This is a genomic window from Alteribacter natronophilus (assembly GCF_006007885.1).
In the GTDB taxonomy this organism is placed as follows: Bacteria; Bacillota; Bacilli; order Bacillales; family Salisediminibacteriaceae; genus Alteribacter; species Alteribacter natronophilus.
Window position 1 is genome coordinate 230,299 of the sequence record NZ_VCRO01000005.1, and the last position, 44,664, is coordinate 274,962.

Below are 44,664 nucleotides of genomic sequence, written 5' to 3' on the forward strand. Positions count from 1 at the left end.
GCCGTAGCCGCCTGACTCGGTGACGGAAGTATCGATGTCGATCACGCTTCCGAGCGGGGCCTCTGAGCGGTAACGGACAAAATGCCCGTCATCGCCGACTTTTTCGAGACCCATAACGTCAGTGAGGAGACGGCCTGTCGCATCGGGATCGGCGGTATAGAGTACGGCGCCGGCAAAACCTTTGATCGCCTCGGCGGATGTAATTGTGTCGTACGTCCAGTCGCTGGCCTCCCCTTCCTTCCGTGCGGTAAGTTCAAGTTTCAGGCCGTGGGGATCTTCAAACGAGAGTGATTTTTCACCGAAGCGTTCGGTTTTGGTAACGGCCACGCCTTTTTCTTCGAGTCGCTTTTTCCAGAACGGCAGTGCGCCTTCCGGGACAGCAAACGGGGTCACGCCTACCATGCCCGTGCCGGTTTTACCCGGTGCTGCTCCCGCCCATGGAAACGTAGTCATAATAGTACCCGGAGCCCCTTCGCGGGTGCCGAAGTACAGGTGATATGTACCCGGGTCGTCGAAGTTCACGGTTTTCTTTACGAGCCGGAGCCCGAGGACGTCCACGTAAAAATCGAGATTTTCCTGGGGATGCCCGACAATAGCGGTAATATGGTGAATGCCCTGAATCGGCTTTTTCATCTGATGGCCTCCTTTGTGGCTGAACCGGTGATGCTGATTTCAGCGACGCTTTCAAAAAGTAAGTGAAAACTTTCTACTATGATATACCCGTTCGGCACCATTTTCAAATCATTTGTCTGCAGATTCCCAGACCGCTTTCGTGTAAAGCGTCTGCAGGCCTGCTTTCAGCATATTACGGTGGCTGCCGCTGCCGAACGAAGCCTGCCCGGTGAGTACACGGCAGCCTGATTTTTCCGCTTCCGCACGTCTTGCATCGATCAGCGCGGTGTGAACGCCTTTCTGCCGGTATGCCGGCAGTGTCCCAGCCGCGGCCAGCACCCCTGTGTCACCGGTTATGTAAAGCGATGCGATACCTGCCGGTGCTCCTCCGGCTGTGGCAAGGTAAAAATACCAGCCCGCCTCGTCGGCCAGTGCACGGTTATTTGCCGTGATTCCATCCACTGTAAATGGAGGCATGCCGAACGCCTCCGCGTAAAACTGGCCGTAGAGGTCAAATTCCTCTTTATCCAGGCTGCGCACCTCTACGTTATTTGCCGGCCGACTGGGGACGCTCCGCTCGACCCTGCCTTCGAGACTCGTATGAAATCCCGTCTGCAGAAACCCTTTTCGGTGCAGTGCAAAACACAGCTCCCTGCCCGAATCTGCAGGTGTGAGCTCAAAGCGGGGTGTGATCCCCTTTTCCCGGTAAAAACCGAGGATGTCATCGAGAGCATCAAGATCGCTGCTGTTGAACCCTTTTACCGTGTTATAGGAAGGGCCGGGTATGTTTTTCACTGCAAACGCCACTGTTTTACCGAATCTCTTTATTTCGCATCCCATCGGGTTACCTTCTCTTTTTCCCATGCATTCAAGCCGGCTCAGTGTCATCTCGATCTCGGCCTGCTCTGTCTTCAGAAACCTCTTCGTCGTCACCTTCATTTCCCCACTCCTTCTGTCAGTGTTTACCTTACAATTTCGTTCAATTCCGCCAGACTCCTTCAATCTCATTTTCCGCCCGGAAGATTTCCAGTTTACACGGGGTATGGCGGCGGGTATTAACTAATCAAAACAGGAATACTACGGAGGCCGGCGGAGATACATAAATAGGACAGACAGGGGATACCTCCGCAGATCTACTACTAAATAAAGATAAAGGAGCGGTTTATTTATATGAACGTTAAAACGCCTGTCCCAAAAGAGAAATCGTTAGACAGTACACTTGCACTCATAAAAGAGGGCTTTCATTTTCTCCCGTCGCGGCGGAGTGAACTCGAGTCGGATATTTTTGAAACGAGACTTGTGGGCAGTAAAGCGGTGGTCATCTGCGGGGAAAAAGCAGCCGAACTCTTTTACGACGAAGAGCTGATGAAACGTGAAGGGGCGGCGCCAAAGCCGCTGGAAAAGTCACTGCTCGGTGAAGGCGGCCTACACGGGCTTGATGACGAGGCTCACAAGCACAGAAAACGGATGTTTCTGGCCATGGTCACACCGGAGCGACTGGAGGACATGAAGCGCCTGGTGCGGGCAGAACTGGAAAAAAAGGCGGAACAATGGGAACGAACGGATGAGCCGGTCGTTCTGTTTAACGAAATGAACGATGTCCTCGCCGTAAGCGGAATGCGTTGGGCCGGGCTGCCGCTGGAAGATCAGGACATAAAACAGCGGACACGCGAGCTTACCGAGATGGTGGATTCGTTCGGAGGATCCCTTTCCCGATTCCGAAAAGGTGTCAAGTCCCGCAAAAGCCAGGAAGAGTGGCTAATGGGAATTATCAAAGCGGTGCGTAAGGGCGAGCTGAAGCTGCCGGAAAATACACCTGCCTACATTACTGCCACACAGCGGGATATAAACGGAAAACTGATGCCGGTTCATACGGCCGCCGTCGATCTCAACAACTCCTTCCGCCCGCTGATGGCGACTTCCTACTTTCTCACGTTCGGTGCAGCAGCCATCTACGAGCACCCTGAGACGGTGGACAAAATCCGCAAAGGTGGCGATGACTACATCAAGATGTTTTCACAGGAAGTGCGCCGTTTTTACCCGTTCGTTCCGGCCATGGCCGCCATTGCGCGAAAGGATTTCAGCTGGAACGATTACAAGTTTAAAAAAGGAGTCAAAGTGATTCTCGATATTTTCGGAACAAACCGGCACCCGGATTCCTGGGACAACCCTGACTCGTTTATCCCCGAACGTTTTGAGAACTGGAAAGAAAGCCCGTTTTCCTTCGTTCCGCAGGGAGGCGGCGATCACCATATGGGACACCGCTGTGCAGGCGAGTGGATGACGGTACTCGTCATGAGGGAAGTGTTTAAGTTTCTTGCCGAAAAGGTTACTTACGATGTGCCGGAACAGGATTTAAGCTACGACATGCACCGGATGCCGACTCTTCCGAAAAGCGGTTTTGTAATCACGAATGTGAAACGGAAAAAGTGACGGTGCTGACTGAGGTTAGAGCGGATTAAATGGGGGACGTATTGATTGTTTTTTCAGGCAGGCCCGGGTTGATTCCCGGGCTTTTTTGTGCCGTTTCGGCCGGTCAGGTGGTATAATCTAGTCACCTGTACTTTACATATTTTAGCAGAATAACGTTATGAGGAGCTGATGTTGTTGCATGCCCGTGCACTTCCGACCTGGTTCTGGGTTTCCCTTATTCTGTTCGTGGCGCTTCAGTGGCTGATGATTCCTGTGCTTCAGATCACCGGTGCAGCTCACGATGTGGTCATGGCCGGCATTCTCTTTGTCACGTTTGTGATCTGGCCGGTTTACCTCGCGGGGACAATTGTTATTTTGAAAAAAGTAAAACAGTTCAGTACGGAAGGACTGATTATCGCCGCTGTTTTTCTTATGATTCCGCCTTTTACGTTCATCCCGGTTTTTACTGCTATGTAGAAGGGAGTGCGCCGGTTTTCTTGTAGATAATGGGGCGGCGCTCCCGCAGGCTAATCCCGCTTCTTGTACAAGTATTCTTTTAAGTCCTCTTTAATCTCCTGGACGTCCTTCTGAATTTCATTGAGCTCCCGCAGGCTCTCCGACTGCTGTTCAATGACGGAAATGTAGCGCTTCTCGCGCTCATTGTTCATCGCCATCACCCAACGCACGCCCCATACGGCGGTGCCCAGAAGAACGATAAACAACAATCCGAAAATCCCCACTCCGGACTGCATCCCATAGCCAAAAAGTGAATCCCACATGACGTGCCCTCCTCTATAATTGTTTTGGCAGAACACTAATAGAGTATGTCGGACAGCCTCCATGTTGCGGGCTGAACCCCTCCAATCCGGCAAAATAGTAGAATATGAATGGAAGGAATGACCCCCCCGATGATGCTAAAGCCCCGAAATTTTCCTCTTTGGCTCGATAAGCTTGAGGCGCTGAAAAGGCGGCTGAGCCCTGATCACAGAAGATTTGCCGACATCACCCAGGATCATTATTACAATAAGGCCGGCTGGCGCGGTGAAAAGGAGCTTGATTATCAGCTGGATTACCTCGTTGCTGCAGAAGATTATGTGATACTGCAGGACCTCCGGCTCAAAGGGCAGCTCGGCCGGGAGTTTCAAGTCGATACGATCATTATTTTTCGCTCTTTTATCGTTGTAGTTGAAGCAAAGAACTATAGGGGAACATTATACTTTGATCAGGCCCACAATCAGCTGACCCAGACGTATGAGAACGTGGAAAAAGGGCTTCCTGACCCGATCGCGCAAGTTAAGCTCCAGACTCGGCACCTCCACTTCTGGCTGGCCGAACACGGCTATCCCCCTATCCCCATCCACTACTTTATTGCCATCAGCAATCCACGTACGATAATTAAGAGCTCACCAGGTTATACCGAAGCCATCGATCGGGTCATACATGCCCAGCAGGTTAACCGCAGGCTGAGTGAACTTCAGTTAACGTTTAGGAATAGCGTGCTCAGCTCAGCGGAACTGCAGAGGATTGGGAATGACCTTATAGCAGCTGACCAGCCTTATGACAGGAATATTCTTGAGTTTTACAAGATTGATAGAAACGAAATTCTTACAGGAGTGCCATGCCGCGAATGTAAGTTCATTCCTATGAAACGTGTCCATGGAAGCTGGGCTTGTAAGCGGTGCGGAGCTGCGTCTATGGATGCCCATGTGCAGGCATTGAAGGAATTTTCACTGATATTTGGGGAAAGGGCTTCGAATCGGGAGCTTCGCTGGTTTCTACAGGCCCGGTCGCCCCATGTGGTGAAACGGTTAATGGAAAAACTCGATGCAGATTGTCAGGGAGAAGGTAAAGCGAGGCGTTTTATTCTGAGATTTTGACGTAATTTTTCCGGTTCGCTACGTTCAGGGACGATTTCGCTACGTTGGGCCGGGTGTTCGCTACGTTCACAGGCAATTTCGCTACGTTGACCCGGGTGTTCGCTACGTTCTCCCTCATTCCACCACCACCCCAACCTAAAACACCCCGCACCTCCAAAAACGGTGCGGGGTGTGTTGATCACGAGCTGGGCTGCATTTCCTGCTTCAGCTGGCTGTGATAGAGGCCGTGGTAAAAGCCGCCTTCCTCAAGCAGTCCCTCATGGGAGCCTTTTTCCACGATTTCGCCCTGATCGAGGACGATAATCTGGTCCGCCTGCTGTATCGTGTTCAGCCGGTGGGCGATGACGAAACTCGTGCGCCCTTTCATCAGACGCTGGAGCGCCTCCTGGATTTTAATTTCGGTTACGGTATCGATGCTGCTCGTCGCTTCGTCCAGAACGAGGATCGACGGGTCGGCGAGGATTGCGCGGGCAATGGCCAGAAGCTGGCGCTGTCCCTGACTGATTCCACCGCCATCGACCGAAAGCTTTGTATCAAAGCCGTCCGGAAACTTCTCGATAAACGAGTAGGCGTTGGCCAGACGTGCAGCCTCCTCCACTTCATCATCCGTCGCATCGAGCCTGCCGTAGCGGATGTTTTCCCGGATGGTGCCTTCAAACAGGAACGAATCCTGAAGCACGAAGCCCATCTGCCGGCGCAGATTTTCCCGCTTTACGGTCCTGATGTCACGGCCGTCGATCGTAATTTCACCTTCGTCCGCTTCGTAAAAGCGGCTGAGCAGGTTAATGAGCGTCGTTTTTCCGGCTCCGGTCGGTCCGACGAAGGCGACCGTCTCACCCGGGGATGCGGCAAAGCTCAGGTGACTGATCGTGCCGTCGTCCCCGTCGTAGGAAAACGATACGTCCCGGAACCGCACTTCGCCTGTGACATCATGAATTTCCCCGGCATCCGCTTCGTCGCTCGCCTCCTCTTCCTCATCGATAATGTTGAACACACGCTCGGCACCGGCCACCGCCGACAGGAGCAGATTAAACTGGTTCGCCAGGTCGTTAAGCGGGCGGGTAAACTGCCGTGCGTATTCGGCGAAAATGACGATCACACCGATCGTGATGCCGCCGACGCCATTCAGCGCCAGCACTCCCCCGATAAAGGCGATTACAGCAAAACTCAGGTTGTTGAGCATGTTCATGAGCTTTGGAATGAAACCGGAAAACGTCTGGGCCCAGAATGCCGTGCCACGCAGACGCCGGTTTTTTTCCATAAATTCCTCGATGACGCGCTCTTCCTGGGAGAAGGTTTTTACGATGCGCTGGCCGCTCATCGTTTCCTGGATGTAGCCGTTCAGCTCACCGAGGTTTGTCTGCTGGGCTTTGAACAGTTTTCCCGTACGTTTGGTGATCCACTTCATCCCGAAAACCATAGCGGGCACGATGAGCATCGTCACAAGTGTAAGAAGCGGGCTGAGCCAGAGCATGACGGCCACTGTCCCCACGAGAGTCAGCACACTGGAGACGATCTGGATGACCGAGCTGTTGAGCGTGTTACTGACGTTTTCCATGTCGTTGGTGACCCGGCTCATGAGGTCCCCGTGCTGGCGTTTGTCAAAAAACGGCACCGGGAGCTTGTGAAGCTGGCGGAACAGCTTCGTCCTCATGTTGAACACCGTGTCCTGGGCGATGCGGATCATCCACATGTGCTGCTGCCAGACCGACAGGGAATGCAGGAGATAAACGACCGCAAGACCGATAAGCATCCAGCCGAGGGTGCCGGCATTCAGATCGACGATGTAGTTATCGATGGAAAAACCGACGAGAAACGGACCGAGCAGGGCCATGGCGGAACTCACAAAGATCATCAGCAGAACGTAGGTGAGCATCCCTTTCCGCTCGGCGAGGTGACTTCCGATCCGGCGCACCGTTCCCCAGAAGTTGTCGGCTTTCGGCTTCTGGAACGAATACGCCCCTGATTTGCCCTCTTCCAGCTTGTTGAGATCCACTTTTTTATACTGAAACGGCTTTTTCAGTTCTTTAAGCATGTTTCGGACCTCCTTCACCGAGCTGGGATGCGTAGATCCTCTGATACAGCGTCGAGTGGGCCAGAAGTTCGTCGTGTGTCCCTTCAGCGGTAATCTGACCGTCCTCAAGGAGCAGAACTTTGTCCGCGTTCATCGTTGTGCTCATTTTCTGAGTGATCAGCATCGTCGTGCAGTCATATCCGGAAATGGCATCTAGTAGTCGCGCTTCCGTTTTCATGTCCAGAGCGCTGGTGCTGTCGTCGAGAAGGAGTATTTTCGGCTTCCGGACAAGGGCCCGCGCGATGGATAGACGCTGCTTCTGGCCGCCAGAGAGGTTGACCCCTTTCTGACCGAGCTCCGTCTCGTAGCCGTTAGGGAGCCCTGCGATCGTGTCGTGAATCTGGGCGCTTTTCGCCGCCGCGACGATCTCCTCCATCGTGGCGTCCTCCTTGCCCCAGAGAATGTTATTTTTGATCGAACCGGTAAAAAGCATCGCTTCCTGGGGCACGAATCCGATCTGTTTTCGCAGGCGCTCCATCGTCATCCCGCGAATGTCGCGGCCGTCAATAAATACGGTCCCGCCGGTCACATCATAAAGGCGGGGAATGAGCTGGAACAGCGACGATTTACCGGAACCGGTGGCACCCATGATGGCGATCTTTTCCCCGGGATTGACCTGGAACGACAGATCCCTCAGTACAGGTGTCTCTGTTTCAGGGTAGTGAAACTGCACGCGGTCGAATGCGATTTTTCCATCGTAAATCGTCCGCTCGCTGTCTGCGTCTTTTTCGTCACGGAGATCAACCTCTTCCTCGAGTACTTCGCCAACCCGCTGGGAAGAAGCCTTCGCACGGGAAAAGATCATAATGATCATGGAAAAGACGGTCATAGCACCGCTCATCCGGGTGGCGTAGTTGACGATGGCCACCACTTCCCCGACGCTTGCGCCCTGAGTATTCACCTGGAAGCTGCCGAACCAGAGGACGGCCATGATGCTCAGGTTCATAATGAGGAGAATGATCGGCATCGTAATTTCCACGGTTCGGAGCGCTTTCGTCGTCCGGTCGCGGAGCTCACCGCTCGCTTTGGTAAACTTCTTGTTTTCGTGGTTCCTGCGGGTAAAGGCCTTGATCAGGCGCATACCGGCCAGGTTTTCCTGAACCACGCCGTTTACCCGGTCCACCCGTTTCTGGACTTCCTTGAAGAGTTTTCCGGCCCGCTTCATGATCACAAGCAGGAATGTGAGAAGAAGCGGTACTGCCACTACAAAAATGAGGGCGAGAGTCGGGTTGACGATGAACGCCATCACTACACTCCCGATTACGAGAAGCGGCGCCCGGAGCATGATCCGAAGACTCATAAACAGGGTGTTCTGCAGCTGCGTTACGTCATTTGTCATCCTTGTAATAAGCGATGACGTCGGATACTTACTGAAATTTGAAAAGGAGAATGCCTGAATTTTACGGAACAGGCTGCTCCTGAGGGTGAAGCCGACACCCTGACTCGTGTGGGCCGCAAAGAACGAGTTCGTGATTCCTGCCGCAAAGGCGATCAGGGAAAACCCGATCATGATCGAGCCCCAGTACAGCACCTGGCTCATGTCCCCCTGCATAATGCCGTCGTCGATAATCCGGCTCATAAAATAAGGATGTAATAATTCCACCGCCAGCTCCACGAGCGTGAGCGCAAGGGCAATCACGATCGGGATCCGGTACGGTCTAAGAAAAGGAAAAAGCTTTCTCATGGTGACGCGCCTCCAATTGCTGCTTACTGCATCTACAAAGAAGTCTATGCCTGTTCCAGAATTTTCAGAAACATACGGACGTAAACTTCTTCGTTAATCTAACGAATCTTCTCACTATTTTATCATAAGACGAACTGTTTCGGGTAACGAATTACTCATCCAGCCCCTTTCTTCCTTCATACCCTCACTACAATGAATTTTGTCCAGGAAAGACCGAATTTCTTTATCTGTACAGAATTTTCTGATAAAATACTTGATAACCGGGCAAAATATCCGGCCTCTCACCATGCCACGCCCTTTTTTGCAAGCGCTTACTTAATCATAAAAAGTACAAGGAGTGATGACCATGATCTACAGCAATCCAAACACAGAAGGCGCAAAAGTGAACTTCGAGTCGCGCTACGACAACTTCATCAACGGCGAATTTACCGCACCTGTAAAAGGGGAGTACTTCGAAAACGTTTCTCCTGTCACAGGCAAAGTGTTCTGCGAAATTGCCCGCTCATCAGAGGAAGACGTGGAAAAAGCCCTGGACGCAGCCCACGCAGCGAAAAAAGCATGGGGTGAAACATCTGTTACCGAACGGGCCAAAATCCTCTTAAAAATTGCCGACCGTATGGAGGAGAACGCCGAAATGCTGGCCGTTGCGGAAACATGGGATAACGGGAAGGCAGTCCGTGAAACGCTGAACGCCGATATTCCGCTGGCGATCGATCACTTCCGCTATTTTGCCAGTGCGATCCGCTCCCAGGAAGGAACAAACAGCCAGATCGACAACGATACGGTGGCGTATCACTTCCATGAGCCTCTGGGCGTTGTGGGCCAGATCATTCCGTGGAACTTCCCGCTCCTGATGGCCACGTGGAAACTCGCTCCGGCACTGGCCACAGGAAACTGTGTTGTGCTTAAGCCTGCCGAGCAGACGCCGGCATCGATTTTTGTCTGGCTCGACCTCGTTAAGGATCTCCTGCCGAAAGGTGTACTTAATGTTGTGAGCGGTTTCGGTGTGGAAGCCGGGAAGCCCCTCGCCTCGAGCGACCGGATCGCCAAGATCGCGTTTACCGGGGAGACGACGACCGGTCGCCTGATCATGCAGTATGCGTCGGAAAACATCATCCCGGTAACTCTTGAACTCGGCGGAAAATCCCCGAACATTTTCTTCGAGGACGTGATGGATCAGGACGACGCCTTTCTTGATAAAGCGATCGAAGGCTTCGTCATGTTTGCCCTGAACCAGGGCGAAGTATGTACATGCCCGTCCCGCGCCCTCGTTCACGAGTCGGTGTACGACAAGTTCATGGAGCGTGCCATCGAGCGGGTAAAACAGATCAAGACCGGCAACCCGCTCGACACTGACACAATGATGGGCGCCCAGGCGTCACAGGAGCAGCTGGAGAAAATCCTTTCCTACCTCGAAATCGGGAAAGAAGAAGGTGCCGAGTGCCTCGTGGGCGGCGAGCAGGCCCAGCTTGACGGCGACATGAAGGACGGCTTCTACGTGAAGCCGACGGTATTTAAAGGGGACAACAAAATGCGCGTGTTCCAGGAGGAGATCTTCGGACCGGTGGTGTCGGTGACGACGTTTAAGACCCCTGAAGAAGCACTGGAAATCGCAAACGATACCCTCTACGGCCTCGGTGCAGGTGTGTGGACGCGCAACATTAACACTGCCTACCGCTTCGGACGCCAGATCGAAGCCGGACGCGTCTGGACAAACTGCTACCACGCCTACCCGGCCCACGCTGCGTTCGGCGGCTACAAGAAGTCCGGGATCGGCCGGGAAAATCATCACATGATGCTCAGCCACTACCAGCAGACGAAGAACCTGCTTGTGAGCTACAGCGAAGACAAGCTTGGGTTCTTTTAGAATCACGCTTTAACATTTTGGCTCTGTTAAATCTTAATGTTGATATTTAATAGTTGATTGGAGCGAACGCGCGACACTCCTGCGGGAACAGCACCAACGGAAGACCCCGCAGGGCGGTTTTCCCGAGGAGGCTGCAGTGGTGCCCGCGGAAAGGGAGCGCAGTGAGCGAAAATCAACAACGAACTTTAACAGAGCCAACAATTTAAGGACGGTACCTCCCAAGGGGCTCCCGTCCTTACTCTTATACGTTTTACCTTTAGCTGAATGACGTTTATTCGGAAAGTGATGTAGAGAAACTCCGCTTCACGCCGTCCGTTCGCTTTCCGTGGTGATGTCGGCAAACCTCCTCGGCTGCACGCCTGCGGGGTCTCGCCTGACCTCCAGTGCCGCAGGAGTCTCACTTCCGACGTGAAGCTCCGTATATAACCATATTTCATACGCCAAATCGGGAATTACCGTACCATGGGTGTCTCTTTTGATATCCGAATCAACCCCTGGAGGTGCATAACGATGGTTGAACGCGTCACTGCCACCGACAGTGCCCTGGAACTGATCGACAAGCTGAAAGACCGCCACGGTCCTCTCATGTTTCATCAGTCCGGCGGCTGCTGTGACGGCAGCTCCCCCATGTGCTACGCAGACGGGGAGCTCAAGGTTGGCCGCTCCGACGTGAAGCTCGGTGAAATCGGCGGCTCTCCCTTTTACATCGCCAAGGATCAGTACGAGTACTGGAAACACACCCAGCTCATTATCGACGTGGTTAAAGGCCGCGGCGGCATGTTCTCCCTTGAAGGTCCCGAAGGTAAACGGTTCCTCACCCGCTCACGGGTCTTTTCGGAAGAAGAGCGTGCTGAACTGCAGAAACAGGAATAGACCACCATTCATGTTCCCGGTATCTTTTCTTAAGGATGCCGGGGCTGTTTGTTTATGAAGGAATTCCCGCCCCGAAACCCGAATTTTACAGTAAACAAATATCGATCCGAAAGGAGTTTTTTTCATGCCTGTCCTCCAGCCCACACGTCAGAACGAAACACGGAATTTCTTTACAGAAGATCCCCTTATTCAGGAGCTCATCCGCACTCATCTCCCGCCGGATTTTGCTTCCTGGGCGGAAGCCGAACTCACGGAATTCGGCGGGGTGTGCGCAGGTGTCATTGACGAACGTGCCCGTCACACTGACCGGGAAGGCCAGCCCCGCCTCGTGCCGTACGACCGTTACGGCGATGAACAGTCCAAAGTTGAGGTGAACGAAGGCTACCGGCAGACAGCCGCCTATACATACGGCAAAGGCATCGTCGGCTACGTCCATAAAGACATCCCCGCTCTCGGCCGGAAGGGGAATTATTTTTACTCCTTTGCCCAGGGTTACGTTCTCAGCCAGTCCGAACCGGGATTCTACTGCCCCGTCACCCTCACTATGGCGACGGCCTACCTGCTCGACCGCTATGGCAGCACGGAACTGAAGGACCGCTTCCTCCCCCATGTCCTGTCTACCGGTGACACGGAGCTGTATGAGGGAGCCACCTTCCTCACCGAGCGTCAGGGGGGCTCCGACGTGGGCGCAAACGAAACACGTGCGGTTTATGAAAACGGGAGCTGGCGTCTTTACGGAGAAAAGTATTTTGCCAGTAACGCCGGTACGTGCGGTGTCGCCACCGTTCTTGCCCGTCCTGAAGGGGCGCCGGAGGGCTCAAAGGGCCTCGCTCTCTTTCTCGTGCCGTGGCACCGTGAGGATGGCGGCCTGAACAGCTTGAAAATCCGCCGCCTTAAGGACAAACTCGGCGTCCGCGCCGTTCCGTCCGGGGAAGTGGAGTTCAGCGGATCGGAAGCTTACATCATCGGGGAAAAAGACCGGGGATTCTACTACATGATGGAGGCCCTCAACCTTTCAAGGATCTGTAACGCCGTCGCGTCTGTAGGCATTATGCGCCGGGCTTACAGCGAAGCAAAGCGCTACGCAGAGGACCGGCACGCATTCGGCGGGCCGATCATCCAGTACCCAATGGTGCAGGACTCCCTCGTGAAAATGAACGTCCGCCTGGAAGCCCAGACCCGTGCCGTGTTCGAGCTGGTCCGGGAGTTTGACGAGTGGTACGCAAACCCCGAAGCTGCCCGCGACGACGGCATGCTCCGGCTCATGATTGCCCTTGTAAAAGCCGAAACCGCAGATCAGGCGATCCACTTTTCCCACGAGGCAATTGAACTGCACGGCGGAAACGGCTACATCGAGGATTTCGTTACGCCGCGCCTCCTCCGTGACGCCCAGGTTCTCACCGTATGGGAGGGCACGGCGAACATCCTCGGCCTCGAAGTGCTGCGCCTTTTCGGCAAATTTGATACAGCCACGGCCTTTCTCACCCGGATGCAGAACGAACTCGGTGAACTCGGAAAACAAGCGGACCCGATCCGCTACGGTCTGAATCGCTTGTCCGGGGAGTTGCGCGACCTGGCAGATCTTGAACCCGCCGAACAGACACGCGTTATCAAGCCGCTCCAGAAAAAAATGATCGCTCTCTATGAAGCTCTGACTCTGGCCAAAGCCGGCAGCTCCACCGCCCTTCGCATCTACGCCGATGCGTTTCTCCGCCCTCTTTTCGGTGAAAAAGAAGGCCGCTGGTCCCTTGAAGACGGCCAAAAGGTGCTGCAGGGCAGGTAAGGCGCCGCCGCGAAAGGATACTCGTAATGACAAGGCAGCTGGGGCACTCCCGTCCAGCTGCCTGTTTTGTTTTATTGCGATTGGGCTTTTTTTGTTTGGTAGAGGTGGTTTCGCTACGTTCAGCCGGGTGTTCGCTACGTTGGGCGGCTTTTTCGCTATGTTCACCCGGGTGTTCGCTGCGTTAGTCGGCCTTTCCGCTGCGTTCAGTCTGCTATTCCAGGAACAGGATTTTTTCGTACACCGAAAGAACTGTTTTCTTATTTACCTGCCAATGAACGTCAAAAACAGGTATGATAGGGGAAAATGTGACGTTAGGAGATTGTTGGATGGACATGGAACTGACGGCTTTCGGCACAATCCTCGCCCTTGTGGCTACGATCGCGCTCATTCTGATCCGTGTCGCCCCGGCCTATGCCATGATGGCAGGAGCCCTGATCGGGGGGCTCGCAGGCGGTGCGGGACTTGTGGATACAACACAGATTATGATCGGCGGTGCCGAGGGCATGACGGGCGTCGTGCTGCGGGTGCTTGCTGCCGGAGTGCTGGCCGGTGTTCTTATTGAATCCGGTGCGGCGAAAAAAATTGCCGAATCGATACTTGAGCGGCTCGGTGAAAAGAAGGCCCTCCTTGCTTTAGCCGGGGCTGCGATGGTACTCACCGGTGTAGGCGTGTTTATCGGTGTAGCCGTACTTACCCTTGCCCCGATCGCCCTTGCGATTGCAAGAAAAATCGGGATGTCCAAGCTTGCCATTCTCCTCGCTATCTCGGGAGGCGGGAAAGCCGGTAACATCATTTCCCCGAACCCGAACAGTCTCGCTGCAGCGGAGGCGTTTCAGGTACCCCTCACGACAGTCATGTTTGCGGGTGTCCTCCCGGCTGCGGCCGGTCTATGGGTGACTTACGTGATTGCCCGACGGCTCCGGAATACAGGGAGTGTGGTTGAAGAGGCAGATTTGAATACTGAGGTTAACGGTTCATTGCCGTCACTGGCCGCAGCGCTCACCGGGCCGGCCGTTGCGATCTTTCTTCTGATGCTTCAGCCGCTGGTTGGGATCTATGTGGATCCCCTTTTTGCATTACCTGTTGGGGGCCTCATCGGAGCGCTTGCTATGGGCAAAGCATCTCATCTGAACATGTTTATCAGCTCAGGGCTTGAAAAAATGGCCGGAGTGGCGATTCTTCTGATCGGTACCGGGACGCTTGCCGGTGTAATCGCCAATTCAGCTATGATCGGGCACATTCTGTCAGGTATCGAAGCATTGGGGCTGCCTTCCTACACACTGGCCCCACTTGCCGGGATCACCATGAGCGGGGCGACGGGATCCACAGCGGCGGGAACAGCGGTTGCCGGCAGCGTGTTTGCACCGACCATGTTTGAACTGGGTGTACATGCCCTGGCTGGTGCTGCGATGGTTAACGCCGGAGCAACTGTGCTGGATCATATGCCGCACGGGACATACTTCCACATTACCCGGGCGAGCGTACGGATGGGGATGAAGGAGCGGTTTCGTCTTCTCCCCCATGAAACGCTCGTGGGCGGGGTGATTGCCCTTGTTTCCACGCTCATGTTTGGGGTGTTCGGGGGATTGTGGCTGTGGTAGGAGATTGAAGTGGTGAGCAGATACTTTTCTGTTTACCGGTGAATTGGCTGCGTTGAACCAGGTGTTCGCTACGTTCATACTGCATTTCGCTGCGTTGAGCCGGGTGTTCGCTACGTTAGGCCTGCATTTCGCTGCGTTGAACCAGGTGTTCGCTACGTTCGGCCTGCATTTCGCTACGCTGAGCCGGGTGTTCGCTACGTTCATACTGTATTTCGCTGCGTTCACGGTTGCCCTCTATTTCTGCTGCTTACAGGCTGTCGCTCAAATTAACAAAAATAAACCGGCCCAACTTACGGGGCCGGTTTATTTTACGATTGTTCCCTGGTGAAAATACATCTGCCAGCGTCCGTCCGCTTTTTTCCACACCGATGATCGGAGCGTGCGGTGATCCCTTGTGGCATCGTACACCCGGTAAGTGACGAGCGCTGTGTCGGGGCTCAGCTGGCGGCATTCAAGATCGCTCATCCGGAAGTCACGCACACCGATGCCGGCGGGATCGAGGCAGTCCGCTTTCGTAAACGCCACGCCGGAGCTGCCGAACTCAAAGAAATCGTCGTGAAGCAGCCTCTCGATCTCCCCCGCGTCTGTCCTCACTTCGGGACTCTGCAGTTTTAGTTCAAGCTGTTCGAGCTCATCTTTCAAAGCCTCCCCGTTCATCACCGGATGATCATCCTCTCTCAGCATGCCGAACACATAGTGGTCCCGCCATTCACCCTGTACCTGCTGGTTACGCCGTTTACGGCCCTCAATTATAAATCCCGCCTGTTTCAGGCAGCGGATCGAAGCTTCATTGCGCACATCGCACAAAGCTTCGAGGCGAAGTGCGTTCAATCGGGTAAAAGCGAGATCCCGCACAGCGGCGGTTACTTCCGTTCCGTATCCCCTGCCCCAGCTTGCCGGTCCGAGAAAATAGCCGATGTCAGCCACCTTCTTTGCCCCGTTCTGAAAAACAATCGTGGCATTGCCGATAACCCTGCCACTTTCCCGCTCTTCAATCGCCAGGACGAACACGGTCCGGTTCACGATTTTCTGCAGGGCGATCTGGGCCCGCAGGTTTGTCCTCGTCTGACCCGGGTGCTCGTTTGGTCCCCAGTTGAGATACCGCACCACCTCGGGGTCTGATTTAATTTCATGTATGTCGTTGAGATCCTCATCGCGCAGTTCACGAATCAGAAGCCGCGGCGTATCAAATGGTGCAAGTCTGGTCATGGTCTTTCCTCCTGAATCTATCTGTTCCACACTGAGAGGCGTTTTTCCTCTTTTTTCGACGTTCTGAAAGGCAGAATCTGTGTTACGATGGCTTGTGGAGTGATAAAAATGAAGCGCACTTTTACATTAATAGAGATTATCATGATTTTTGCCGTAACGCTCGCTTTTTTGATGGGGGCCATTGCCACAGGCTTTTCCCTGGCACTCGCCATGCTTCCCGGTGTGACCGCCCTCATCCTGCTCTGCCGTAAAAAAGGGATCAGCTGGACAAATCTCGGACGTGCAGCGGTTACAGGAATCAGCCGGAACAGAAACGTAGCGTGGCTGCTTGCATTTATCGGCCTGATTCTGCCGACGTGGTACATGGCAGGGACGATTGACGATCTGAATGCCCTGTTTCTCACGTTCATTTCACCTGAATATTTTCTCACCGTCGCTTTCCTCGTCACCGGGCTTATGTCGTTTACGGTGGGGTCTTCAGTGGGGAGCCTCAGCATCGTCGGGATTCCCCTGATGAGTGCCGGGCTCACGCTCGGTCTGCCGGCACCGCTCGTGGCGGGGGCGCTCGTGTCCGGCTCATTTGTCGGTGACCGGTCGTCCCCGCTTTCGAGCTCGTTCCAGCTGCTTGCGTTCAGTGTGGAGCTGAAAGTACAGGAGCATCTGCGCTCGATTACACCGACGATGATTGTGACCGTGACGCTGACGGCGATGCTCTTTTTCCTGGCGGATATGATCACGGCAGCTGATGGAACCGCGGGCGTTGCCGGACCTGGAGCGCTCGAGTGGAACAGCCTGCTTCTCTCCCTCATTCCGCCGGTCCTCCTGCTTGTGCTCATTTTTACAGGAAAAGACATGAAGACCTGCTTTACTGCAGGGATTCTTGCCGGGGGCGCCATTCTTCTGTATCGGGGCACCGCTGTTCAGATGTGGGTTGAAGGCGCAGTGACCGGCGCAGGCGGCCTGAACGGCCTCATCGGGATGCTACCGTTTGTTCTGTTTATTCTCATTGTCGGCGCCTACTGCCAGATCATCGAAGAGACGGGAATGCTGCAGCCGTTTATCGAGCGGGTGTTTCACGACACGTCGAACCTTACGAAAAATACCGCCCAGACGGTGGGTGTGGCGGCCGGTGTGAGCCTTATTTCGCCGAATCAGTCGTTTCCGATTCTGCTTGCCGGCCGTTCGCTTCTGCCCCACTGGCGGACGCACTTTCACCGCCGGGAGCTGTCCCGGACGCTGGCGGATTCCACCGTGGTGTTTGCAGGACTCGTTCCATGGAGTCTCCTTGCGATTCTGTGCAGCACGATCGTAGGCGTCCCGGTCATCGCTTACCTGCCGTTCGCCGCATTCCTGTGGCTCGCCCCGATCGTGACGATCGTCTTCAGCTGGGTAAAATCAAAACAGTCTCCACGCCTGGAGACAGCCGAAAGCCGCTCCTCGTAAAATGAGGGCGGCTTTTTTTGTGCACCTTATATGATGTCATGCAGGTTCAGGACTTCGTAATCTCCTGACTCTCTTAGAAACTGTGAAACGAGATGGACGTGAGCCGAACCGATCATAAGCAGCAGCCTGTCATCTGTAGAGTGATTGAGCTGCGTGAGGTTGTGATAGATAGTGAGGTTCCGCTGATACCACCAACGCATCCAGTCTACCCCGATGTAGTCAGTACCTCTTCCGACCCGGGCGATCTGCATGTACATTTCGTGTTCCACTTTAAGCCTTTGCGGGTCGTTCACCTGTATCAGTCGCTCTTTTACCGGGGATTCAGGTGACGGAAGAGCGAGCTGGGGGATGTAGTCTTCCACGATGCGCTGGTGCAGCCTCGGCTGATGCAGTTCCGCCCATTCGAGAACCTCCCCCGCGCTCCTTTGCCCCACATTTCCCATCCAGTCTACGCCATGAATCCGTTCGTGTCCGAGTCTTTCAGCGAGGGGAAATCCGATCAGCTCCACTTCGGAAGAGCAATGAGTCCTGTTTCCTTCAAGGAATTTCACGTACTTGCGGTTCAATGCCTCATCCTGCTCTTTTTCCACTTCAAACGCGAGCCTGTTTGGCCTGAAATCAGCGAACATGTGGATCACATTGCTCAGCTCATTCCCCCTGATATGCAGCTCATCCGTTTTCAGGAGGTCGTCTGTGTCCCCAAAATGAAACGTGCCTGCAATGAGTAAGTGCGGTTTACCCATGGATTCCCCTCCTTCCATAATTCATAAGTGCCTCAGAAACTGCCCGGGGTTGTTAAGGAAATCCCTGGTGAGCCGGACATGCTCCAGTTCATCATACCGGGCTGACTTCATCACACCATTTTCAATTACTCTGAGATCCGCACCGGGTACAGCCATAAGGATGGGAGAATGGGTAGCGATGATAAACTGGCCGTTTTCCTCCGTCATCCCATTAATCATTGAAATAAGGGAAAGCTGCTTGAGTGGTGAAAGAGGGGCCTCGGGCTCGTCAAGAAGATAGAGTCCGCCGGGTCTGAACCTGGCTTGAAACAAGTCAAGAAAGCTTTCACCATGCGAACGGACATCCAGCCCATCACCGTAAAAATGCTTCAAATCACTAACTGTACGGGCATACGGCAGCACTTCCAGACTATGAGGGTCCTTCGCCCTGATCTCATGGAGTTTTTCCTCTGACTCTTTCTTTTCCCGGGCAGTCCGCCGGGTAAAAGATATAAAATCACTCGCTCTGAAAAAGAATCCTTCGCGGGTTTTAGCCGACCACGTCAGCTTCATCGCCTCAGCCAGCCGCCTGGCCGGTTCAAGTGACGGATCTGAATCAATATTTTCCCCGCCTATCAGCCTGCTGCCGGTATGAACAGCAATTCCCTCCAGGAGCGTCGTTTTGCCCGTCCCGTTGTCTCCAACCAGAATGGTCACCGGCTTCTCAAACCGAAGTGTGCCGAATGACTGAATCAGGGGGAGGCTGAACGGATACTGATCGTCGCCCCCGCCATTGAGTGTCACTTCTTTCAGATGCATGCCTCTCTCCCCCTACAGTTTTCACTCTGCATTTTTAAAGTACACATGGTTATCGGTCCACTCGCGGTTCTCCTCTGCCTGAGAAACCCGCGTACCATTTCTCATAGTCTTTTTCATTGAGCGGGCGCAGTGTGAGCCGCTCCGTTTCAGCGTGGATGTCTGTGAAGCTGATTGTCAGTGTGATCGCTTCCTTTCGCAATGAGTTTTAATTTTGCTCTGCTTAAATTGAATACTGTTTTTGCCATAACTCATCACACCACACCTTTCGCAGTTGATCTATGGATAAGTGTACCATTTCTCTCAGTCTCTTGTTAAAAACCGGTAACAACTGATTATTCGAAAAGGATATCTTCCTATTTTGCCGGAATTAGTTTATTTGTACGTTTGAAAGGGTATTTTTCAGTAGTTATTCAAAAGGAGGAGATTGTGATTCAGACGACTGGTACGATGCAGAGTGAGCAGCTTGTAAGAGATTATTTGTACGTACGGGATTTGACGATGCGCATCACAGAACCTCTCGAAACGGAAGATTACGTGGTCCAGAGCATGGAGGATGTGAGCCCGCCAAAGTGGCACATGGCTCATACCACATGGTTTTTTGAGGACTTTATATTAAATAAATACGTGGACGGATATGAGTACCGTTTTGAAGCGACGCGGAAACTGTTTAACTCGTACTATGAAACACTCGGAAAACCGTTTCCCCGGCACCAGCGGGGCCTCCTCTCACGTCCGACAGTGCGGGAGATCATCCAGTACCGTGAAGAAGTGGACCGGGAGATGGCAGCATTCCTGAAGGATCCGGCTAACCTGACAGAAGAAGTGCTGTCCCTTCTTGAAATCGGTCTTCAGCACGAACAGCAGCATCAGGAGCTTCTGCTCACGGACATCAAGTACAACTTCTCCATCAACCCCCTTCACCCGGTTTTCAATACGAAGCCCCTCTCCCCTGTTGAGACGTACGCGCCGCCGATGGAATGGCAGCGTTTTGAAGGAGGCGTTGCAGCCGTGGGCACGAATGACGAGCACTTCTCTTTTGACAACGAACGGCCTGAACATAAAGTCTACCTTTATCCTTTTTCCATAGCATCCCGCCCTGTCACCAACGGGGAATACATGGCTTTTATTAAAGAAGGCGGTTATTCCAATCCGAAATACTGGCTCTCCGATGGCTGGGCTGCTGTGAATAAAGAAGGCTGGGAGGCACCCCTTTACTGGGAGCAGACGGGCGGGGAATGGTTCTATTTTACGCTGAACGGTTTTAAAAAGGTGGAACCTGAGGAGCCTGTCACCCATATCAGTTTTTACGAAGCGGATGCATACGCACGCTGGGCCGGCTGCCGGCTCCCGAGCGAACACGAGTGGGAAACGGCGTTTAAGGACCGGCCGGTAAAAGGGCAGTTTCTGGAGGCGATGGATTTTCATCCTGCTTTTGACGGGGACCAGTCACCGTACGGCTCAGTGTGGGAATGGACCCGCAGTCCGTACACTCCCTACCCGGAAAACGCCAGGCCTGAAGGGGCGCTCGGGGAATACAACGCCAAGTTTATGAGCAATCAGATGGTGCTCCGCGGCGGTTCGTGTGCGACTCCGGACAACCACGTCCGTCCGACCTACCGCAATTTCTTTCACCCGGACAAACGGTGGCAGTTCAGCGGGATCCGATTAGCAAAGGATGAAACGGGCTATGATCAGGACTGATGATACCGGGAGATTCACCCGGTGTGACGGATCAGACAGGGGAAGCGGCCGGCGAAACGTTTTACTTTACCGCAGGTGAACCGATCCACACGGGAAATTCCTGAGGCTGGTTCGCTCTCACGTATCCGGAACCTTCAAAAGCTGTAGAAATATAGTTTAAACCGGCTGGAGCTGAAGGCTCTAATACTAAACAAGGAGGATGATCTGCAGGGATGGCAACGATTAAATGTCTCATGCTGAACACATCACTGAAACCGAGCGACGAAGAGTCAAACACGAGTGCCCTCCTGCAGGAAGCGGCACGATGGATGGAGACAGAAGGCGTTCAGGCTGTCGAGCTCCGGATCGCCGACTACGACGTCCATCCGGGGATTGAGCCGGATATGGGCAATGGCGACGAATGGCCGGAGCTCATGGCACGTGTAAAAGCGGCAGACATTCTCGTGATTGGCACGCCGATCTGGATGGGTGAAAAAAGCAGTATCACTACTCGCATCATGGAACGACTGAATGCCTCCAGCGGTGAAGAGAATGAGAAGGGCCAGCCAATCTACTACAACAAGGTGGCAGGTGTGGTCGTAACAGGTAACGAGGACGGCGCGAAACATGCAGCTCAGTCGATCCTTTACGGTATGCACCACCTTGGTTTCACCGTACCGCCGAACGTGGAAGCCTACTGGGTCGGTGAGGCCGGGCCGGGACCTTCTTACATGGAAGCGGGCCGGGACAGCGAGTTTACGAAGAAAAACACGAAGATGATGGCGTTTAATCTGGTGCACTTCGCGAGGATGCTGAAGGAGCATCCGATTCCGGCAAAGGGAAATTCGTAGAATCATGCAGTTGAGTCAACCACCCGTTCTTCGGGTGGTTTTTTTAGTTCGACAGAAGATTATGCAAAAAGGATTTGACAAAGGTGCATGGTAAAATAATGTTATATTATTCCAAATAAACGTCAGGGTGATTAAAGCCATGCATAAAAACCAGGTGAAAAAAGTGGTTTTCCATACAAGGATTGATTCTTTCACAGTAAAAGTCATGGTGGGAAGCAGCATTGTGATTGGTGCTTCGGTCTTTCTTCCTTTGCTTCTGTCGGAATCAACAGCCGCTGATGTCCTCATTTCAATAGTTATTTTTTTATTCAGTATTGGATTTTTCTGCTGGATTGGAATGTCTATCAGATATATCTTCCATAATGATTACTTACTTGTTAAAGGCGGTCCCTTCCGGTATCGGATCCGGTACGGTGATATAACAGAAGTTTCTCAGGCTGATGATTATATATCAGGTTTGCGGATGATGCTGTCAAAAACGGGGCTGGAGATTTTTTACCGGTCCGGTCTGTTTGGCAGCATTAAAATTTCTCCCGATGATGAAGAGCGATTTCTCGCTGAGCTTCAGAGACGGTGTCCGGGTGTGGAGATTGTGATAAAAAAGACGGATCTGAAAGGCAGTTAGGCAGAATAATTGGATAATGCGTTAGAATAATCTCAAAATCTGTTAGAATTAATGCAAATACTGTTAGAATAATTCGAAATTCAGTTAGAATTAATTGAACAGCGATATTGCGTTCAATTAATCCGGGTGTGAAACCGGACGGCTTCTTTGAATAAGCACGAAAGCGCAGCTCCCGATGGGATGCTGCGCTTTCTTTGTATCATAGGCTTCACTTTTTAGCCGTGGCGAGGGTGCTGATGGCCTGCTCGCGGAGGCGGAATTTCTGGATTTTGCCGGATGCGGTCATCGGGTATTCGTCGACGAATTCGATGTAGCGCGGGATTTTGTGTCGGGAGATGCGGCCGTCGAAGTAGTCGCGGAGTTCTTCGGCGGTGGCGCTCTGCCCTTCTTTCAGAATGATGTAGGCGGCAACTTCCTCTCCGTATTTTTCGTCCGGGACGCCGACAATCTGGACGTCGAGGACTTTAGGGTGCTGGTAGAGAAATTCCTCGATTTCCCGCGGGTAGATGTTTTCGCCGCCGCGGATGATCATGTCCTTGAGACGGCCGGTAATGCGTACGTAACCGCTTTCATCCATAACAGCAAGGTCGCCTGTATGGAGCCAGCCGTCTTCGGTGAGGACCTCGCGGGTCGCTTCTTCGTTTTTGTAGTAGCCTTTCATGACGTGGTAGCCGCGGGTGCACAGTTCGCCCTGCTGGCCGCGCTCGACTTCCTCATCTGTTCCCGGGAGGACGATTTTGACTTCCACGTTCGGGAGCGCACGTCCGACGGTTTCGGTTTTACGCTCGAGGGAGTCGTCGACGCGGGTCTGGGTAATAACGGGTGAAGACTCGGTCTGGCCGTAGGCGATCGTCATTTCCTCGGCTCCCATCTTATCGATGACCCCTCTCATCACTTCGATCGGGCAGTTGGACCCTGCCATGATGCCTGTGCGGAGAGCAGAAAAGTCGTACTTATCGAAGTCCGTCTCGTTCAGCTCGGCGATGAACATGGTCGGCACGCCGTGAAGGGCGGTGCACTTCTCTGCATCGACGGCTTTGAGCACTTCTTTCGGGCTGAATTCCTGGACCGGCACGATGGTTGACCCTGCGTTAATACAGGCGAGAATGCCGAGAACACAGCCGAAGCAGTGGAAAAACGGCACCGGGATGCACATGCGGTCGTCGGCGCTCAGGTTCATGCACTCGGCGATGTTCCGGGAGTTGTTCACCAGGTTGCTGTGGGTGAGCATGACCCCTTTCGGGAAGCCGGTCGTGCCGGATGTGTACTGCATGTTGATAACGTCGTCGGGGTTGAGGCTGTTCATGCGCTCGTCGAGTTCCGCGTCGGTTACGCCGTCGGCTTTGTCGAGAAGATCGGGCCAGCTGAACATGCCGGGATGCTTTTCACTGCCCATAAAAATGACGTTTTTAAGAAACGGCAGCCGCTCGGATTTGAGCTCACCCGGTTCGCAGTGGTGAAGTTCCGGTGCGATTTCGTAAAGCATGTCCAGATACGACGCACCTTTGTATTCGTCCATGAGCACGAGCGTTGTGGCATCGGACTGCTTGAGCAGGTACTCGAGTTCGGACGTGCGGTAGTTTGTGTTGACGGTAACGAGAACGGCTCCCATTTTTCCGGTGGCAAACTGGGAGGTGATCCATTCCGGTTTATTTGTGCTCCAGATGGCCAGGTGATCGCCGGCTTCGATGCCTAAGTTCATCAACCCTTTGGCCACGCGGCGGCACTCGTTGTCAAATTCCCGGTATGTAAGGCGGAGTCCGCGGTCCGGGTACACGAGGGCCTCGTGCTCGGGCTGTTTTGCTGCCATATCTTCAAGAAGCTTTCCTACTGACGTGTGAATCATTTCTGCCAAACTGAACGCCTCCTCTTTTTTGTACACTCATTATTAAAGCTATTGATTTGCAAATTAAAAATACTCCCAATGCAGGCGGATGCTTTCTGCGGGCATCACTTCAGCCTCCTCGGGAAGAACGCCCTGCGGGGTCTTCAGTCGATGCTTTTCCCGCCGGAGTCACCGCCTTTCGTTCCATTATTACTGAGGAAGCATGAGCCACTTACAAAACAAATTATTCATACACCTATAGATGAATTATATCGGGTGACTGAGCGCACGGTCAACCAGTTTTCTGAATGTTCATTATATTGTGTTCTGTCCATCTTTCCGGTAAAGTCGATAGTAATCGAACGGGGGGATAGTAATGATACATACTTTGAAATTGGAACAAAGCTTGATCCGGGGCACGTTCAGCCGGGAATACGGACCGGTGCTGACGGTGGACTCGGGGGATACGGTGCGGATGACGACACCGGATATCGAGTGGGGTTACTCGGCAGCCAGAGGCGAGGAGCGCCAGGTATTTGAGAGGCTCACGGACGGGGACTGCCATCCGATTATTGGCCCGATTGCGGTTAAAGGCGCTTCAGCAGGCGATGTCCTGGAGGTACGGGTGAATGAGCTCCTCCCGGGGTGGTACGGCCGGAACTGGGGCGGCGGCGGTGTAAGCTGGCAGAATGAACAGATGGGGATTGTGGATGAGGAGAAGGCGGCCCTCGACTGGACGCTCAGTCGGGAAACCGGAAGCGCTTCGGCTCATGTTAGCGGCCGCGAGATTAGTGTAGCTATGGGGCCGTTTCTTGGTCTGATGGCGGTGGCCCCTGCCGAAGACGGCGTGCACTCCACAGTTCCCCCGCGGCGCGTGGGCGGTAACATCGACTGTAAGGAGCTCGTAACCGGCACGAAGCTGTATCTGCCGGTGGAAGTGGATGGTGCCCTGTTTTCCTGCGGAGACGGCCACGCAGCCCAGGGAGACGGTGAAGTTTCCGGCACTGCAATTGAGTGCCCGATGGATCTTGCGGACGTCACGCTCACAGTGCGAAAGGATATGGAGCTTCAAGGTCCCCGGGCAAAAACGCCTGCCGGATGGCTCACGTTCGGATTTGATGAGGATCTGAACACCGCGGCCGGCACGGCACTTCGGGACATGGTGACGCTCATTGGCAAACTTTACGGAGTGACGCGGTCCGAGGCTGCGGCCCTTGCCAGTACCGTGGTGGATCTGCGTGTGACGCAGGTTGTAAACGGTGTGAAAGGCGTGCATGCGGTGCTGCCGGACGGAGCAGTGCGGTAATCGGGCTCCTTGCGGGCAGTTTCAGGGGCGTTGAGCTACCGTGAGAATTATGATTTTCTTTGTCAAACACGCAAGAGGCTCGGACATAAGGAAAGTGTTTAGATCAGAATCCGAACTAAAAGCTGATAAGCGGATGAAATATTCGCCGACTCCTGCGGGAGGAAAAGCGCAGGTGAGACCCCGCAGGGCGCAGCACGCGGAGGCTCAGCCGCTTCCCGCGGAAAGCGGCGAATATTTCAGGAGCGATTTACCTGCACCGCATATTGCTTGTTCGGATTTTCGTCTGTAAAAATACTTCTGTCCCGGCCCCTTTTTTATATGCTGTTAGATGAGCTTCGCTTTACCTCCGGCTTCCAGCCACTTTCCGAGCCATTCGAACGTAAACGGCTCACCGCAGAGACTTTCGACTTTTTCCTGCCACAACAAGCGCTCGCCCGGGACCATGAAGACTTCTTTTACTTTTGAAAAAACCTCTGCCTCATCGTGCATCCCTTCAATCCCGAAATGGTGACGGATCATGTCGCGGATCGCATCCGCATAAATGTAGCTGTGGACGTAGACCGGAAAACTGACGAACACCGGCTGAACGGCAGGGTGAAATCCGTCCCCTTCAAAACCGAACACGTCAATGAACAGATCCGCTGCCAGTCTGCCCAGGTCCTGCTCCGGGTTTATGTACATTTCCCGCTCCACAAGACTCAGATAAAAGAAGTACATCCCCGTCATTTTCTCTGCCGTTTTCCTTGTGGCGATTACCCGCTCCGCCTGTTCCGTGGTGAGCCCGGCAGTTTCTGTGAGCCATTCTTTCTGAAAGGCTGCTGTCATGAAGAGTTCGGCCATCGCCTCGTGTCCGATCGTACTGCGCAGGTTTCTGAACTCGTACACGGACGGGTCGGCAAATGCATCATACAGCGCGTGGCCCATTTCGTGAAAAGCGGTGGCAAAAGCGGTATGCCTGCTGCTTTCATTGACGATCACTTCGGTCTGATCAGGTGAAACATCGATGCAGAGCCCCTGGAATGCCGAGGGCTTTACCTGAAGACGAATTGGAATCCGCTCGAGGTAAACGCCAATTGTCTCCAGGCTTTCAGAAACAAAGCGGCGGATATTTCCCCCGATAAACGGCTTTCCCCCGGTATCGAGAAAGTGAGTAGCCGTATACATCCAGTCGCCTGCCTCCAGGACGGAGTAACCGAATCGGTTCTTCACCATTTCGGTGAAATCCCTGTCTCCTGTAAAAAGCCGTCGGCACTCCTGCACATACTGCTCGAAATCAACCCCTTCCTCTTCACATTTAAAGGCGTGAAAATGCTGGTACTCCATGCTGCGGGCGAGCTCGTTCCGTTTATGGAGCAGCGCCCTGAACCCGTCCTCGTACTCGGCCCCGAGACGGTTTAAAGACTTATTAAGCCGGTGACGCTTTTTCTGGTTGGCGCTGGAGGCGAGATCCCTCTGCACTTCAGCAAAAGAAAAAGTTTTACTGTCCACTTCAATCTGTGACCCGTGAAGTTTCTGCTCGTAGACGCTTTGCTGCTCAATCAGGCCAGGATCAACTCCCGCCCGCTGGGACACTGTTTCCTTAAGCATGAGCCCGAGCCTTCTCTTCCAGACCGGGTCCTTCACTTCTTTTTGCCACTTCCTGACGACTGATGCAAAGCGCGGGTCTGTGAGCATATTTATTTTTTCGAGCTTCAGTTCACCAAGCTCCGCCGGTACCTCTCCTTCGCTGTACTGGCGGAATTCCAGCCGGCTGATGTTCTCCCTTAGGCGATCGAGTTTTTCGAGTTCCTTTTCGTAGGATGCTTTCCAGTCTTGTTCGCCTTTAACCCTCTCCAGGTTCTCCACATTCACTGTACGGCCACCTCCTTTATCTGAAATGTAAGATAATTTAAGTGTATCATATTTCTGGAAATGTAAATCCAAAAGAAACCCGGCACTCTATCTGAGTACCGGGCTGCAAATATTACTATTAAAACATCTGGTTCCACAGATCCGGGATCGTTGTCGTCAGCGTCATAAAGCCAAAGTACGTCATAATGATGACAACGAAGGCCCCGAAGACGGTGAGCCACACCGGGTGTTTGTAGTCGCCCACGATTCTGCTTTTATGGGCTGCAAAAAGAATACAGCCGAGTGCGAGAGGCAGAATCAGGCCGTTAAACGCCCCTGCCAGGATGAGAAGCGTGACAGGCTGACCGATGACAGCAAACACGCTCGTGGAAAATACGATAAATCCGACTGTCCAGTAGTTTTTGTACTTTTCGATCGCCGGGTGAAACGTCGTAAGAAACGAGACGGACGTGTACGCTGCCCCGATCACCGATGTGATTCCCGCTGCCCACAGTACAAGACCGAAGATCCGGAAGCCGATTTCCCCTGCTGCGATCTGAAAGACGGACGCCGTAGGGTTATCGGGGTTCAGTGCAAACCCGGCCGTTACGACTCCGAGCACGGCGAGAAAGAGAACAAACCGCATAATCGAGGCTACCATAATTCCCGTTATCGCTGTGTTGGTTACGTAACCGAGGTTGCGTTTCCCGGAAACTCCAGCATCAAGAAGGCGGTGCCCCCCGGCAAAGGTGATATATCCCCCAACAGTTCCTCCAACTACCGTCACGATGGCGAAAAAGTCCACTTCAATTGGCGCAAAAGTACGCAGAGCTGCTTCACCGTAAGGCGGATGACTGGTTACCATCACATAGGCTGTAAGAAGGATCATGAGTGCTCCGAGATAACGGACAATCTTGTCCATCGCTACGTTCGCTTCCCTGGACAGGAAAACGATGATACAAATAATCCCGGTCATCACAGCGCCGATCCTCGCATCGAAGCCGAGAAGCGCATTTACACCCATTCCGCCGCCGGCCACGTTTCCAATGTTAAATGCGAGACCGCCGAGAACGATGAAAAACGCCAGTATGTACCCGAGTCCAGGCAGGACGGCATTGGCGATTTCCTGGCCGCGCATACGAGTGACAGCCACGATCCGCCAGATATTCACCTGGGCGCCGATATCGAGAATGATGGATGCTAAAATGACGAAGGCAAAGCTCGCCAGAAGAGTTTCGGTAAATACTGCTGTCTGAGTCAGAAAGCCCGGTCCCACTGCCGATGTCGCCATAAGAAACGCAGCACCGGCCATGGCGCTCATCCGTTCTTTCGGGGTCATCTGCTTTCTGTCGTCAATTTGATTGCTCAAGCTAAATCATTCCTTTCCACAATTAAAGACCTTCTCCTACTTTACCCCTTTCTCCAGAGCTTTCGTCTTTATTGGTTAGTTTCTGCTGTTTTATCCACAAAAATAACCCGGAACGCACAGCTCATGTGTTCCGGGAATCGGATTCGACCTATTTTAGCAGGAAAGGAAATTGACGCGCAATGTGTAATCATTCTTTCGTAATAGATGAAATGCTCTCAACTTACAGAAATTTTAAAGCCTGTTTTACGACGGCACGGCCTGCCTGGTGTTCTTCAGGGGCACGGCGCTGCCTGCAGCCGGCTTATCCCACGTAAATACGACACCGGAGCGCGGCATGACCCATTTGTCGAGCTCGATCTTGACGATGTTGTTCGGCAGGTAGGAGATTGCTTCGCTGTCATCGAAAAAAGGAATCGCCGTGAGCCTTGCATCGTTGTTGGAGTGGGTGAACAGAATATCCACGCGCTCCGTCGGCTCCGAGACGATGGCAATAAATTTTTTCTCAGACTTCAGCTGCGGCATCCGGAACTTGTAGCGGAATTTAAATTCAGTACCTACGATCTGCTCAATTACATCGCCGAAATGAAATTTCAGGTAGAACCCTTCGTCGGTGTTAATCACATCATAATCAAGTTCACAGTCGTTAAATTCAAACGAAAACCGGAGGAATTCCTTCACAAAGGCGGTCATGGTCTCATTACTGAACGTGCGCAGCTGTTCTGCGTGCCTCTCATCCACAAGAAAGTTCTCCCGGAAAAAGAACCCTTCATCGCCGAGGAGGTTTTCAAGTCCGCTTTCCTCGTATGAAAACCCTGCGCTGATCCGCTTCTTTTTCACGTCGTAATTGTTCATTGTCCTGGCAAACGACAGCTCCTCCTCCACCAGGTAGTAATCGTCCTGGGAAAAAGTGACCGCTTCCTCTCCCGCACCGAAATCGCAGTCCCACTCGCGGTTTTCAATGTAGGAAATGTGGTACCTGAAGTTTCTCCGGAAATTGTACACATGGTTCAGATACGGCGCCATCACCGTCTGGTAAAGCATGTTCCCTTCGGTCTCACCGAGGAGTGACTCGGTGGAACTGCGGATGAACTGCTTTTTTGACTCCGGGGTAAACTGCTCGAGCACTTCTTTCTCAAAGGTGAGTGCCTTGGTAATCGAGTCGGAGATTTCCTTGTTTTGATAGCTTTTCGTGAAGTGATCAAACAGAATGTTGAAGAGCACGAGTGGGATCATGACGCTGATCAGCGAGTTGATGATGCCCATATAGAGCGTCTCCCACGTAAAAATACCGAGAACGATGTTCAGAAAAACGACGACGACAAGCAGAAGAAAGACCACCCAGAAGAACAGCAGGCTGATGTTTTTATAGGACTTCGAAAGTTCGATATTGTGATTATTCAATTTTGCTCCCCCCTATTTTTGTTTATCCGCGGCGACCCGGCTCGCGGGCCAGGCCGTACCTTGCTTCATCGTGGCCTTTTGCGGCTGCCCACCACTGGTTCCCCCAGTCAAAATGCCACCACTCGTGTATGTAGTTTGTAAATCCGGCCCGGTGCATGGCGGTTACGAGCAGCCGCCGGTTGTCGCGGGCGGTCCGGTCCCGGTCGTCCGCCTGATCCGGATACTTCTCCAGGTACAGGGTGCCGGCACGGTCGGAAAAATCATCAAACGCTGTGCCCATATCCAGTTCCCCTTTAGGGCCTGAAAGGGTGAGGTCCACCGCTCCTCCCGTCATGTGGGTGGACGGCTCGTCCGGATCAGTGGAAGGCAGGCTGACGAATGTCTTCGTCCGCTCGACGATCTGTTCGGCCGACTCCTCCGGGTGCTCTGCCTCGAGCTTTTTCCGGAAATCATCGAACAGCGCTTTCTGCACGCCGAACGGGCGGTAGCCGTCCCAGACGATGATACTCAAGTGATCCGGTAAATATGTAAGGGCCTTAATCAGTTTTTCGGCGACACCTTTTCGCACCCAGCACTGATCCAGTGCACCTGTGACTCCGAATTCGCGGTACATGGGGCGTGATCGGAGCCTGGGCTCCTGGAGTGACTCGATGGCCACAAGTGGTTCGCTGTTTTCACGGATCGCGATCTGCTGCCAGCCTTTGTTTGTGTAGTTAATTTCGAGCGGATCATTCATGATGTTTCCTCCAGTCAATATATAAGTGAGGCGGCCTGCATCGCTGTGCCGGCCGCCTGAGGTGTGTGAGAATCTAGTTTTTGCTTCCTTTGAGGCCCCCGGAGTGGGAGCTGAACAGGTTCGAATCAATGGAAAACATCAGTTTTTCCCGCTCGCGCATGCGCTTGAGTGCCAGTTTGACGAGCTCGTCAGTTAGCTGGGTGAAGTCCTTGCCTGACGGGTCCCATAGGTAGAAGCTTAGGGAGCCCGGGATCGTGTTGATTTCGTTGATGTACACTTTGTTCTGATCCTGGTCGATGATGAAGTCGATCCGGGAGACGCCGTTACAGCCGAGCACCTGGAACGCTTTTTTGGCGATCGTCTGGATCTCTTCGGTCTGCTCGTCGCTGATTTCCGCCGGAATGATCCTGTTAGTGGACTCCATTCCTTTTGAAGCACCGCCGCCGTCTTTGGACGACCCGCCTCCGCTCTGGTATTTATCCTGGTAGGAAAGGAACTCGTCGCTGCCGAGCACTTCCTCGAGGACGGACGCTTCGGCGTTTTCATAGTCTCCAAGGACCGAGCAGTTCACTTCCTTCATGTTCGTGACCATACGCTCGACGACGATTTTGGTGGCAAACTCCGTTGCAAGCTCCACCGCTTCCTCGAGTTCTTCGAAGTTGGCGGCTTTGCTGATGCCGACAGACGAGCCGAGGTTTGCCGGTTTTACGATGACCGGATAGCCGAGCTCCGCTTCGACTTTCTGCCCAATGGCGTCGCGGTCTGCGAGCCACTGGGAGCTGTAGAACGACGTGTACTCAAGAATCGGAATGTCCCAGTCGCGGAAGATATGCTTCATGACGACTTTATCCATGCCCGTAGCGGATGAGAGCACGTCGCAGCCTACGTAAGGGATGTTGAGAAGCTCGAGGAACCCCTGGAGAATCCCGTCTTCCCCGTACGTGCCGTGGATGACCGGAAATGCCACGTCGATCTCGCCGACGGTCTTTTTGCCGAACTTCGGCTGGGGATCCTTCTGGAGATGGACCTTGCCCTCTGAGTCCCGGACGAGCTGGATTTTCTGGGCGTTCTCGAACAGTTCCTTCTGATCCTGGTAGTTGCTGATTTCAAGCAGGTTTTCACCGGTGTACCAGTCACGGTCTTTCGAAATGTAAAGAGGATAAACCTCGTATTTGTCTTTGTTCATGGCGTTGATGGCCTGAAGTGCAGAAATAACGGAAACTTCGTGTTCCACGCTCATGCCGCCGAAAATGACGCCGACTCTTGTCTTCATAGTGGGGTGCCTCCTTATGATCTCTATGTAACAGTCCCCGCCGCTATGGGCGGGGTGTGGTCGTGTGTGATATGAATGTTTTTTCCAAATGCGGGTTGGGCTAATTCGGATTAATTCTAACGTTTCTCGCATTAATTCTTACGTTTCTCACAGTAATTCTAACTGATTTCGCAGTAATTCTAACTGATTTTGAATTTATTCTAACTGATTTTTTTATGGCGCCTGCAAACCTACCCGTTGTAGTTATCAGGCAGGTCGTTTTCGAGAAGTACGACCATTTTCCGGGTGGCCAGTTCGTGCATTTTTGCCAGGCCGTCGTTCAGATCGCGGGCGACGTACGTCTGCGCTTCCGGATAGCCGGCTTCCTTCAGGCCGTCCTGCAACGGCTTTGTCTGGCGTTCGCCCACGAGAATGATGAAGTCGCACTTGCCGGCGGCGTGCATGGCAAGTTCTTTGTTGAGCTCGTATTCCTTTTCGCCGAGCTCGATCATACCCGGCGTGATGAGCACTTTGTATTCATCCATCTGGCCGAGAACGTCCACAGCCATGCGGGCGCCTTTCGGGTTGGAGTTGAAGCTGTCATCGAGAATCGTAATGTTCCCCTGTGGTTTCTTCAGTTCCAGACGGTGTTTAACCGGCGGCATGTTTTTGATCGGTGTCTTCATTTTTTCAAGGGAGAGCCCGAGCTCGCGGCCGACGGCAATCCCTGCAAGTGTGTTGTAAATGTTGTGCTCACCGAGAAGCTTCGTCGTGTACGTCTCGCTTCCGCCGCCTTTTTCCTCGACGGTGAACGTCATTCCGCTGGACGTGTAGGTGATGTCTTTTGCCTTGAAATCCACATCGTCACTGTGGATGCCGTAGTAGACTTTTCGGCACTGGTTTTTCGGTGTGTAGCTCATAATGTTTTCGTCGTCCTTGTTCAGGATGCCGAGGCCGTCTTCCGGCAGGCTTTCAATGATTTCATATTTCGTTTTCTGCACGGTTTCGATCGTTTTAAACGTCTCCAGGTGCTGCGGTCCGATGGACGTGAGAATCCCGATCCGCTGGTGGACGAGATCGCAGATTTCCTGAATATCGCCTTTCTGCTTTGCACCCATCTCGGCAATGAACACATCATGATACGGCTTTAAATAGCCTCTGACAGTCTTCGTGACGCCGAGCTTCGTGTTGTAGCTCTCAGGCGTCATGAGAACGTTCAGCTCGCTTGAAAGAATCGCCTGGAGAAAGTGCTTCGTACTCGTTTTCCCGTAGCTTCCGGTGATCCCGACCACGTTCAGGTCGCGGGATTCCTGGATCATGCTTTCAGCTTCATTGAAGTACTTATTGTTGATGCTTTTTTCAATTGGTCGGTTGACGGTGTTCGCCACGATAATAACGAAAAAGCCGAGCACGTAGACAATGAGCAGCAAGATTGCGGCAAGAGCCGGCTGTTCGGCTACGATCCCGACAACACCCGAAGCGGCGGCAAAAATCGCGAGCACGATGGCTGCCGTTGTGAGCATCCGTTTCACGCGCGGCGTGAGTACAAGCTTTTTCTTCTGCTGCTCTTCTTTGCTCATGAAAAACAGAGCGGCAAAACCGACCACGAGGAGAACGAGTCCGACTGTTTCAAACCCGAGCAGGACTAGCGCTGCCGGAATCGCCAGCAGGTAGTCCCGGACCTGGAAGGCTTTTCGGGTATTGCGGTTGATCCATCGCATGTACCGTTCGTTCCGGTACGAGTTGAGCTGAAGCATGTGCACGCTCCGCATCAGTTTTTTGGACATGGCAAGCCCCCAGGCGGCAATGAGGGCGATTAAGAGTATTTGAATCATTTTTGTGGCTCCCCTTTATCTTTTTCAAGAAATTTATCCACGATCACGTTGAACTGGTTCAGCTGGTCAAGAAACACATAGTGTCCGGCGTTTTTCAGCACCACAAGTCCCGCATCCGGCATGAGCTCTTCCATGCGCTTTCCGTCTGCAACAGGTGTAGCGGTGTCGTTTTCCCCGTAAATGAGAAGAACGGGTACATCCACGTCAGGCATGAGGTGCTGCAGGTCTTCGTTCACGACTTTTACCATCGTCTGCTGCATCACTCCCGAAGCCTGGCGGTAGTCCGCCGACCCGGTGCGTCCTTTAATTTTCGCCAGGATCTCTTCCCGGTACTTATTGAGAACCGGCAGGCGGAGCACCTGTTTCGCCGTTTTATAAAAATAGACTTTCACGTAGTAGTTGAGCTTCCGCTTCGGTTTGATCCCTGCACTGCCGGCCAGGATCAGCTTTTTCGCTTTTTTATATTTGGAGGCGTATACGATCGACACCCGTCCGCCGAACGAGTGACCGATTAGAATCGGATTTTCGATTCCGAGTTCGTCGATGAACTGGGCGAGCACCTCGGTGTAGTCGTCCACTCCCCACTGCTCAGGCGGCTCGTCGCTCTCTCCGAAACCGGGAAAATCAACCGAGTAAACTTTGAAATTACGCTCGAGAAATTTATGAACAGGCGTGAACGACTTCGAGTCCACACCCCATCCGTGAAGTAAAATGACAGGCTCACCTTCGCCTGAAACCGTATAGTGAAGCGCCCCGTGGGCGAGATTGATCTTCATGCACCAGAACCCCTCTATGTCTATGTAGTCGTATCTGTTCGTTTCAGTACCAGTTCATACTATTCGCTCCTTCGGCACGGCAAACGACCGCCGGCCGGCAGAACATCCCCTTTATTTTATCATATGTACGGCCGCTTAAAGGATATTCAGATAATAAAATTTCAGCCTGGCCATCTCACGTTTATTCTGTCGCTGCCGGTGTAACCAGGGTTACACCGGCCTGCCGAATGGGTACTTAGTAATACATACCACTCGAGTGATACTGACAAACTTCGGAAATCAGACATTAGTGTTTTTTTACGGAAGCAGTCCTTGGCAGGTATCGATCACCCGTTTTATTGTGCTCGAAACGGTGTCTACAATCTGCCGGACAAGTAGACATCCGTGTTTAAAAATGTCGTAAATATTTGCTTTCCAATTTTGCACAGCCGACCTATAATTCAAGCTAAGGACAACGCACCGACATTCATAGTGGCCACTGAAAATGGAAACGCAGCGTCCCGGCATATCAGGGAAGCAATGAAATACAGTCCTCACTTGGACACCTTGGACTGTATGGAGCTGGTGGTGTAACCGGCCCTCTTGGAAGTACAATTTCACATAATCTAAGAGGAGAGTTGAACATGAAGAAAATTCTTGCTGGGGTAACTTCAGGCGTATTAGCCATGACTATTTTTGCAGGTGCTGCAGGTGCAGAGGTCACGTATGATTTTGACAAAAAGGAAGGGTTTGTTCCTAAAGGGGACGTCCAGTCTGCCTTGGGGTTAAATAACAAGCAATTCCAGGATGATGCATATAATTTTGAATTCATGCATGAGACTGTTGATACTTATGAGATTATTGTGACATGGACTACAGGTGAAGGTACCAAAGGAGAAAAGGCTCACATTGTCGAGCATAAAAGAGAATCGAGTGTAACAAGTGAAGTGGCCTCTGAGCCAAGAAAGAAAAACCAGCAGGTAACAGGCTTCACACTAGGTGCCCTTGAAAGCTCCGTTTCAGACAAGAATATTCCTGCAGTTGGGGATTACTTCCCCGGCAATTCCGGGCACAAAGTAACTTCAGTAGAGCTCGTTTCCAGCGATAGTTATTGGACTGTAGACGACGTACGGCTTAAATAAGATCAACCGAACAAGCACTATTCAAATACCACTCATACAAAAAGACCGCTACTCACCGGAGTAACGGTCTTTTCTGTTTATAAATCCAGGTTCCATAAAGCAAAATGCCTTACTGATGCGGCGGTACCCCCTTCCAGGCTTTCCTTACGCCACTGGTTGGTTCACAGGTCTTTTGCTCTATCAATGAAGGCTGAGACGGGCATTCAATCACACTCACAAGTCAAATGTACCAGTTTCCCATTTATAAAAATAATTTTCATTTTAATGTTGACTTATCTAATCAGAAAAGTTAGAGTTTTCACCAAGATCAAAAATTTCATATGATTTACTCTTATCCAGAGTGGTGGAGGGACTGGCCCGATGAAACCCGGCAACCTGATTACAAGGTGCTAATTCCTGTCTGACAGATATGTCAGGCAAGATAAGAGAGACAAATCTGTTTATTTGCCTCTCTTATTCCTAAGAGAGGCTTTTTTGGTTTCACAAAACTTTTAGCGGAGGAATGAACATGACAAAAAAGAGAATTTTTCTGAATGCATTTGATATGCACTGTGCCGGTCATCAATCACCTGGTGTCTGGACCCACCCTGAGGACGAGTCTCATCGGTTTAATGATCTGAGCTACTGGACCGACCTGGCTAAAACGCTGGAGGACGGCGGATTTGACGGTATTTTCTTTGCAGATGTACTCGGAACCTACGATGTGTATAACAGCAGCCGGGAAGCTGCAGTCACTAATGGCGTCCAGGTGCCGGTAAACGATCCTCTCCTTGCCATTTCTGCCATGGCCCACGTGACTGAACACCTCGGTTTTGGCGTAACGTATTCGGTAACCTACGAGCACCCTTATATTCTAGCAAGGAGATTATCCACGCTGGATCATCTAACAAACGGCCGGATCGGATGGAACATTGTGACCTCCTACCTTGACAGTGCAGCGATAAACCTTGGGTTCAGTGAACAGCTCAAGCATGATCAGAGGTATGAAATTGCAGAAGAATACCTGGAAGTCTGTTACAAACTCTGGGAAGGCAGCTGGGAAGAGGATGCGGTTGTAAGGGACAAAGAACGAAAGGTGTACACTGACCACTCAAAGGTGCACGATATCCGCCATGAAGGTAAGCATTTTACCGTACCCGGCCCCCACCTCTGTGAACCCTCTCCTCAGCGTACACCGGTTCTTTATCAGGCCGGCGCGTCACCAAGAGGACGTCAATTTGCCTCAAGACATGCAGAATGTGTGTTTACAGCCGGACCTTCAGTCGAAATTGTAAAAAACTACGTAAAAGACCTGAGGAGCCGCGTAACCGCCCACGGAAGAAACGAAGAAGATGTGCGCGTATTAAGTATTCTCACCCCGATCGTTGGAAAAACGGAAGAAGAGGCACAGGCTAAATACCAGTCGATCCTGGAACATGTGAGTTATGAAGGATCCCTCGCCCTTCTGAGCGGATGGACCGGAATTGATTTTTCCCAGTACAATCCGGATGAAAATCTAAAACACGTCAACAGCAATGCCATCCAGTCTGCTGTGGATATTTTTACAAAAGCAGACCCGGACAGAACCTGGACGCTCAGGGAAGTGGCCAACTACGTTGGTGTTGGCGGGAGAGGGCCGGTTATTGTGGGAACACCTGAACAGGTGGCAGACGAAATGGAACGATGGATCAAAGAAGCAGATGTGGACGGATTCAATATTCCATATACAGTCGCACCGGGAACCTTTCATGACTTTGCCGAACTGGTCGTCCCTGAACTCCGGAAACGCGGTCTTCTGCCGCCACAGGAATCCAGACAGAAAACGTACAGGGAAAATCTGTTTGGTGAAGGTAACTCACGCCTCCCTTCAAGCCATCCCTCACATACATGGAAAGAACTTAGCAGAGGGCTCGTTACTTAAGTTTTAGCAGAAGGAGGCGACAGAGATGTTTCTCATATACGCGATCGGCCTGATTGTTTTCTGGGCAGCAGGACTCGTGATCTGGAACAGAATGTATCCCAGGAAATCATAATTCTTTTAGAAAGGTGGCAGATTCCCAATGGAGAGTCTTTCAGGCTTTTATATCTGGCTCGTAGCGTTACTGATTATGGTTTATTTTATTTTCGTTGTCTGGATCGGCAGGAAAGGGTTGAAAGTCAGCAGAAAGATGGGCGGGTTTGCCACAGCGAGAGGTCAGGTAAGTCCCTGGCTGGTCGGGGCAAGCTTTGGGGCAAGCTTCGCCAGTGCCAACCTCTTTATCGGAGTACCCGGGTGGGCTTATACATACGGCGTTTCCGTTTTATGGTGGACTCTTGGGGCGTTTGGGGTCACCTGGATCGGTCTCCTTTTCTTCGCGAAGCGGTTCTGGATACAGGCCCAGCAAAGCAGGGAAGTACATACGCTCCCCCAGTGGCTTGGAAAAAGATACAGCAGCCGGCTGATTCAGATTGTCGTGTCCCTTCTCATCCTGTTCAATATTTACTATATTGTCGGGCAGAATGTCGGCCTTGCTACCCTCGCTGAAACTGTACTGGGCTCCCCGTATCTTCTGGGTATTGTGCTCGGTGTTCTGATTACAGTTTTGTATATCGGCATGGGCGGAGCCTATGCACAAATCGTAACCGATGGCATTCAGGGAATCTTCATGTCTGCTGCTTCCCTCGTAATCTTTGTTTCTTTACTCTGGACGATCGGTGGCGGCTGGTCCGTATTCGGTAATCTCCAGACGCAGTTATCCGGCATAGACCCCGCTCTGACTTCCCTCTTTTCCGATGGGTGCCCTTTCTACAGCGTATTTGCCATATTGAGTGTGCAGTGGCTGATGTTCAGCTTCGTACTTCTGCCAAACCTCAGTAACAAAACCTTATCCATAAAAGAAGAAAAAGACTTGAGGCCTTTTACACTCTCTGCGGGACTGACGCTTTTCTTTGTTTCCACTTTCGCTGTCTTTGGAGGTCTGGCTGCAAGAGTGCTCGTTCCTAATCTTGCTGTTGCGGACCAGGCCATTGGCGTCTACATGCTGGAAGCCTTCTCACCGCTTATTGTCGTACTCCTTGTGACGGCCTTTATTTCTGTCATTCTCTCTACTACAGACAGCCTTTACCTGGGCATTACATCAAGCATTGGGAACGATTTATATAAAAACGGGTTAGCGCCTCTGATTCACAGACACAACCCCCTCTCTAACGAGGAACTTGATCAGAAAGCAGTACAGGCATCCCGAATCTCACTGATCTTTATTGCAGCAATTACACTTTATTTATCTATAGACAGGCCCGCTTCCCTGACAATGCTCACTCAGTTTGGTATCTCAGCTATCATAAGCGGGGTGGTGGCGCCTGTAACACTGGGATACTTCTGGAGCCGTGCCAACCGCAAAGGGGCCATCGCATCCATATTGTCAGGCACAGGGTGTTACATGCTGATTCAGATCACAGGCCTTGTACCCAGTGTCTTTGAATCTCTCGTCTTTGGATCTCTGGCAGGCTTTTCAGCCATGATCCTCTTCTCCCTCCTGACCCGCACAGAAGAGATGGAAGAAAACTACCGTTATATTAAAAAACAAGCTTCATAAGCCGCGCTGAAAAAGAAACCCGTGCTCATAAAAGCACGGGTTTCTTCTATAATATATACTCTCTTACTCCTCTTCCCACAGCACCGTCCCTTCTTCATGCTTCCTCTCGATCACCCGCTTCGTTTTCCTGTACGCCACTGACTTGAAGATGATATCGAAATCATAGTCGGGCGGGTACAGTTCGCTGGCCGGAATATGAAGTTTGAGACGTTTGTGATTAATCTGCTGTTTTTCCCCTTTGATCTGGACAATGTAGTTTCCCATCTCATCAGGCCCTTTATAGACAATCCCCACGGTGCCGTGCGGGAACACCGTGACGTTATCGCCCTGGCTGAACTGGGGGATTGGAGGCTGCTCCTTCTTTTTCCGCCTTTTATCCTGATATTTATCCACAGACATCTGTAGATCGTACTTTTGTTTCTGAGCCTGTGACATATTTTCCGGTTCGGCAAACGTCTTCTTCCCTGCAGGGCTGCCGCTCAAATCCTGCGCGCGGCCGATCAGCTGCGGATGCAGACCGAGCTTATAGGCGATTTCAAACGCCTGACTGTTTCCTGTTTCACCGAGCACAAGCCGGTAAGTAGGCTGCAGCGTTTCCACGTCAAAAGCCATCGATCCGTTAATGATTCCATCGGTGTGATCGGCCAGCGCTTTAAGTTCCCGGTAATGAGTCGTCGCCAACGTCACGGTTCCTTTTGCAAAAAGCTGTTCGATGATCACCTGCGCCAGGGCCATCCCTTCGTTCGGGTCGGTGCCGGAGCCCAGTTCATCGACGAGCACGAGGGTGTTTGTATCCGCTTCTTCAAGGATCCGGATAATGTTTGTCATCCGGGAGCTGAAAGTACTCAGGTTCTGTTCAATACTCTGCCCGTCGCCGATATCAACAAAGACGTTCCGGAAAACGTGGAGACTCGTCTTTTCCCCCGCCGGAACGAGAAGTCCGGTCTGGGCCATTAAAGTAAGCAGTCCGGCTGTTTTCAGCGTGACAGTTTTCCCGCCGGTGTTCGGTCCGGTAATGATGAGCGTCCGGTCTCTGTTTCCAAGGGGCAGCGTCAAAGGCACGGCCTGTTCACCGAGGAGCGGGTGACGGGCCGCATCCAGGTGAATGACAAAATCCTCGTTAAGGTCCGGTACGATTCCGTCAATCGAACGGCCGTATTTGGCTTTTGCAAAAATGACGTCGTAATGGTGCACGGTTTCCATTGCCACATTCAGATCCTGCTCCTTTTCAAGTACAAGAGCCGTCAGTGTGTAGAGAATCCGTTCCACTTCCTGTTCCTCTTCTGCGGCTAGTCGATTCAGCTCCTCGTAAAGCCTCCCTACTTCCTGAGGCTCCATAAACACTGTGGCACCTGAAGCGGAGGTATCGACAATCGTTCCATTTACTTTCGAGCGATACTGCTTTTTTACCGGTATCGTGTAGCGTCCGTTTTTCTCCACCACCATGTGATCCTGCAGATAGGCTGCCAGTTTTTTCGAGCTGCACATGGCTTCCGCTTTTTCCTTCACCTCTGTCTGCCTGATTTTCACGTGCCGCCTGAGATCGGCAAGCTCCGGTGAAGCGTGGTCATCGATCCGGCCGTTACGGAGACAGCGCCCGATTTCCTCTTCCGCATCCCGGAGATCCCCGATCGCGTGCACGTAGTTCGCCACGTTAGGTGCCACTGACACTTTATCTTTCATAAATGTTTTCAGTTTGCGGCAATGTTCGAGAAAGGACAGTACCCGCTGGAGCTGGGCCGGCTGGAGGAAAAGACCTTTTTTCGCCTGTTCAATGTAAGCTGTAACTTCGTCGATGGCGTGGAGCGGGATGCTCGAACTGATCTCAAGAATCCGGACGGCTTCCTTCACTTCCTGAAGCATGTGGTGGATCTGTTTTTTCACGGTTCGCGGTTCGCTGGCAAGTATAGTCCGTTTTGCCCGTTCAGTATGGGCAAATGAAGCGACCGTATTTAAAATACGCTCATAGTCGAGCTGCTGTAAGGATGTTTTATTCATGACGATGATCGTCCTTTCTTTTATAAAGAGTTCTATTCATTAATAGGGTCGTGCCAGGGAGTCCTGCCCCCGCCTCAATCAGGGGGTTCTATAAAAATGTACACAAAAAAGCACCTCAAGCAAGTCGCTTGAGGCGCTGGGCCGCCCTTCACGTAAACAGACACACCTGTGCAAAAGGACAGACGGGTGCTGTTATGACTGCTTGGTTCCTAACTGGTACGAAAGGTACGTCAAATAAACCGGCTTCCTGGCCGATTTTTTACCTTTTCGCACGTATCCGGTTACGGATTAGTTAGAAACACTCACACTCATAAAACATACTCCTTTTCACACCGTCTGCCGGTGTTTACGTAAAGCTTTTGTGTACTGCTTAAATTGTATGCAGATTTCCTGACTTTGTCAATGTGAGACTTTCCCTGCTCACCTCAAAGCTTCGCAGACCATCAGTCTGTTTCCTTCCGGATCCTCGATGCCAAAGAAACGGACGCCGTTCCCGCCTTCAATACCGGAAGTAATCGTGACGTTTTTTCTTTTCAGGTCATCGAATGTTTCTTCAATATCATCAGTATCAAAGTAAAAAAGATGATTGGGGCTTGGACTTAGTTCGTCACGGTGCATGCTGTCGAGGATCAGATCCGTTTTTCCCATCGAGAGGGAATAGATGGTCCTTATATCTTCAGGTGTTTCCCGGGTGAAGGCATCGTCCGCGGGAAGATCGAGAAGCTCCCTGTACCAGCTGACAGCCCGGGGCATGTTTTTCACCATCACAAAGACACCGCCGATATGGGACTTAACCGGAGATTTCACAGCATTGCCTCCTTTTTAGTTTTTTTCTGATTCTTCCAGAGGAATGAGAATCTCGACAGGCTCCTCTCCGCCTTCTTCCTGAAAATAATAAATCTCCACCGGAAATGACTCGGCAAACCACTTCTGCTTCAGACTGTTTTCCTCCATGAAAGCAAAGACCTTTTCGTAGCCCTGGCTCACGCTTTTGGTTGTACACGAGGCTTTGGCGTACTTCGCCTTCGGAATCTTAAAGCCCACCATTCCCTCGGGGATCTGATCAAGATCGGTTACTTCCAGGCACGCAAAGTACGTGGCCATAATGTCATTGCACATGTAGGGGCTGAACATGACTTCCTTATTAACGGCATTACCGATCCGGTCTCTCTTTTCCCCGAACGACATCTGGACATTGATCGCAGCATCCGGGAACGCATCCGGAAAATTAACTGTGACACTTTCTCCAACAAGTAAAAACTCCCGCTCCACAACCTCACAATCAGTCGACATTGTCTGCTGATTTTCAATCATGGGAATCACCATCCTCACTGCAATAATTTTTTCCATCTACATACAGTATATACGAACTTACGTTCCGGTCAATAAGTTGACTGAAGATTACATATTCTTTTTTGGGAATTATCCATGGCCCGGGCCCGAGGTACACTCCTCCTCCCGCTCTCATATCAGTCAGGAAATATATGCTAAACTAACGATAACAACGGAATTGCAGGAGGAACCCATGAAATTGAAAAGCAGACCGAAACGGATGGGAAAAGTGCTGGGACTTGCCATCAGTATTTTTATACAGATTTACTGGTACAAGTGGACGCGGAAATCAGAAGCACAATGGACCGTACTCTGGGAGAACAGCGGAAAAAAAGTCCGTGATACGCTGTTTGAACTGGAGGGCCTCCTTATTAAGGCAGGACAGTTTCTAAGTATACGTGCTGACCTCCTTCCCGGCCCATTTATCGCTCAGATCCGCGACCTTACCGATCAGGTTCCCTCTTCCGAGTGGGCAGCAGTAAAGAATGTTCTGGAAAGGGAATGGGGCTGCTCTGTGGAAAATCGCCTGCAGCAGGTAGAGAAAAAGGCTGTGGCTTCGGCTTCCATAGGCGAAGTGTATAAAGGGCTGCTTAAAAACGGGGACGAGGTTGCGGTAAAAGTCAGGCGGCCGGGCATTGACTCGGTTGTGGAAACGGATTTCCGTATACTTCGGATCCTTATGTGGATGGCTGCCCGATTTGCTCCGGTCCCGAAAGGCTTTATCGACTTTCCGCTACTTTACGGAGAACTGCGGCAGGTCATTGAACAGGAACTCGATTTAACATCAGAAAAAGAGACGCTTCTTTCATTCAGAGAGCGTTTCAGGGAATCCGGGGATGTCATCATTCCAGACGTGCACGAAGAACTCTGTACTGATCAGGTGATCGTAATGGAATGGCTGGACGGTGTGAAGTTGTCTGATGCTCATGCATTGGCTGAAGCCGGCATTGAATCCGATGACCTCGCCGGCAGGCTGCTGGACGTTTTTCTGCCCCAATGGCTCGAACCCGGTCTTTTTCATGCAGATCCCCATGGAGGAAACGTACTCGTATCCGAGTCCGGAAAAATCATTCTTCTGGATTTTGGAATGTATGGGGAAATATCAGAGCGGGATGCTGAGGCTTTTCAGAGTCTCATCGGGGCACTTCTGGCTAAAGATTACAAAAAAGCCGCCCTCTCACTCCGGGAGCTCGGGTTTCTTCAAAAGGATGCAAACTCCTCTGTTATTGAAGATGTCCTGGCCGAGCTGATGTCTTTTAAACCGGCGGAATTGAAGGGAAAGGATTTGCTCGCCATCAAGCTCGAACTGAACAGACGTATTCAATCACTCCCGATTCAGGTTCCTGCAAGATTTATATTTCTTGGAAGGTCGTTTATTACGATAGAGGGAACAATCAGATCTCTCGTACCCGAAGAGGAACTGATGGGGCTGATGAAGCCGGCTTTTATTAACTGGATCAACAGCCACGGAAACAGGAAATGGTTTTTCCTGTGGGAGTGGATCCAGTCACATCCGTTTTTCAGCCCCCTCCATCTTATAACCGGATTTCTGAAGACCCCGGAAAAACTGCAGCTAATTAAGGAAAATGAACAGAGGCGGCACTTCCACTTTACGTTGTATGAAAACCGGAAGAAGCAGTGGTTTCAGCTGTTTCTGCTGTCCCTTGCAGGTTCAGGTGCAGGTCTTTACGGAGAGCACACACTTCTTATGCAGATTTCCATTGCCACTGCTGCAGCGAGCGGCGCAGGTCTTCTTTACACCGGTGCAAAGCTGAGGGAATGGATGAACCGATGGCCAAACCACCCCGGATAAATAATTCTGCATAAGGCAGCGAAGAAAACGCTCCTCACAAAGAAGAAGAGGCTGGGACATAAGGAAAGTGTTTAGATTATAATCCGAACAATAAGCTGATAAGCGGATGAAATATTCGCCGACTCCTGCGGGAGGAAAAGCGCAGGTGAGACCCCGCAGGGCGAAGCACGCGGAGGCTCAGCCGCTTCCCGCGGAAAGCGGCGAATATTTCAGGAGCGATTTACTGCACCGCATATTGGTTGTTCGGATTTTCATCTATAAAAACACTTCTGTCCCAGCCTCTTCTTCTTACCTTTAGTCAAGGGTATGCCGTTAACTTCTTTTACTTTTTATTATTAGGTGGAGGTGGAAGGGGGACCCCTTCCACCTCCACCTGATTTTTCA

35 protein-coding genes and 2 riboswitches (1 of these 37 only partly in view) are annotated in these 44,664 nt (G+C 52.1%); of the genes, 16 read left to right on the forward strand and 19 right to left on the reverse strand.

Features of this window, described 5'->3' with window-relative positions; all coding sequences use genetic code 11:
• Both FGB90_RS16220 and FGB90_RS16225 read right to left on the reverse strand, forming a co-directional pair.
• Positions 1–633: the 5' portion of a ring-cleaving dioxygenase gene (locus tag FGB90_RS16220; RefSeq protein ID WP_138811903.1), read on the reverse strand. Its footprint begins 315 nt before the window's first position; only the first 633 of its 948 coding nucleotides appear in the window; the start codon lies at positions 631–633; its stop codon lies off the left edge, out of view.
• Positions 634–741: 108 nt separating this feature from the next.
• A complete protein-coding gene (locus FGB90_RS16225; protein WP_138811904.1) occupies positions 742–1,551 on the reverse strand; it encodes a GNAT family N-acetyltransferase in 810 nt (269 codons plus the stop codon).
• Positions 1,552–1,782: 231 nt separating this feature from the next.
• Between FGB90_RS16225 and FGB90_RS16230 the strand changes: the two genes are divergently transcribed.
• Both FGB90_RS16230 and FGB90_RS16235 read left to right on the forward strand, forming a co-directional pair.
• Entirely contained in the window at positions 1,783–3,045 is a 1,263-nt protein-coding gene (locus FGB90_RS16230) for a cytochrome P450 (RefSeq protein ID WP_138811905.1), read from the forward strand.
• A 174-nt stretch (positions 3,046–3,219) separates the two neighbouring features.
• A complete protein-coding gene (locus tag FGB90_RS16235) occupies positions 3,220–3,501 on the forward strand; it encodes a hypothetical protein (protein ID WP_138811906.1) in 282 nt (93 codons plus the stop codon).
• 50 nt (positions 3,502–3,551) lie between these two features.
• Here the strand turns inward: FGB90_RS16235 and FGB90_RS16240 are convergent, their stop codons facing one another.
• Positions 3,552–3,803, reverse strand: coding sequence for a BhlA/UviB family holin-like peptide (locus tag FGB90_RS16240; RefSeq protein WP_171051883.1), 252 nt, complete (start codon positions 3,801–3,803; stop codon positions 3,552–3,554).
• 129 nt (positions 3,804–3,932) lie between these two features.
• On the opposite strand from FGB90_RS16240, the gene FGB90_RS16245 reads away from it, so the two are divergent.
• Positions 3,933–4,901: a nuclease-related domain-containing protein gene (locus FGB90_RS16245; RefSeq protein ID WP_171051884.1), complete on the forward strand. Its 969-nt coding sequence runs from the start codon at positions 3,933–3,935 to the stop codon at positions 4,899–4,901.
• 178 nt (positions 4,902–5,079) lie between these two features.
• Here the strand turns inward: FGB90_RS16245 and FGB90_RS16250 are convergent, their stop codons facing one another.
• Together FGB90_RS16250 and FGB90_RS16255 are read right to left on the reverse strand one after the other, a co-directional pair.
• Positions 5,080–6,936, reverse strand: a complete 1,857-nt coding sequence (locus tag FGB90_RS16250) for an ABC transporter ATP-binding protein (RefSeq protein ID WP_138811909.1) — start codon at positions 6,934–6,936, stop codon at positions 5,080–5,082.
• A complete protein-coding gene (locus FGB90_RS16255) occupies positions 6,929–8,659 on the reverse strand; it encodes an ABC transporter ATP-binding protein (RefSeq protein WP_138811910.1) in 1,731 nt (576 codons plus the stop codon). Before FGB90_RS16255 ends, FGB90_RS16250 begins: the two co-directional genes overlap by 8 nt.
• Positions 8,660–9,005: 346 nt before the next feature.
• Here FGB90_RS16255 and adh point away from each other — a divergent pair, with 346 nt between their 5' ends.
• The 4 genes from adh (at position 9,006) to FGB90_RS16275 (ending at position 14,783) form a co-directional block, all read left to right on the forward strand.
• The gene (gene adh / locus FGB90_RS16260; RefSeq protein ID WP_138811911.1) at positions 9,006–10,526 is read left to right on the forward strand and encodes an aldehyde dehydrogenase; all 1,521 of its coding nucleotides are present in this window, start codon (positions 9,006–9,008) and stop codon (positions 10,524–10,526) included.
• 510 nt (positions 10,527–11,036) lie between these two features.
• Positions 11,037–11,399: a DUF779 domain-containing protein gene (locus tag FGB90_RS16265; RefSeq protein ID WP_138811912.1), complete on the forward strand. Its 363-nt coding sequence runs from the start codon at positions 11,037–11,039 to the stop codon at positions 11,397–11,399.
• Between the two features lie 124 nt (positions 11,400–11,523).
• A complete protein-coding gene (locus FGB90_RS16270) occupies positions 11,524–13,182 on the forward strand; it encodes an acyl-CoA dehydrogenase family protein (RefSeq protein ID WP_138811913.1) in 1,659 nt (552 codons plus the stop codon).
• A 326-nt stretch (positions 13,183–13,508) separates the two neighbouring features.
• Positions 13,509–14,783, forward strand: coding sequence for a GntP family permease (locus FGB90_RS16275; RefSeq protein ID WP_138811914.1), 1,275 nt, complete (start codon positions 13,509–13,511; stop codon positions 14,781–14,783).
• A 303-nt stretch (positions 14,784–15,086) separates the two neighbouring features.
• Here the strand turns inward: FGB90_RS16275 and FGB90_RS20165 are convergent, their stop codons facing one another.
• On the reverse strand, positions 15,087–15,992 hold the full coding sequence (locus FGB90_RS20165; RefSeq protein ID WP_138811915.1) for a GNAT family N-acetyltransferase: 906 nt from the start codon (positions 15,990–15,992) through the stop codon (positions 15,087–15,089).
• Between the two features lie 108 nt (positions 15,993–16,100).
• Between FGB90_RS20165 and FGB90_RS16285 the strand changes: the two genes are divergently transcribed.
• Positions 16,101–17,435 (forward strand): Na+/H+ antiporter NhaC family protein, encoded by a 1,335-nt coding sequence (locus tag FGB90_RS16285; protein WP_171051885.1) that lies wholly within the window; start codon positions 16,101–16,103, stop codon positions 17,433–17,435.
• Between the two features lie 26 nt (positions 17,436–17,461).
• On the opposite strand, the gene FGB90_RS16290 is transcribed toward FGB90_RS16285, so the two are convergent.
• Together FGB90_RS16290 and FGB90_RS16295 are read right to left on the reverse strand one after the other, a co-directional pair.
• Positions 17,462–18,178 (reverse strand): DUF5694 domain-containing protein, encoded by a 717-nt coding sequence (locus FGB90_RS16290; protein ID WP_138811917.1) that lies wholly within the window; start codon positions 18,176–18,178, stop codon positions 17,462–17,464.
• Between the two features lie 21 nt (positions 18,179–18,199).
• Positions 18,200–18,976: an AAA family ATPase gene (locus FGB90_RS16295; RefSeq protein ID WP_138811918.1), complete on the reverse strand. Its 777-nt coding sequence runs from the start codon at positions 18,974–18,976 to the stop codon at positions 18,200–18,202.
• Between the two features lie 426 nt (positions 18,977–19,402).
• Here FGB90_RS16295 and egtB point away from each other — a divergent pair, with 426 nt between their 5' ends.
• The 3 genes from egtB (at position 19,403) to FGB90_RS16310 (ending at position 22,132) form a co-directional block, all read left to right on the forward strand.
• Positions 19,403–20,677, forward strand: a complete 1,275-nt coding sequence (gene egtB / locus FGB90_RS16300) for an ergothioneine biosynthesis protein EgtB (RefSeq protein WP_306419241.1) — start codon at positions 19,403–19,405, stop codon at positions 20,675–20,677.
• Between the two features lie 212 nt (positions 20,678–20,889).
• A complete protein-coding gene (locus FGB90_RS16305) occupies positions 20,890–21,507 on the forward strand; it encodes a flavodoxin family protein (RefSeq protein WP_281280068.1) in 618 nt (205 codons plus the stop codon).
• A 139-nt stretch (positions 21,508–21,646) separates the two neighbouring features.
• The gene (locus tag FGB90_RS16310) at positions 21,647–22,132 is read left to right on the forward strand and encodes a PH domain-containing protein (RefSeq protein ID WP_138811919.1); all 486 of its coding nucleotides are present in this window, start codon (positions 21,647–21,649) and stop codon (positions 22,130–22,132) included.
• Between the two features lie 208 nt (positions 22,133–22,340).
• Here the strand turns inward: FGB90_RS16310 and FGB90_RS16315 are convergent, their stop codons facing one another.
• The gene (locus FGB90_RS16315) at positions 22,341–23,978 is read right to left on the reverse strand and encodes an AMP-binding protein (protein WP_138811949.1); all 1,638 of its coding nucleotides are present in this window, start codon (positions 23,976–23,978) and stop codon (positions 22,341–22,343) included.
• A 355-nt stretch (positions 23,979–24,333) separates the two neighbouring features.
• On the opposite strand from FGB90_RS16315, the gene FGB90_RS16320 reads away from it, so the two are divergent.
• Positions 24,334–25,263 (forward strand): acetamidase/formamidase family protein, encoded by a 930-nt coding sequence (locus FGB90_RS16320; RefSeq protein WP_138811920.1) that lies wholly within the window; start codon positions 24,334–24,336, stop codon positions 25,261–25,263.
• A 324-nt stretch (positions 25,264–25,587) separates the two neighbouring features.
• On the opposite strand, the gene FGB90_RS16325 is transcribed toward FGB90_RS16320, so the two are convergent.
• The 7 genes from FGB90_RS16325 to FGB90_RS16355 all read right to left on the reverse strand — a co-directional run bounded on the left by FGB90_RS16325 (position 25,588) and on the right by FGB90_RS16355 (position 34,462).
• Positions 25,588–27,114, reverse strand: coding sequence for a gluzincin family metallopeptidase (locus tag FGB90_RS16325; protein WP_138811921.1), 1,527 nt, complete (start codon positions 27,112–27,114; stop codon positions 25,588–25,590).
• A gap of 118 nt (positions 27,115–27,232) precedes the next feature.
• Positions 27,233–28,432 carry an NRAMP family divalent metal transporter gene (locus FGB90_RS16330; RefSeq protein WP_138811950.1) on the reverse strand — a complete coding sequence of 400 codons (1,200 nt, stop codon included), beginning with the start codon at positions 28,430–28,432 and terminating at the stop codon, positions 27,233–27,235.
• Between the two features lie 273 nt (positions 28,433–28,705).
• Positions 28,706–29,863, reverse strand: a complete 1,158-nt coding sequence (locus tag FGB90_RS16335; protein ID WP_138811922.1) for a hypothetical protein — start codon at positions 29,861–29,863, stop codon at positions 28,706–28,708.
• A 22-nt stretch (positions 29,864–29,885) separates the two neighbouring features.
• Complete coding sequence (locus FGB90_RS16340) at positions 29,886–30,599, reverse strand: M15 family metallopeptidase (RefSeq protein WP_138811923.1); 714 nt, start codon at positions 30,597–30,599, stop codon at positions 29,886–29,888.
• Positions 30,600–30,672: 73 nt separating this feature from the next.
• Positions 30,673–31,872, reverse strand: a complete 1,200-nt coding sequence (locus tag FGB90_RS16345; protein WP_138811924.1) for a D-alanine--D-alanine ligase family protein — start codon at positions 31,870–31,872, stop codon at positions 30,673–30,675.
• Positions 31,873–32,102: 230 nt separating this feature from the next.
• A complete protein-coding gene (locus tag FGB90_RS16350; protein WP_138811925.1) occupies positions 32,103–33,686 on the reverse strand; it encodes a UDP-N-acetylmuramoyl-tripeptide--D-alanyl-D-alanine ligase in 1,584 nt (527 codons plus the stop codon).
• Positions 33,683–34,462 carry an alpha/beta fold hydrolase gene (locus FGB90_RS16355; RefSeq protein WP_138811926.1) on the reverse strand — a complete coding sequence of 260 codons (780 nt, stop codon included), beginning with the start codon at positions 34,460–34,462 and terminating at the stop codon, positions 33,683–33,685. The genes FGB90_RS16350 and FGB90_RS16355 overlap by 4 nt, the downstream gene beginning before the upstream one ends.
• 503 nt (positions 34,463–34,965) lie before the next feature.
• A riboswitch (cyclic di-GMP riboswitch) is annotated at positions 34,966–35,050 on the forward strand.
• Positions 35,051–35,085: 35 nt separating this feature from the next.
• On the opposite strand from FGB90_RS16355, the gene FGB90_RS16360 reads away from it, so the two are divergent.
• From FGB90_RS16360 to FGB90_RS16370, 3 genes are all read left to right on the forward strand, one after another.
• On the forward strand, positions 35,086–35,583 hold the full coding sequence (locus FGB90_RS16360) for a hypothetical protein (RefSeq protein ID WP_138811927.1): 498 nt from the start codon (positions 35,086–35,088) through the stop codon (positions 35,581–35,583).
• Between the two features lie 328 nt (positions 35,584–35,911).
• A riboswitch (SAM riboswitch) is annotated at positions 35,912–36,011 on the forward strand.
• An 80-nt stretch (positions 36,012–36,091) separates the two neighbouring features.
• The gene (locus tag FGB90_RS16365; protein ID WP_138811928.1) at positions 36,092–37,483 is read left to right on the forward strand and encodes an LLM class flavin-dependent oxidoreductase; all 1,392 of its coding nucleotides are present in this window, start codon (positions 36,092–36,094) and stop codon (positions 37,481–37,483) included.
• Positions 37,484–37,622: 139 nt separating this feature from the next.
• Positions 37,623–39,137 (forward strand): sodium:solute symporter family transporter, encoded by a 1,515-nt coding sequence (locus tag FGB90_RS16370; RefSeq protein WP_138811929.1) that lies wholly within the window; start codon positions 37,623–37,625, stop codon positions 39,135–39,137.
• A 63-nt stretch (positions 39,138–39,200) separates the two neighbouring features.
• On the opposite strand, the gene FGB90_RS16375 is transcribed toward FGB90_RS16370, so the two are convergent.
• The 3 genes from FGB90_RS16375 to FGB90_RS16385 form a co-directional block, all read right to left on the reverse strand.
• Positions 39,201–41,135 (reverse strand): endonuclease MutS2, encoded by a 1,935-nt coding sequence (locus tag FGB90_RS16375; protein ID WP_138811930.1) that lies wholly within the window; start codon positions 41,133–41,135, stop codon positions 39,201–39,203.
• Between the two features lie 420 nt (positions 41,136–41,555).
• Complete coding sequence (locus FGB90_RS16380; protein ID WP_138811931.1) at positions 41,556–41,942, reverse strand: VOC family protein; 387 nt, start codon at positions 41,940–41,942, stop codon at positions 41,556–41,558.
• A gap of 15 nt (positions 41,943–41,957) precedes the next feature.
• On the reverse strand, positions 41,958–42,449 hold the full coding sequence (locus tag FGB90_RS16385; protein ID WP_246056219.1) for a GyrI-like domain-containing protein: 492 nt from the start codon (positions 42,447–42,449) through the stop codon (positions 41,958–41,960).
• 211 nt (positions 42,450–42,660) lie between these two features.
• On the opposite strand from FGB90_RS16385, the gene FGB90_RS16390 reads away from it, so the two are divergent.
• On the forward strand, positions 42,661–44,280 hold the full coding sequence (locus tag FGB90_RS16390; RefSeq protein WP_138811932.1) for an ABC1 kinase family protein: 1,620 nt from the start codon (positions 42,661–42,663) through the stop codon (positions 44,278–44,280).
• Positions 44,281–44,664 lie beyond the last annotated feature (384 nt).

Excerpts from the sequence above, each read along its gene's own strand:
- FGB90_RS16225 (WP_138811904.1), bottom strand. The coding sequence starts at position 1,551 with ATGAAGGTGACGACGAAGAGGTTTCTGAAGACAGAGCAGGCCGAGATC.
- FGB90_RS16230 (WP_138811905.1), top strand. The coding sequence starts at position 1,783 with ATGAACGTTAAAACGCCTGTCCCAAAAGAGAAATCGTTAGACAGTACA.
- FGB90_RS16240 (WP_171051883.1), bottom strand. The coding sequence starts at position 3,803 with ATGTGGGATTCACTTTTTGGCTATGGGATGCAGTCCGGAGTGGGGATT.
- FGB90_RS16245 (WP_171051884.1), top strand. The coding sequence starts at position 3,933 with ATGATGCTAAAGCCCCGAAATTTTCCTCTTTGGCTCGATAAGCTTGAG.
- FGB90_RS16250 (WP_138811909.1), bottom strand. The coding sequence starts at position 6,936 with ATGCTTAAAGAACTGAAAAAGCCGTTTCAGTATAAAAAAGTGGATCTC.
- FGB90_RS16255 (WP_138811910.1), bottom strand. The coding sequence starts at position 8,659 with ATGAGAAAGCTTTTTCCTTTTCTTAGACCGTACCGGATCCCGATCGTG.
- adh (WP_138811911.1), top strand. The coding sequence starts at position 9,006 with ATGATCTACAGCAATCCAAACACAGAAGGCGCAAAAGTGAACTTCGAG.
- FGB90_RS16265 (WP_138811912.1), top strand. The coding sequence starts at position 11,037 with ATGGTTGAACGCGTCACTGCCACCGACAGTGCCCTGGAACTGATCGAC.
- FGB90_RS16270 (WP_138811913.1), top strand. The coding sequence starts at position 11,524 with ATGCCTGTCCTCCAGCCCACACGTCAGAACGAAACACGGAATTTCTTT.
- FGB90_RS16275 (WP_138811914.1), top strand. The coding sequence starts at position 13,509 with ATGGACATGGAACTGACGGCTTTCGGCACAATCCTCGCCCTTGTGGCT.
- FGB90_RS20165 (WP_138811915.1), bottom strand. The coding sequence starts at position 15,992 with ATGACCAGACTTGCACCATTTGATACGCCGCGGCTTCTGATTCGTGAA.
- FGB90_RS16285 (WP_171051885.1), top strand. The coding sequence starts at position 16,101 with ATGAAGCGCACTTTTACATTAATAGAGATTATCATGATTTTTGCCGTA.
- FGB90_RS16290 (WP_138811917.1), bottom strand. The coding sequence starts at position 18,178 with ATGGGTAAACCGCACTTACTCATTGCAGGCACGTTTCATTTTGGGGAC.
- FGB90_RS16295 (WP_138811918.1), bottom strand. The coding sequence starts at position 18,976 with ATGCATCTGAAAGAAGTGACACTCAATGGCGGGGGCGACGATCAGTAT.
- FGB90_RS16305 (WP_281280068.1), top strand. The coding sequence starts at position 20,890 with ATGGCAACGATTAAATGTCTCATGCTGAACACATCACTGAAACCGAGC.
- FGB90_RS16310 (WP_138811919.1), top strand. The coding sequence starts at position 21,647 with ATGCATAAAAACCAGGTGAAAAAAGTGGTTTTCCATACAAGGATTGAT.
- FGB90_RS16315 (WP_138811949.1), bottom strand. The coding sequence starts at position 23,978 with ATGATTCACACGTCAGTAGGAAAGCTTCTTGAAGATATGGCAGCAAAA.
- FGB90_RS16320 (WP_138811920.1), top strand. The coding sequence starts at position 24,334 with ATGATACATACTTTGAAATTGGAACAAAGCTTGATCCGGGGCACGTTC.
- FGB90_RS16330 (WP_138811950.1), bottom strand. The coding sequence starts at position 28,432 with ATGACCCCGAAAGAACGGATGAGCGCCATGGCCGGTGCTGCGTTTCTT.
- FGB90_RS16340 (WP_138811923.1), bottom strand. The coding sequence starts at position 30,599 with ATGAATGATCCGCTCGAAATTAACTACACAAACAAAGGCTGGCAGCAG.
- FGB90_RS16345 (WP_138811924.1), bottom strand. The coding sequence starts at position 31,872 with ATGAAGACAAGAGTCGGCGTCATTTTCGGCGGCATGAGCGTGGAACAC.
- FGB90_RS16350 (WP_138811925.1), bottom strand. The coding sequence starts at position 33,686 with ATGATTCAAATACTCTTAATCGCCCTCATTGCCGCCTGGGGGCTTGCC.
- FGB90_RS16355 (WP_138811926.1), bottom strand. The coding sequence starts at position 34,462 with ATGAAGATCAATCTCGCCCACGGGGCGCTTCACTATACGGTTTCAGGC.
- FGB90_RS16360 (WP_138811927.1), top strand. The coding sequence starts at position 35,086 with ATGAAGAAAATTCTTGCTGGGGTAACTTCAGGCGTATTAGCCATGACT.
- FGB90_RS16365 (WP_138811928.1), top strand. The coding sequence starts at position 36,092 with ATGACAAAAAAGAGAATTTTTCTGAATGCATTTGATATGCACTGTGCC.
- FGB90_RS16370 (WP_138811929.1), top strand. The coding sequence starts at position 37,623 with ATGGAGAGTCTTTCAGGCTTTTATATCTGGCTCGTAGCGTTACTGATT.
- FGB90_RS16375 (WP_138811930.1), bottom strand. The coding sequence starts at position 41,135 with ATGAATAAAACATCCTTACAGCAGCTCGACTATGAGCGTATTTTAAAT.
- FGB90_RS16385 (WP_246056219.1), bottom strand. The coding sequence starts at position 42,449 with ATGATTGAAAATCAGCAGACAATGTCGACTGATTGTGAGGTTGTGGAG.
- FGB90_RS16390 (WP_138811932.1), top strand. The coding sequence starts at position 42,661 with ATGAAATTGAAAAGCAGACCGAAACGGATGGGAAAAGTGCTGGGACTT.